The following is a 48,672-nucleotide window of genomic DNA, read 5'->3' on the forward strand; positions in this document are numbered from 1 at the left end:
GGGGGCTTATTGTAAAAAACGTATTTTTCAGGCTCGAAAGACATCCGAAACCGAACAAATGTTAACCCACTTTTCAGCTGTCAAAAAGAGGCTTTTTCCTATGATCCGGCACCTTATCGCTATGAAGAGGGACTTTATCGCTCTGACCCGGAACTTTATTGCCCCGAAGTCAACCTTCATATAGCACGAAGTCAACCTTCAGAGCGACGAAGCGTTACTTCAAGGCGATTTTCTGCGCACCTCACAGCAACAAGCCTCCAAAATTTCCTTGGGATATTTGGAACGCAGCCCATCTTCATCCGCAAATATTCGATTCTCCGGGAGTTAAGGTTTATCACTTTGTCGGTGTTTCCATCTTTCGACAATCAAATTGCACACTTTTCGAAATGGGCTGCGCACCTCATTTCATCTGTTGTCATCCGAATCGGTTAAAACCGTGAAAAGAGTCAATTCAAAATCGATCAAGATTTCGGACGAAATAGAAAAACAGTCGAAACAGGGGGTTATTGTATATTCGCTTCCATGCCCATGGAAATCAAATTGCATGGGCATGGAAGGCAGAATGGATGGGCATGGAAATATATTTTGTAAATTTATTGTTTTATCACAAATAAGTATTTACATTTGAAACATTGTTAGCTTTAGAACATTTGCTCTGTTCCCAACAAATACAGAGAGTGAGATGGTAATGTTGTTGTATTTGTATTCTGGCAGCTTGCTTTTGACAAGAGAAGTGTGTTGAATAATTTTAACCGATTAATTTAAGAATGATGGTAAATAGAAGTTTTAAGTTTATAAAAAGAGTCTGTATGTTCCTATGTTTAGCTGTATGTTTTGGTTGCGACAGCAATTCTGATAGCGAAGAACAAATAGAGCAAACAGAACAAAGGCCCAACCAGCCGACAGAAGCAATTGAAGCAAATCTCAATTGGAAATTGGCTAAACTTGTAGAAGCTGGGGACGAAATAAAAATACCGGAAGAACTGCTAAAGTCTGAGATAGCATGTGTTATCCAATTTAAGGAGGATGGTACTTTTGATGGACGCATGACTGCAAACGAGATAAACGGTTCGTATGCTTTTAATAAGGAGACAGGAAAAATCGAACTTAAACTTGAAATGCTAACTCAGGTCTTAGATATCCTCTATGGCGATTTTGAAGAGATGTATCTTGATTATCTATTTAAGAAGGTATATTCCTATTCCCAATCTGATGACGGTTTATATCTGTATTTTGGTAAAGATAGTTATTTAAAGTATCAAGCTAAATAAAAAACATGGAAACTTTCCATAACAAAGAAGTTGCTCCGCATCACCCGGCTTTATAACCGGGCTGCGAGCAACCTCGTATTACCTGGGGACAACTTGTCCCTACATCAAAAACTTATTTTATCTATTCGAATCCTGCGTGCTCCCCCTTGATGGAGAAAGAGTCGGCTTCACGTTTCTTCTCTCCAGTGTATATCCATTCGATAGAATCTTCATAGGGTTTGCCATCTTTATTAACGACTGTCTTCACAATGTTCTTTCCATCTGCCAGCGTAACATTATCTATTATATAATGTACGTCCGTATAGCCCTTATGGATGCCGGACAGTTCTTTACCGTTCAGGAAGACTTTCGGTTCACCGATATTGGAATAGACGGTGATGGAAGTCACTTTTTTCTCGCGGTCCACATTGCGGCGTTGCGTCAGATAAAGGACAGGGGCTTCGCTCCAGTTTGCCTTATACCAGAAATAAGAATCTTTCTTTGTCTTGCGGTCGAACGTCACCAGACCTTTCATATTGCGCGCCGGAAGGTCGCCGCGGTTTGCCAGGGGTGTCGCGAAATCGAACGTATTCCACAGGTAAGAGGCAACGATATACGGATGCTTGGCAATCACGCTCCATTGGTATTCGTGCGTCTTCGTCTGGAATGTTTCCGGATAGAACGGTTTTGTCCAGTTAAGCGAATTGTCGAGGTATTCCGTCTGATGAGCTAAGTTGGCGTCCGCTCCATATTCCGTCAGCATCAGTTTCTGATCCGGATACTCTTTTTCCAGGCCTTCCACCCAAGGCTCGATGTCCTGCAATTTCTTTTCGTACCAGCCGAAATAGCGGTTCATTCCCTGAATATCGGCATTCAGGTTGACCGGATGTTCCATGTGTCCGTAGCCATTCACCGAAACCGTGTAGCGGTCCGGGTCTTCCGTCTTCGCCAGGTCGTGCAGCGACTTGGTCAGTTCTTTCGTGTATTCATGTGGGTGATAGACTTCGTTATGCAATCCCCAGACATAGATCGAAGGGTGGTTGAAACTCTGGCGGATCAGTTCGCGAAGCTGGTTGCGGGCATTCTCGGCCTCCTGTCCCGTCACACGGTTGACAAAAGGAATCTCCGCCCAAATGATCAGTCCCAGGCTGTCGCAACGGGAATACAGGTAGTCCGATTGCTGGTAATGGGCAAAACGGACGGTTGTCGCTCCGATATCCATAATGGTAGCCAGGTCGAAGTCGTGGTTTTCATTCTTCAAGGCACTGCCTAATCCCCACCAGTCCTGATGGCGGGTGACGCCATACATCGGATATTTCTCACCGTTCAGGTAGAAACCTTTACCGGCCACGATCTCATACTTACGCAAACCCAATGGCTGGACAACTTCGTCGATCACTTTCCCGTCCTGAACGAGGCGGCTTACGACTTTATACAGGTAAGGATTCTTGCGTCCCTGCCACAGCGTCGGATTCTTGATCTTGAAATCAGCCTCGAATGTCTGGACGCCCTGTGCGGTCAGGTCGAACGACCGGCTATCTGAGGCAACCTGTTTGCCCTCACGGTCATAAACCGTATTCTGCAACGTGAGCGGAGCAGGCTGCAAAGTCCCGTTATCCAGCTTCACTTTAACCTTTACATCGGCTTGTTTCCGGGATACATTCTTCTGGGTAATATAAACACCTGAAGAGGCGCAATCGGTGACGCATATATTATAAGGTTCGGTCACGATCAGCCACACCGGACGATACATGCCGCCATACACGCCGAAGAGCACATGGTTGACCGGAATCACATCCGGACGCGACGCATTGTCGGCCTTCACGATAATCTCATTACTCTCCCCCGCTTTCAGCAGCGTCCCGATCTCACAGGAAAAAGCCGAGTAAGCTCCCTTATGCGTGGCGGCAAGTGAACCGTTCACATACACTTTAGCCGTAGCTCCCACACCTTCGAAACGGAGGAACACGCGTTTCCCTTTCATTTCAGCCGGAAAGAAATATTGTTTTTTGTAATAGGCAGCTCCTTCGTAGAAATTATTGAACTGCATCTGCATGTCTTTCGCATTCCAGGTATGAGGAATCTCCACTTCCGTCCATCCACTCTCCCATTTCGGCGCATTCACCGCTAACTCTTTACCCGCCGGCGCTTTCTTAAATACCCAGCCGGAATTAAACGATTCCACAATCCGGCCTTCAGCCTGCAAGGCAAAACATACGCAGGCCAGCAATAAGGTTAAACTCAATACTCGTTTATTCATGATGTTTTAATTGATTGAAGTGCAAAAATAAGATTATAACCCTTTCAAACCGTGTAAAATCATCTCAATCCTGTTAAAAATCGTCTCCAAATCGTTATCTTTGCAGAATAGAGACGTACGGCCGTGCGTCTCTACTTTTACCAGGTCTAACTTAATTGAAAACTACAAATGATAAACAGACTCTATATTCTCTATATAATACTGGCGATGCTATATGCAAACCCGGCATATAGCATCGATTTTTTCTTCTCCCACCTGGGAGTAGAAAACGGCCTGTCGCAAGTTTCAGTTCTGGATATTTTTCAAGACTCGGACGGATATATCTGGTTCGGAACACGCAATGGAGCCAACCGCTATGACGGCTACGAATTCATTATCTACCAGAACGAAGTAAACAACACCGCGACATTAAGCGACAACTATATCCGGGGATTTGCCGAAGACAGCCGGAAAAACATCTGGATAGGGACCTCGAACGGCGTCAACTGTATCGATTATAAAACAAAGAATATAACCCGTTTCTATCCCCGTAGCATTAATAAGGATTGTACTTCCAATGTCATCAACAAGTTACTGAGACACTCGGACGGGAATGTCTATGCTTTTTGCAGCCGCTATATATTTAAATGTAAAACAGATCAGACAGTCGAGGCTATATCTGCAGACGAGGCAATCGCATCGCCGGTTTACTCCGTTGCCCAGGATAGCCGGGGAGATATCTATGTCGGGACCGAAAACACAGGATTATATATTTATTCCGCCGACTGGAAATTAAAACATCACGTTCTCTCCGGTAATAATGAGGAAAACAACAAACTGCCTGCCGGCACGATCATGGCCATATTGCCGGATAAGGACGGGAATATATGGATCGGCCTGGATGAAAACGGGATCTGCCTTTTCAATACCCGAACACAAACCCTGACCCACCTGCATAAAGATAATTCAGGCCTGAACAACAACAGCATACGCACGCTTGTCTTTTATAACAATGATTCCATTTTAGCCGGTACCTTCGGAGGGCTAAGTATCCTGAATAAAAAGAATCTGACCGTAACGCCAGCCGGCATCGATATATCCGGCAAAGGCGGACTCAGCCACTATTCGATCCACAGCATGCTGATCGACAGGGATCAAACACTCTGGATCGGGACCTATTCCGCCGGGATCAATTACCATAGCCCTTTTTACCGGCCGGTTTCTTATATCACGACAAACGAATATGCCGGGATTATCGGCAAAGGACAAGAAGACAAATACGGAAACATGTGGTTCGCAACGGAAGGAGCCGGATTATTCTGTTACAACCCGCAGAACGGAAAGAAACAGCTCTATCCGATCAAACCGATTCAGGAAGGAAATTATGAAACCAATATAATTAAATCGATTCTGATACAGGGTGATTCAATCTTGTGTTCTACCCACTTCGGTTCGGTCTACCTGTTCTCTATCCGGGACAAACAATACAAAATGTTGTATAACTTCCGGCATAATGACATCTATTCCTTATATATAGACAGCAACAAGCGACTCTGGATTCCGACTAATAGCGACGAGGATCTCGTCATGATAGACAAAGGCAAGCAAATCAATTCGTTTACGGCAAACGGGACGATCCGTTCCTTTAAGCGGATAACGATGATCAACGAAGTCCAGCCTGATCTTTTCCTGTTCGGATCACTCTCCGACAGCCTCTATCTGTATGATATGAAAAGAGAAACTGTCCGTAACCTTACTCCCGAACTACAATCCGACCCTCAACTGGAGAGATTGGGGAATATTACGGCCATCCTGCAAGATCCCAATGGTTATATCTGGATTTCCACTGGTAAGAACGGCTTATACCGTCTGGATACTAATCTGAAACTCCTCAAACATTATCAGAAGGAGGACGGCCTGTCCGTTAGCCAGATCAGTTCGTTGACTATAGATAAGAATCAGAATCTATGGATCGCAACCGGAAGATCATTATATAAACTAAACCGCGAGACAGATACTTTCAGTGAATTGCAAATTGCAGATATACCGCCCCAGGAGTTTACTCTATTCTCGGGCAACAGTGTCTCTTCCGACGGTAACATCTATTTTCCCGGAGATAAAGGAATCCTGTTTTTCGATCCGGACAAAATAATGTTCAACCCCAATATCCCGGAAGTCCATCTTACTTCAATGATCTTAAACAACAAGGAAGAGGTTATCGGTAAGACCGGGAATCAGTCGATCACGCTCGGGGCCAACCAGAATAATATCACATTCAAATACACCGCTTTGAATTTCATTCATTCCGAAAGGAATCAATATGCCTATAAACTGGAGGGAGCCGACCCAACCTGGCACACGGTCGGCAATCGCCGGGAAGCTTACTACAGCAACCTGGCACCCGGAACTTACACTTTCCGGGTTAAGGCATCCAACAACGATGCTGTATGGAATCCGGAAGAAGCCATACTGCACATCACCATAAACCCGCCGTTCTATAAGACATGGTGGGCTTATCTACTGTACATCAGCCTTATCTCTTTCATCATCATCCGTGTTATCCGTTACCAGCACAACAAACATGAACGGGAGCGGGAAATGCATTATAAACAAATGGAACAGGATAAGGTCAACGAATTGCACAAAGAGCGAATGCGTATGTTCACCAATTTCTCGCATGAGTTACGCACGCCTTTAACGCTTATTATCAATCCATTGAACGACCTGATGCAACATGCTTCCTTCTCCCCGGAAGTCAAAAAGGCCCTGCAACTGATTAAAAAGAATACCGGCCGCATGTTACTTCTGGTCAACAACTTAATGGACATTCAGAAATACGAAGCCGGTAAAACGGTCTTGCAAAAAACATGTTTCAACTTCTCTGCTTTCATACAAGAGATGTATCATTCATTCGAAAGCGTCGCCAACAACCGGGAGATTACTTTCACTTTGGAAAATGAATTGCCGGATTCTTACCGGGTATGCTTCGACGAAGCCGAAATCGAAAAGATATTCTTCAACTTGCTTTCCAATGCATTCAAATTTACACCTTCGGAGGGACATATCACCCTTCGCGTCAGCACTGTCTCGCAGGCTGAATGCGAACTGCTCCCGAATTTCCCTTCCCAATACAATTCGATTTTGGTAGAAGGTAAATATCTGTTTATCGAGGTTATCGATACTGGAAAAGGTATCAGCGATCAGGAAGCGGAAAAAATATTCGAGCCTTTCTATCGTTCGCAGGAAGATATACACCGGCAGATATCCGGTACCGGTATAGGTTTAAGCCTGACCCGTTCCATTATCCTGCAACACAACGGCTGTATCTGGACAGTCAGTTCGGAAGAGAAAGGGACACATTTCATGTTTATCCTTCCCGATACAGAGGAACAGGAAGTCACGATATCAGAGGAACCTGTCCTGTCGAAGTCCGCAGAAATCAGCAAGAAATTCAATCTGCTGGTCGAAGAGACAGAAAACAAGAACAAGCAAACAATTCTGCTGGTGGACGACAACCAGGAAGTGCTCCAATACCTGGAGCAACAACTCAACCTCGATTACATCATACTGAAAGCATTCAACGGGAAAGAGGCATTAACTGTAATCGAAGAATCATTCCCGCATATCGTAGTCAGTGATGTCATGATGCCTGAAATGAACGGGCTGGAACTGTGTAAGCGTATCAAAGAAAACCAGAATTACTGCCATATCCCGGTTATACTGCTTACCGCCAAGTCTATGGTATCCCAGATCGAAGAAGGGTTGGAAGCCGGTGCCGACGATTATATCGTAAAACCGTTCCAGGTATCCCTGTTGAAAGCGCGTATCCGGAACATACTTTCCCTGCGCGAGAAGATGAAAACGATCTACGGGGAATCGCTCTCGCTCAAACAACTCGGAGTGGAAGAGCCGAAGGAAAACAATGATTTTCTCAAACAGTACATCGATATTGTAAAGGCCAACATTTCCAATCCGGAACTCGATGTATCCGTCATCTATGAAGCATTAAACATGAGCCGGACTAATTTCTACAGAAAAGTAAAAGCCGTAACCGGTTTATCTCCTATCGAACTGATAAAGAATATTCGTCTTGAGGCAGGGGCTAAACTATTAAAAGAGTCGGACATGAATATTTCCGAGATCGCGCAACATGTCGGTTTCAGTAGCCGTTCCTATTTTGCCCGCAGTTTTAAGGCCGTCTACGGAATGTCGCCGACAGAATATCAGGAAACAGAGTCTCAAAATTCATCAAAATAAATGTTTTTTAGCACGTTGGTATATTTTTATCCCCTTTTGGAATGAAATTACTCGTTCTTGCCTTGCATCTTTCATTCTTTTGACACAAAAAACAAATAGGACCGACAGGTTAAGTATTAATTGTTTAATGTGCTAATAAATTATGAAAGGCATGAACAGACAACTACGAGGGAATTTGCCTCCCAATGAAAAGGCTAACGGAAAGAACAGGTTTCTTTCTTTGCTACTAATCTTTATGGCGTTTATATCCGTACAGGTATATGCGCAAGAAGTAAAAATCACCGGTACGGTAATTGCCGAAGCCGACAAGTTTCCGATTATCGGAGCCAACATTCTGGTAAAAGGTTCGACTATCGGTACTGTTACCGATGCAGACGGAAACTTCTCCCTTGACGTGCCCCAAAACTCCACAATCGTTGTTTCATACATCGGATGTGAATCGCAGGAAATCAAAATCACAGGAGCCAAAACGCTGAACATTGTTTTAAAAGACAATGCCATCGGCTTGGATGACGTAGTGGTAATCGGTTACGGTTCTCAGCGTAAATCAGACTTGACAGGCGGCATCGTGGCTGTGGGCGAAGACAAGCTGAAAATGGTTTCAACAAACAACCTGATGGACAAGCTGGCCGGCCAGATTCCGGGTATGAACGTAACAACCGGCAATGCAAAGCCGGGTGAAGACCAGTCTCTGCGTGTACGTGGTGAAAACTCACTGAGTGCAGACAACTCTCCGCTGATCGTTATGGACGGTATTCCTTACAGCGGTTCTTTGGGAGATATCGATCCGGATATCATCGAGAACATGTCCGTATTAAAAGATGCATCTTCTGCTGCCATCTACGGTTCACGTGGTGCCAACGGTGTAATCCTGATCCAGACAAAGAAAGGTAAAAAAGGCGCACCGACCGTAACATACAAAGGACAAGTCGGTATGCAACAGGCACAGCGCCGCATCGACATGATGAAAGGCGATGAATATGTAAAATATACGCAGGACTACAACCGCATGAAATACGGTTATTCCGGAGATCAGCTTGACCCGCTGACGCTGCTCAACCCGAGCGAACGTACTAACTACCAGAACGGGTCTGAACTGGACTGGCAGGACATCATGTTCCGCAATGCGCTGACAACCAGCCACCAGATTAGTATTTCCGGTGGTACGGATGCAACAACTTACATGGCATCGATCTCTCACCTGAGAGAAGACGGTGTAATGGAGAACACCGGATTAAAACGTACCAACATCGCATTGAACATCACACAGGTATTAAACAAGTGGTTAACCGTCGGAATGGGAACACAAGCCATTCAAAAAGAATTCGGCGGAGAACAGCCTTACTTGGAAGCCGGACTGAAAATGAGTCCTTACGGTATTTACAAAGATGAAAACGACCGTTACGTCGACTATCCGATGGACCAGACTTTGTTCTACAATCCAATGGCAAACATCGACGCAACAAGCGACAAAACAAACCGTAACGTCTTTATTTCCACTTTCGCAGAAATCCAGTTCCCTATCGACGGCTTGTCATTCCGTACAAATTTCGGTTACAACTACCGTAATAACTTTGTCGGATCCTACTACGGAAGAAATACGCTTTCCGGTAAAAAGGTGAATGGGTCTGCCTCTATCGAGAACATCCATTATTATGATTATACATGGGAAAACCTCCTGAAATATAACAAGACATTCGGCTTGCATAAAATCGATGCAACAGCCCTGTTCAGTATGCAGGAAACAACTAAGAAGGAAGCTAAAGAATCGGGCGAGAGCTTTGTAAACGATGATTCCGAATACCACAATATGGCCGGTGCCGAAAAGAATAAGGAAATCACATCCAAACTGACGGAAACAGCCATGTTATCTTATATGTTACGTTTGAACTATTCGTATGCCAACAAGTATTTACTGACGTTGACAGGCCGTTCGGACGGTTACTCTGCATTCGGTGCGAATAACAAATATGCATTCTTCCCCTCTGTGGCTGCAGCATGGAACATTTCTTCCGAAGATTTCATGGAAAGCCAGTCAAACTATATGGATATGTTGAAAGTCCGTTTATCATGGGGTTCCAACGGTAACCAGGCTATCAATGCTTATCAGACACTCGACCGCCTGACACTGACCAACTACATCTGGGGTGACAACGGAACAGTCGTAAACGGTGCTTTCCTGCCTACGAACGGTGTCGGTAACCCGAACCTGAAATGGGAAACTTCACGTACAATCAATGCCGGTATCGACTTCAGTTTCTTCAACGGCCGCCTTTCCGGTAATATCGATATGTATGTGGTAAATACGAAAGATTTGTTGATGAGCCGTACCGTACCTTATATGAACGGTTACAAATCAATCATGGACAACGTCGGTAAAACCCGTAACAAGGGTGTTGAAATCGCTTTAAATTCGATCAATATCCAAAATCAGGAATTCAGCTGGAGCACAAACGTGAACTTCTCCCTGAACCGCGACAAGATTATCGAACTGCGTGGCGACGGAAAAGATGATATCACGAACAAATGGTTTATCGGAGAACCTTTACGCGTGTTCTATGACTACGACGTTATCGGTACATGGCAGGAAAATGAAACTTATGTTGAAAACGGACATACAATCAAATGGGATGCTACAAGCGGAAAATATCTGAATGAAGAAGGTAAAGAATATCAGAAGGGCGCTGTTCCGGGTTCTGCCAAACTGGAAGATAAAGACGGAAACGGTTCAATCACTGCCGACGACAAGAAAATTATCGGTTCCAAACTGCCGAGCTTCCTGTTGTCAATGGGTAACCGTTTCGATTACAAGAATATCTATTTCTCATTCCTCCTGAACGGTGTATTCGGACAAACAAAAGAGTTGCACGACTACAACTTCGACCGTTGGATGCCGACATTCAACTATATCAGTGGAATGGATTACTGGACACCGGAAAACCCGACTAATAAAATGACATCGCCGTCATATGTTCCTTATGACAAACATTCATTCTATAAAAAGGCAAATTATGTAAATGTCAAGAATATCACATTAGGCTATACCTTCCCGAAAACAACTTTAAATGCGATCGGAATCAGTGCCTTGTCTGTTAATGTCAGTGTCAATAACCTCTATACATTCAGTAATATCGACAATTTCCTGAATCTGGATGATAACGATGTTAACAGGAATATCCTTGTAACCTATCCTACTGCCCGTTCTTATATGTTCGGATTAAATCTTACATTCTAAACTTATTAAAGAGAAATAAATTATGAAAAATATATTAGCGGCAGCTGCTGCAACATTTTTATTAGTAACATCCACCGGCTGCTCCGGCTTCCTGGATGAAGATCTGAAAAGTTCACTGGCTCCGGACAATACTTATACAAGCAGCTATGGCTTTGAAGTCGGTGTAACCGGCCTATACGGTTGGGCACGCTCCGAGTTTAACACTTGGGGAGGCGGTACTACAGGAAGTGGTACAACAAGCCAAGGACAGGCTTGTCCGTACGAATCATTCCAGGTTGGAACAGATATCGTCTATGCCGGTCATGGCGACGGTTCGTTGGTACCTTTTGAAAACTTATCCTACACACCGTCCACTACGTTCGTTACGTCTTACTGGAACTGGGGATATGGCTTGATCGCTTCCTCAAATGAAATCCTTGAATATTCGGAAGGAGATGTAAGCTGGGATAAACCGACAGACAAAGCCTACTACCAGGCTGTCGCCCGTTTCTTCCGCGCTTATGCATACCGGTATCTGGTATATCTGTACGGAGATGTTCCTTATGTAGACAAAATCGAGAAAAACTTCCGCATAGACTTCACCCGTACTCCTAAAACTGAAGTATTAGGTAAGATGATCGAAGACTTGCAATTTGCAATCGCAAATCTTCCGGAAGATCCGGACAAAGTGGAAGTCGGCCAGCTGACAAAATGGGCCGCTCAACACATGCTGTCGGAAGTTTATCTTATGGCAGGTAAATATGCTGAAGCAGAAGCGGCAGCCAAAGCAGTTATCGACTGTGGCTACTTCAATCTGATGACTTCACGCTTCGGTGCCGATAAAGATCAGCAGGGAGATCCGTTCTCCGATATGTTCAAAGAGTATAACCAGAACCGTACTTCCGGAAACAAGGAAAGTATCTGGGTTATGCAGCTTGAATATAATACAACCGGTGGTGGTGGAGAATATGAAGACTGGACAAAACGCGCCTGGGTTCCCAAATACTACAATGAAGACGGTTTCGTATTGGCTGATACTTTAGGAGGTCGTGGCCTGGCACAGATCGTTCCGTTTAAATGGTGGATCGAAAGCAGTGATTTCTTTGCTGCAACCGATATCCGTAACTCTGAATATAACATCAAGAGAAACTGGTATTACAACGATGTCACCTCTGATAAATATGGAAAGAAGGCTGATTTTACAGATGATACCTGGTCGAAACTTACCTTATTCCCGGCTGTAACCAAGTTCTTCTACGGAAAAGCAGATAACCTGAGCTACGGTGGTAACAACAAAGACCGTATGAAATTCCGTTTAGCTGAAACATACCTGCTGTTAGCAGAAGCTCGTTTGATGCAAAACAATGCACAAGGTGCTGCAGAAGCAATCAACGTGATCCGCAAACGTGCAAATGCCCCTGAGATTACAGCAAACCAAGCAACAATCGACTTCCTACTGGATGAACGTATCCGTGAGCTGGTCGGAGAAGAACTGCGTCGCTTCACTTTAGTCCGCACAGGCAAGCTCGTTGAACGCGTAAAGAAATACAATCCGTATAGCAGCACGATGGATGAGCACAACACTTTGTGGCCGATCCCGCAGACAATCATCGACTCTAACACAGGCGCTGAATTCCCGCAGAACCCTGGGTATTAATTTAGGATTCCAATACCTACACACTTATATTGAAAGGAGCTATGCCGCAGGGTATAGCTCCCTTTCTTTTTATAGGCGGAAGGGGTTTGGTACGTTTTTGAATCATTTTGAGATGATATTATTATACCAGGAGCCTTATCTTTCTTATTTTTGATGCAGAATTAAAATGATTAACACCAAGATTACAGTATCATGAAAACAATCAAGTATCTATCGGCAGGCTTATCTATTTGTGCCTGCACCTGTTTAGTAAATAATATGCCAACGAAAGCAGAGACCTCCAGCCCTGCCGTTACTGTCACTACCGGCAACTGGAACCGGCAAAGCGTAATGGACGTTGCCCGCAAGGTTGCCGACTGGCAGATCAAAGATTATCCCGATAATCAATACGCCAAGAGCGAACCGCGCGGTTGGGTGCCCGGCGCACTCTACATGGGAATGTACGACTGGGCGGAGCTCAGCAACGACAATACCTATTACGACTGGCTGCGGAAAATATTCAACCGCCAGAGCTGGCAGGTCGCCAACCGGATGTACCATGCCGACGATGTCTGTATCGCACAAACCTATATCGATTTCTATAACAAGGAAAAGAATGAGAACATGCTGAAGCCGACCATTGCCCGTGCGGACTGGGTCGTAAACAACCCCTCTAACGGAAGCATGGACCTGGACTATAGCAAGGGCAGCACGATCGAACGCTGGACCTGGTGCGACGCGCTCTTCATGGCACCGGGCGTCTATACACGCCTCTACACGCTGACCGGCAACCGTAAATATATGCACTTCGCAGACAGCGAGTTCCGCGCAACTTATAATTACCTGTACGACAAAGATGAACATCTGTTCTACCGCGACAGCCGCTATTTCGACCAGCGGGAAGCCAATGGTAAAAAAGTATTCTGGGGACGCGGTAACGGTTGGGTGATCGGCGGTCTGGCCGAGATATTGAAAACACTTCCGGCCAACGATACCGAATATCGCCCCTTCTACCTCAGCCTCTTCAAGGAAATGAGCGAACGCCTCGCCGGATTGCAGGGTAAGGACGGTTACTGGCATGCCAGTCTGCTGGACCCGGACAGCTATCCTTCACCCGAAACAAGTGCGACAGGATTTGTCGTTTACGGACTGGCCTACGGAATCAACCAGGGCTATCTGCCGGCAGACCAATATCTGCCTATCGTCAAAAAAGGTTGGGAAGCATTGGTGGCCGCTGTCGAAGCAGACGGCAAGTTAGGTTGGGTACAACCTGTAGGAGCCGATCCGAAGAAGGTGACGCGCGAGATGACGGAATTGTATGGCCCGGGCGCATTCCTGATGGCCGCATGTGAAATTTACAAATTAGCAGACAAATAATGCTCCGGTACAAAGTATATTTACTCTTGGTGCTCCTCTCCTGTTCCCTGCCTGCATTCTCCACTGCGGACGGAGTGGATTCGTTACGCCAGATACAGATCAACGACCTGAAGACACAGATCGGGTGGGTAAACCCGTCTGCCATGCGAGCCTATCTGGACGATACGAAACAGTCCTTAGGTGATAAATCCACCACGCTTTACCAGAAACTTTCCGAGCTGGAAGCACTCCTGCCGGAAGTACGGCAAGCGCTTTCCGCCACAGCCTCCGACGAGGCGATCGGCAATGCCCGGAAGCTGCTGGCGCTGAAACGGGAGATCATGCTTACCAACCCGTTGTTGGACGTAGATCGTATAGTAGCCGCCCGCTACCGCCTGGGCAATAAAGCCCGCAAGGCTATGGGGCCCTCGATGGGAACTTCGACGGCAAACTACAACTCGCTTTTTTCCAATTCACGCAAAGGATATGATGCCGAGATTGACATCCTGTCCGACCTGCGGGGCGAGGTCAAGAGCGAACGCATCTACAAGCCGGAAGCCGACGTGCCCGTCTCCGACATACAACTGCACTGGGACGCCGACCGCCTGCTGTTCTCCTCCCTCGATGCGAACCGGAAATGGCAGATATACGAAATAAAGACCGACGGGACGGGCCTTCACCAAAAGATTACAGTCGATGAGCCGGATCTGGAATTTTGCGATGCAAACTACCTGCCGGACGGAAAGGTGGTTGCCACGACCAATATAGGCTATAACGGCGTGCCCTGCGTACATGGCGACGATGTGGTTGCCAACCTGGTCTCTTACGATCCCGAGACACGCAACTTGCGCCGCCTGACATTCGACCAGGATGGCAACTGGTCACCAATCGTGATCCCGAACGGCCGCATCATGTACACCCGTTGGGAATACACCGACCTGACACACTATTTCTCCCGTATCGTGATGCACATGAATCCTGACGGAACGGAGAACAAAGCGCTTTACGGCAGCGGTTCCTACTTTCCGAACAGCACGTTCGACATGAAACCGCTCTCCAAGCACAGCAGCCGCTTCGTCGGCATCATCTCCGGACATCACGGCACGGCGCGTTCGGGGCGGCTCGTCATCTTCGACCCTGCCAAAAGCCGTAAAGAGGAAAAAGGGATGATACAGGAACTCCCGTTCAAAGACCGTCCGATCGTCCCGCTTATCAAAGACGAACTGGTCAAAGGAGTCTGGCCGCAGTTTATGAAACCGTTCCCGCTGAACGAGAAATATTTCCTGGTTGCCTGTAAGCCGGCGGAAGATGCGCTATGGGGAATCTATCTGGTCGATGTGTTCGACAACCTGACCTTGATAGCCGAACAGGAAGGCGAAGGGCTGACCGCTCCTATCCCATTGGCTAAACGCGAAACGCCTCCCGTCATCCCGTCGAAGATCAAGCCGGGCAATAAGGAAGCGACCGTTTTCATACAGGACATCTATGAAGGGGAAGGCACACAGGGCATCCCGCGCGGGACAATCAAATCGCTCCGCATCTTCGCTTACGAATACGCCTATATCCTGGCTCCGTCCGATCACGACGCACAGGGCATACAAAGCGGATGGGACATCAAGCGTGTGTTAGGCACAGTTCCGGTAGAGGAAGACGGTTCAGCGCTTTTCACCATCCCTGCCAATACTCCTGTCTCCATCCAGCCGTTGGACAAAGACGGGGCGGCCGTGCAATGGATGCGCAGTTGGTTGACGGGTATGCCGGGCGAGATCGTTTCCTGCATCGGTTGCCATGAGGACCAGAACACCATGCCTATTCCCAAGCGTACAATTGCTTCGGCCAAACAGGCGCGCCGGCTGGAAACACCGGAAGGCGGCGTCCGTCCTTTCACGTTCCGTCTCGAAGTACAACCGGTACTGGACCGAAACTGTGTCTCCTGCCACGATGGGACAACCGCCGAACCCGATTTCCGTAAAGACCGGATGGTCACCTACAAACGGGGAATACTGACGAAGATCAACAAGCAGTTCGACCAGAGCTATCTGAACCTGCATCCATACGTTTACCGGCAGGGGCCGGAGTCGGACATCTACGTCCTGAAACCGGCGGAGTTCCACGTCAGCAACAGCGAACTGATCCGTATCCTCCAAGCCGGACATCACGGCGTGCAGGTCCCGGACGAAGATATGCGCACGCTCTACACCTGGATCGACCTGAACGCCCCCTACTCCGGAGCGTTCACACAGATCGACCTGAAACCGGAGTCGCCCAAGAACCAGGTAGAACGCCGGATGGAACTGGCGGAGAAATACAGCGGCGTACGGGTAGACTGGCAAAAAGAGATTGCCGACTATGCCGATTGGCTGAAAGAAAACAAGACAGCCCAGTTCCCGCGCTCGACGCGGGATCGCAAAAGCACCGCATCTTCTTCCAAGCTCGCATCCATGCAACCCCGCGTCAAGCGCGGGGAGAAGACCAGTGCGACCCGCCGTCTGACCATCGCCCCCGACGTACACATCGACCTGGTTTGGATTCCGGCCGGCAGCTTCGTGATGGGCAACAACCGGACGCCGGCAGCTTCCCCCGCTTTCAAAGCAGATGTGAAGAAAGGCTTTTGGATGAGTACGACCGAGATTACGAATAAGCAGTTCTGCACGCTCTTTCCGGAACACGACAGCCGCTACATCGGACAGACCTGGAAGGATCATACAACACCCGGCTATCCGGCCAACCGACCGGATCAGCCCGTCGTACGTGTCAGCTGGGAAGAAGCCAACGCATTCTGCCGCAAGATCAGCGAGAATTTGAGCTGTAAGGCTTCGCTCCCGACAGAGACACAGTGGGAATGGGCGGCACGGGCCGGAAGTGCGGATGATTTCTGGTTCGGCTCTATCAACAGCGATTTCGGCAGCTACGAAAACCTGGCGGACAGTACAACCGTAGACCTCGCCGTAACAGGCGTAGACCCCAAACCGATGCGCCCGACCGATCCGATGCGCCGGTTCTGGGACTTCCTGCCGAAGGTGTTGAACGTGAACGACCATCAACTGATCAGCTGCCCGGTTGCCTCTTACCATCCCAATCCCTGGGGATTATATGATATGAACGGAAATGTGGCGGAATGGACGGCATCCGGCTACGTCCCTTATCCCTTGAAGGAAAAGGGGAACTACCCGGAAGCAGAAAAGCGGGTTGTGCGCGGCGGTTCCTGGCGCGAACGTCCCCAATACTCCACTTCGGCTGTCCGCAAGGCGTATCTGCCCTGGCAACGGCCGATGAATGTCGGGTTCAGGATTATTGTAGAGGATGCGGACTTGTAATTATGGATAGTGATTCATTTTAATTACATTTGTCTCATCATTATAACAATTGAAATATGAAGATTATCACATACAACGTAAACGGACTGCGTGCCGCCGTCGGAAAAGGACTTCCCGAATGGCTCGCCCGGGAACTTCCCGATGTGCTTTGCCTGCAGGAAACCAAGTTGCAACCGGATCAATTCCCTGCCGAACCGTTCGAGGCGCTTGGTTATAAGGCATGGCTCTATAGTGCACAGAAAAAAGGATACAGCGGTGTCGCAATCCTGAGCCGCCGGGAGCCGGACCATGTGGAGTACGGAATGGGAATCGAGAAGTACGACAATGAAGGGCGTTTTATCCGGGCGGACTTCGGAGAGCTGTCGGTTGTCAGCGTCTACCATCCTTCGGGAACGAGCGGCGACGAGCGGCAGAGCTTCAAGATGGAGTGGCTGGAAGATTTCCAAAGCTATGTGGTGGAACTGCAAAAATCACGCCCGAAGCTGATTCTCTGCGGCGACTACAATATCTGCCACGAAGCGATCGACATCCACGATCCGGTGCGCAATGCCACGAACAGCGGTTTCCTTCCGGAAGAGCGCGAATGGATGACCCGTTTCCTGAATGCCGGCTACGTCGATACGTTCCGCCTGCTCCATCCGGACAAACAAGAATATACATGGTGGAGCTACCGGTTCGGCGCCCGCGCTAAAAACAAAGGATGGCGTATCGATTATTGCATGGTCAGCGAACCGCTGAAACCACAGGTTGATGCCGCCTATATCCTGAACGAGGCGGTCCATTCGGATCATTGCCCGGCAGTGATAGAAGTTAAGGATTGAACTAATCAGGCGTATTGGTTCTAAGCAATAGGGTACCTGTGGTTCTAACCAATCAACCGTATTGGTTCTAAGCAATAGGGTGCCTGTGGTGGTAAGCAATAAGGCACCTGTGCTTTTCAACCTTCTATCATCGCCTTTACGGCCTCCATGTATGCGGCCAGACGGGTACTTTTGAGGACTTTCTTTCTTAATTTCTTTTCGGCATCAGGTAGTAGATAATCCCAAACGGTTTTGATTTTATCCAGTACCTGATGCTCTCCACCTTCCAGACGGGAACTGTAGCTTTCCAGCAACAACGCATGAAAAGCATGCAGTTTATCCTTCTTTTCCTGCACGGATAGAGAAACACCGGACGAATACTCGGCTGCCAACCAGGGAAAAGCGAGCAAGCCGCGTCCTAACATCACGCCTTTCAGACGGGGGAAGCGGGCGGTTATCGAATGAATATCCGCAAGTGTATGGATATCTCCGTTATAAAACAACGGATGGATGCATAGGTTGTAGAAGCGGGAGAAAGCATCTTCGTCCGTAGCGCCTTTATACTGCTGCGTGCCAATCCTCGGATGGAGCGTCAGGTGCGTGAGCGGCAATTCGTTCAGGAAAGGTAAAAGAGCCTGCGCCTCATCTACCGAATCCCACCCTAAGCGCAGCTTGACGGAAAACCGGATATCCGGAAATTCACAGATTGTTTCCAGCATCTTCTTCGCCTCATCAGGATAAGGCAATATCCCGGCTCCCCGGTGCAGCCGCGCCTGCATGGGGAAAGGACACCCCATGTTTATATCGGCACGCCGGTAGCCGCGCTCCCTAAACAAGGTGGCAATCCGACGAAACTCTTCGGGTGAAGAGGCTATCAACTGAGGGACGACCGGAGCCGACAGATTCCCTTCGGGGGCGATATCGCGAAGCTCCTTATTCCGGAAACCCTCCCTTTCCAGACGGACAAAAGGGGTATAATAGGCTTCGACTCCACCGAAGACTTGCGCATGAGCTTCTCTATACACCGAATCGGTATATCCCTGCAAGGGGGCAAAATGGATTGTATAAGGCATCAGGGAAACATTTCTAAGAAGAGTGAATGAAGACGGGCTTTCGCCAACTCGAAATCCTGCGCTGCGCCCAACTCCTTTTCCAGGGAGGTGACACCTTTGTCTTTAAAGCCGCAGGGGTTGATCAAGGAGAAATAGCTCAGATCGGTATTGATGTTCAATGCAAAGCCGTGCATCGTCACGAAGCGGCTGCTTTTCACGCCGATCGCACATATCTTACGCGCTTTCCCCGGCACATCGGGATCGATCCAGACGCCTGTCGCACCCGGCAACCGTTCGCCTTTGATGCCGTAAAGAGCGAGGAAACGGATAATCGTCTCTTCCAATATGTCGATATATTGCTTCAATCCCAACTTCCAGCAATCGAGGTCGAAGACCGGATAGCCGGTGATCTGTCCGGGGCCGTGATAAGTGATATCTCCTCCGCGGTTGATATGATAGAAAGAGATGCCACGGTCGGCAAGCAGCTCTTCCGGGATCAGCAGATTGGCATCTTTCCCGCTTTTGCCGATTGTCAACACCGGCAGGTGTTCACAAAAGAACAGATGGTTTTCGGCGGAACTGTTTTGTGCCTTCGCTTCCAGCAAAGCATTAAAAGCGGCCGTCTGGCGTTCCAGCGCATTCTCATACTCGATGCGTCCGAGGTCGTGATATACAAAGTGATTCATATGATTACCATTCTTGTGTAAATACATTTGCATCTGCCCGCAGCTTCTTCCGTTTGCGCACTTTCTTACTACCGGATTCGGGATCGGGATCACCACTGTCGTGCCCCATTTCGATCTTGAGCAACTTGCCCATGAGCGACATGATCTTCGCCTGCCGCTTCAGCATATAGGGAGATGGTTTTGCCGAATTGAACCGGCGGGGATTGGGCAGTGTGGCGGCAATCAGAGCCGCTTCCGCTTTCGTCAGTTTATAGGCTGGCTTCTTGAAATGCGCCTGTGCGACTGTTTCGGCGCCATAAATACCGTCGCCCATTTCGATCGAGTTCAGATAGACTTCCATGATGCGTTCCTTTCCCCATATCCATTCGATCAGGACGGTGAAGTAGGCTTCTATCCCCTTGCGCAGATAGGTCTTTCCGGGCCAGAGGAATACATTCTTGGCTGTCTGCTGCGAGATTGTGCTGGCGCCGCGTACACGTTTGCCTTTCTCGGCATCGGCACGGGCTTTCTGGATTTGTGTCATATCGAACCCGTGATGATCGAGAAAGAGGTTGTCTTCCGAAGCGACAACTGCCTGCGCCAAAGGCTGGGCGATCTTTTTCATCGGAACCCACTTATGCTCCAGCTTAAAGGGCTTACCGTCCTGAAACTGCTCATACATCCGGATAAACATCAGCGGAGTATAATAGACAGGAACAAACTTATAAGCCACGACAGCCAGCAAACTGGATATAAACAGGAACAACAGCAGGTTCCGGCTCCATATTAATATTTTCTTCAGTATGTGCATTTATATTTATCCGATCTATTCTGCCGGCAAACTTACTGAATTATTTCCAATACTGTTCCATCTGTTCCAATGTCTTTCCTTTCGTTTCGGGCACAAACTTCCAGATAAACAAGGCGGCCAGGATTCCCATGATACCGTAAATCCAGTAGGCCATGCCATGATTGAACGTTTCCGTCAGATACTGGTTCTTATCCAACATCGGGAAGGTCCAGGAAACAAGGAAATTGGCGATCCATTGCCCGGCAACGGCAATGCTCATCACCGTCGAACGGATCGTATTCGGGAAAATCTCTGCCAGCAACACCCAGCAGACTGGTCCCCACGACATGGCAAAACCAGCCGTATAGACCAACATACAAACCAGCGAACCGACACCGACGGAATGCGTATAGAACGTCGTCCCCAGAACCATCATCGAGACAGCCATAATCAAAGCCCCGATAATCATCAGCGGGCGGCGTCCGAACTTATCAACCGTAAAGATAGCCAACACGGTAAAGGACAGGTTCACAGCTCCCACCACGATCTGCTGCAACAAAGCGGCATCGGTAGCGGCTCCCATCGTCTTAAATATCTCCGGCGCATAATAGAGCACGACATTGATCCCGACAAACTGCTGGAAACCGGACAACAACACGCCGACAAGAATAATCAGCATCCCGAAAGAACGGATCGGGAACACTAACGACACGAAGAAACTGCCGATCAGGGCAATCTCCAGCGCACTTGTATTACCGGCCAGTTCCAATGCCCCGTATGAAAGCAGGAACAACACCAGCCACATCCCCATAAACAGGAAATAAGGACGCATGGAAGGTTCCTGTCTCTTGAAACTTTCCTTGATCTCTTCCAGTTCGGGGCCAGCACTCTCCTTCCCCATCAAACGGTTCAGGACAGACAAGGCCTTCTCCGTCTTCCCGCGCATCACCAGATAGCGGGGAGTCTCCGGCACAAACATCAGCAGGACAAAGAAAAGCAAGGCCGGGATAATCTCGGACGCAAACATCCAGCGCCAGCCTATCGAATTGAGCCACGCAGCATCTCCCTGCAAGGCAATACTGTAGTTCACAAAGTAGACAACAAGCATACCGAAGATAATGGCAAACTGGTTCCACGACACCAAGTTTCCCCGCCTGTCGGCAGGCGCCATCTCGGCGATATACATCGGAGAGACCATGGATGCCAGGCCGACACCAATGCCCCCGAGAATACGATAACACACAAAAAGATACATAAAAGTATGATCTCCGCTCCCCGGCATCCCGACGAAGAGTTCCGGCCATGCCGAACCGACAGCCGATAACAGGAACAGCACGGCAGCCAGAATAAGTGTCGGCCTCCGTCCATAGCGCTGACTGATCCAGCCGGCAAAAGATGCGCCCAGGATGCAACCGATCAGGGCACTGCTCACAACAAAACCTTCCAACGCATTTGCCTGGTCTAAAGGTAATCCGAAAGGTTCAATAAAGAATTTACGCAGCGATTCGACCGTCCCGGATATCACTGCCGTATCATATCCGAATAGTAATCCACCCAGTGTGGCTACCAGGGTGATACCAAAGATGTAGTTGTTATTTTTCACGATATAGATTCTAATTATCGGCGTGTTGTAGAGATGCACGGCCGTGCATCTCTACGCACCGACAAATTATAATTTATTAAATATACTGATTGATAATCATCTCATACAACTCCTGCTTGCCGCTGATCTGCTTCGGTTCGTCGCCGGCAAGGGCAATTGTGCGCAGGTCTTCGAGAAGGAGTTTGCCGTCTTCGAACTTCTTGCCGTCGCCCTGGTCGAAGCTGGCGTAACGTTCGGCACGCATCTTCTTGTAATCAGAATGTTCCAGGATATCGGCAGCTGCCATCAAGGCACGTGCAAACGAATCCATACCGCCGATATGGGCCAGGAAGATATCGTCGAGGTCAGTCGAGTTACGACGGGTCTTCGCATCGAAGTTCGTACCTCCGGTTGTCAGTCCGCCCGCTTCCAGGATAACCAGCCAGGCCTGTGTCAGTTCGTAAATGTCTACGGGGAACTGATCCGTATCCCAACCATTCTGATAGTCGCCTCTATTTGCATCGATGCTGCACAGCATACCGGCATCGGCAGCAGCCTGAAGTTCGTGTTCGAATGTATGGCCGGCCAATGTAGCATGGTTCACTTCAATGTTGATAGCGAAATCCTTGTCGAGGCCATAGTGGCGCAGGAAGCCGATCACGGTTTCCGTATCTGCGTCATACTGATGTTTGGTCGGTTCCATCGGCTTAGGTTCCACCAGGAAAGTACCCTTGAAACCATTCTTGCGGGCATAATCGCGTGCCATTGTCAGCATCATGGCCAAATGATCCTTTTCACGTTTCATATTGGTGTTCAGCAGGCTCATGTAGCCTTCGCGTCCGCCCCAGAATACATAGTTCTCTCCACCCAGCTCGATACAGGCGTCGATTGCATTCTTGATCTGCGTACCGGCACAAGCGACAGCCGGGAAATAAGGATTGGTAGCCGCTCCGTTCATATAACGTTTATGCCCGAATACATTGGCTGTAGACCACAACAGTTTCTTTCCGGTTGCTTCCTGGTGTTGTTTGGCGAATCCCACCATCGTATGCAGGTCCTTTTCAAATTCGGCCAGTGTCGGAGCTTCGTCCACCACGTCCACATCATGGAAACAATAGTACGGGATACTGCACTTGGTCATAAACTCGAAAGCAGCATCCATTTTATATTTAGCGCGGGAAATACGATCCGCTGCGGTATTCCAGGGGAATGATTTTGTGCCACCGCCAAACTGGTCTGCGCCTTCCGCGCACAACGTATGCCAGTAAGCCATTGCAAAGCGGAGGTGATCTTTCAAGGTCTTGCCCATTACGACCTTGTTTTCATCATAATAATGAAAAGCCATCGGATTCTTCGACTCACGTCCTTCAAACTCTATTTTCCCGATTCCAGGGAAAAACTCTTTTTCACCTTTAAAATAATTCATGATACTCGTTATATTTAATCAATTAAACAATTCTACATTTACAAATATGGAGCTACTCCAACGCTTTCTCCAGCCTTTCCTTCCATATCTCAAAAGCACCGCAATATTTATCCGCTTTCAGACCGTCGGGTTCTATCACACTGATCTTTTTCAGGGAAGCGAACGCTTCTTCCGCCGAAGTGTAGACACCCGCACCGATACCGGCTCCTTTAGCTGCCCCGGCAGCTCCGTTCGTGTCATAAAGTTCGATCACCGTTCCGGTCACACCGGCCAGCGCATCCCGGAAGATCGGACTCAGGAAGAGATTCGCATTTCCGGCACGGATTACTTCGATATCGATTCCCATTTCATTCATGATATCCATACCGTATTTGAAGGAGAAGACGATGCCTTCCTGGGCGGCACGAGCGATATGGGCTTTGTTATGAATATTGAAATTCAGCCCATACATAGAGCAATCCACCGGCTTGTTCTGTAACATACGTTCCACACCGTTCCCGAAAGGCAGGATCGACAGGCCTTCCGAACCGATCGGCACGGTTGCCGCCAATTCATTCAGTTCCGGATAGCTGATCCCTTCGGGAGCCACATTACGCTTGATCCATGAGTTCAGGATGCCCGTTCCGTTAATGCATAACAGCACGCCCAGGCGGGTCTGTTCATCCGAATGGTTGACATGCGCAAATGTATTCACACGTGACAAAGTATCATAATTCACCTTGCCGTTCACACCATATACGACGCCCGACGTTCCGCCTGTAGCTGCGATCTCACCCGGATTCAGCACATTCAATGATAAAGCATTATTCGGCTGGTCGCCTGCACGATAGGTAACAGGCGTCCCTTTCTTCAACCCCAGTTCCGAAGCGACGGAGCCGAGCAATTCGCCCTGCAGGCCGAAAGTCGGACGGATATCCGGTATCAGGTCTTTACTGAAGCCGAAATAACGCATCAACTCTTCCGACACCCTGTTATTCCGGAAATCCCAGAAGATACCTTCCGACAGGCCGGAAACAGTCGTCACGATATCGCCCGTCATACGCATGGCAATAAAGTCGCCGGGCAACATGAATTTATACACCTGTTCAAATATGTGCGGCTCAAGCTCCTTGACCCATGCCAATTTGGAGGCGGTGAAGTTTCCGGGGGAATTCAGCAGGTGCGTCAAACACTGTTTCTCGCCAATCGACTTGAAAGCACGCTCGCCGTAAGACACGGCCCGGCTGTCACACCAGATAATAGACGGACGCAAAACCTGCATCTTCTTATCCACCAACACAAGCCCGTGCATCTGGTAAGAGATACCGATCGCCTCGATCTCAGTTCCTTTGATCCCGGCTTTCGAGATCGCCCCTTTTATGGCTTCTTTCAGAAATATCCACCAATCATCCGGATTCTGCTCTGCCCATCCGGGACGTACGGCATTGATCACCGCCTCTTCTTTCGGATAAAAATCGGAAGCAATCGTCAGTCCCGTATCCTTATCGACAATTGAAGCCTTCACCGAAGAGCTTCCGATATCACAACCTAATAAACACATATTATTATTTTATATCTTGTTAAAATTCGAATGTAACTTATTATACTTTATCCTGTCGAACCGGAAATAGCGAGCTGCCCGGTGGTTTACACCTGTTTCCGTTTCATCTGTCTGCACGATATACTCCATCGTAGACATTTTCTTACGGAAATTACGGACATCGACCTCCTTATCGTAAACGATTTCAAAAATACGCCGCAACTGATAAGCGGTAAACTTCGGAGGAAGGTAGTCGAAGACAATGCCCGGCTCGCGATCCACCCAATCCCGTATCTCTTGCCTGGCAGCTTCTATGATTTCTTTATGGTCGAAGGGCAAATGAGGCAGTTCGTTAACCGGAGCCCAGATCAGGGTATCGGACTTCTCATCCATCGTCGTCTTTTTCCCGATCTTGCACAACGCCAGGTAAGCAACCGTCACGATCCTTGAAATCTTCATTTTGGAAGCATTTTCCAACCATTGTACGTCTTCTTTATTTTTTGTCCGGGCGGGAGAGCCGAAACTCCGGAACTGTTTCAGGGCAACGCGCTTCAAACCGGTCGCTTCGTTCAGCACACGATAGGCAGCCGTGTCCAAGTCTTCACTTTCGTAAATCAAGCTCCCCGGCAGTTTATAATGTTTTTCATCACTGCCGGCCACCTGCCTTTCGACAAGCAACACACACAATTTATCTTCGTTTGTCCCTAATAATACGCAATCTACCGAAACATGCGGGTAAAACATTTCTTTCTTATTTTTCTGTGTTTCCATAATATCGTAATAAAGATTTATCGCAAATATAAACTTTAAAACAATATCAGACATAATGTATTTATAACAATATGTATCAAGGATGATTTAAACCCGGATATTTAACATACATTACCACGCGCGAAAAAAAAGGGCTCATGCTTCTAACATTTATTTAATACATTTGTTCTTTTAAAAAGACAAGACATGGATTTCAAGCATCTACAATTCTCTCTCCGTATGTATTGGGCGAACATGAAAGGTTTGCTGAATATGATTGCAGAAGGGATTATACTTATCGCCTCGATCGCCACCCTCTTTACGCTGGTCTACCAGTTCGGATTCAAATATTCAGTTCACGTCACCCATATGCTGGAAACAAGCCGGATTTATCTGTTGCTGGCATTTTTCACAGGGATTTCGCTCCGGTACATTTTGAAGTTCAAAGAGATCATACAGGAGAAATTGCTCTATCTGGATATAGGAATCTATTTTTTCCTGTTCGCCGTTCTGTCGGGGAAGGTGTTTTTCAAGGAGGCGATCCATCAATCGCTGCCCTACCTGAGCTTTCTGACAGAACCGCTGTTTATTTATTTCCTGCTGTTGCTGTTGAGCGTCATCCACCTGTCGCGGCAGACTTTCACCTTGCTGCAAAGCCATATAAAGCCGTCTTTCCTGTTCCTGCTAAGTTTCGTATTTGTCATTCTGGTCGGTTCGGGACTGCTGATGCTGCCTAACGCCACGGTTCACGGCATCCACTTCATCGACGCCTTGTTTATATCAACGACTTCCGTTTGCGTCACCGGACTGACAACGGTTGATGTGGCCACGACTTTTACCCAGACAGGGCATATCATCATCATGTTCCTGATTCAGATAGGCGGGATCGGAGTCATGACCTTTACCAGCTTTTTTGCTTTGTCTTTTATGGGACATTCTTCTTTCAGCAGCAAGCTCGTCCTGAAAGATATGCTCAACGAAGACCGGATAAACGGGCTTTTCCGGGTAATCCTCAACATCCTGTTCGTGACCCTTTTCATCGAAGGAGTCGGCGCGTACCTGATCTATATGGATGTGAAAGGTTCTCTGCCGGGAGGGATGCAGGAAGAGGTATTCTATGCCGTGTTCCATGCAGTCTCGGCATTCTGTAATGCGGGAATATCGACCCTGAGCGGAAATATGTACGACCCGCTGGTGATTCACAAATACAATCTGCATGTCTGGATCTCCCTGCTGATCATATTCGGAGGCTTGGGATTCCCGATCGTTTTCAACTATCTGAAACTATTGCGGCATTTACTTGTCAACAGCTTCAAAATCCTTATCGGACAGCAGAAACATTACATTCATACACCGCGTATTATCAATATCAACACGTATATCGTAGTAATCAGCACACTGGTATTGCTGGCCGGCGGAACAGTTTTCTATTACCTGCTTGAAATGAATAACACACTGGCCGGATTGCCGTTCAGAGGACAGCTTGCCAATGCGTTCCTGGGAGCCACGACGCCCCGTACGGCAGGTTTTTGTGTAGCGGACATGAGTTCGCTGACCTCCGGCACACTGATGTTGACGTTGATCCTGATGATCATAGGAGCAGCTCCCATGTCGACCGGCGGAGGCCTGAAAGTGACAACCGTATGTGTCGCCTTACTGACAGCCCGCAATGCCGCCCGGGGAAAAGAGAATGTGGAAATCCGTAAACGTGAAATCTCCCGGGATACCATACGCAGGGCTTTCGCGACGATTGTTTTCTATTTCTGCTGGTTGGGCCTGGCAGTATGGCTCTTGTCCGTCACGGAAAAAGGCGCATCGGTATTTACACTGACATTCGAAACGGTGTCTGCACTCAGTACAGTCGGGCTAAGCCTGAATTTCAGCCCGATGCTAAGCCTGCCGGGAAAGCTGATCATCATCTTTACCATGCTGGTCGGCCGTATCGGCATACTGACCTTCTTCATCAGTTTCAGCAAAGAATATAAAAAGAAGAACTACACATATCCACAAGAGAATATATTAATGTAACATAAGCTATACAGTATGAAATATTTAGTAATCGGATTAGGAAACCTGGGACGTGCCATCGCTGAAAGCCTGACACGCATCGGTAATGAAGTGATCGGCGTCGACGTCGACCAGCATAAGATCGAAGCCGTAAAGCATACGATCTCGGGAGCGATCAGTCTCGACACGACAGACAAGGACGCACTGAATACCTTGCCGCTAAACGAAATGGATGCGATCTTCGTCACCTTCGGCAAAGATTTCGGAACCTCCATCCAAACGGTTGCGATGCTTAAAAATCTGGATGCAAACAAGCTGGTCGTACGGGGAATCTCTCCTATCCATGAAGCGGTAATCCGCTCGATCGGTGTGACCGAGATTATTACGCCGGAAGATGATTTTGCAGGCATGTACGCCTCCCAATCTTTATTTGGGAAACGGTTCAAACAATGGTACAGAGTGACAGACACCCATCACCTGTATAAAATAAAAGCGCCCGCCACCTTCGTCGGGCAGACTTTACAGACGATAGACCTGGAAGAAAATTTCGGCGTGCGCCTTGTCGGCATCGAACGCCCCAAAGAAGAACGCAACCTGATCGGACTGAAACAAATCCAATTTTCCGTGATCAGCAAAATCACCGGCGACCTGACAATAGAAGAAGACGACTTGCTGATCCTGTTCGGCAAGATGGAGGTCCTGCATAAACTGGCCGAAATATAATTCCATGCCCATGCAATCCGTTTTCCATGGGCATGGAATTTCGGACGGATGGGCATGGAATAATTTTACGATACCTCGTCTTCCGGTAATTTCTTCACCAAAACCTTATCGATGCGGGCGCCGTCCATATCGACTATCTCGAACTCGAAATTCAACCATGTCAACCTTTCGCCTGTCTTCGGAACCCGTTCCAGGATTTCAAGGATCAGACCGCTTAACGTGTTATAGTCATGTTCGGCATACAGGTCTTCCAAGTCGAAATATTCGAGGAAGTCATAGAAACTATACTGCCCGTCCACCAACCAGGAGCCGTCGGCACGTTGGACGATCTCGGCTTCTTCTCCGACTTCCGGCACCTGTCCGATCAATCCTTCCATGATATCTTTCAGGGTAACAATACCTTGTATGCCACCGAACTCATCCGTTACGATACCATATTTCGCACGCGCCTGTTTAAACTGTTCCAAAGCATTATACACGCTCTGGTTCTCCGGCATAAATTCGGCAGGACGGATCACCTGCTCCAAAGAAAAACCGGGTTCGTCGATGCGGCCAAAAAGGTCTTTCAGGTAGACAACCCCCTTGATCTCGTCAAACTTTCCGGAAGCGACAGGATAGATATTGAAAAGATTTTCCTGCACCTTTTCGCGTATCTGCTCGATACTGTCTGTCAAGTCCAACCATACAAGCTCGCTGCGGTGCGTCATGATAGAACCGACTTTACGGTCTCCCAGATTAAAGACACGTTCCACGATATCCTGTTCCACTTCCTGCACTTCTCCCCCGTCAAAGCCTTCTTTTACGATCGCCTTGATTTCTTCTTCCGTCACTTTATTCTCTTCTGCGCTATCCGTCCCGATCAGTTTTACGGTCAACGCCGTGCTCTTGGACAGTAACCATACGAAAGGCGAAGCAACCATCGACAGCAGGTTCATCGGTTTGGCAACCAACATCGAAACCTTTTCCGCATAACCCATACCGATACGCTTAGGCACCAATTCGCCGACGATCAGCGTCAGATAAGTAACGACAACGACAATTGTAGTTTTAGAAATTCCCAATGCATAAGGTTCCAGGAAAGGAACATGGCGCACATGCTCCGCCAAGTCGTAAGCGAAAGCCTCACCAGAATATAAACCTGTTAAAATACCGATCAACGTAATTCCGATTTGGATAGTAGAAAGAAATCTGTCCGGTTCGTTTGCTAATTTTAAAGCTGTTTGAGCAGATTTGTTACCTCGTTTTGCTTCCAGTTCGAGACGCGCCTTACGCGCCGACACCAAAGCAATTTCCGACATGGAGAGAAGTCCGTTCAATAAGATAAGACCAATAATAATGACAATTTCCATTTGTTATGTACACAGCGATTGATTATGGAGGCGAAGATATGAATTATTCGAACCACAATGTCTAACAAGATGAAAATATTTCCAATTAATATATAAAAAAAGCCATCCTATCTTCTCAGACAGGACGGCCTTGTATATTAATAGATAGATACGTACTATTCAACTACTTCACCTTTTTCATTCAGAACAACCGTTTGTTCCTTCTGATCTTTGTCTACAAGTACGACTTTATACTTCTTGGCACCATCGGCACCTGCGACGTATGCTTCTTTCACTGTACTTCCTTCATAAGACTTGGCAATTGCATCCTGTACAGCCTGGGGAAGATCTTTCACTTCGATCTTCACGAAATCATCCTGCATAACGTTTTCAACTGATGCCTGTACCGTTACTGCTTGTGCACTTTGTGATGCAAATGCAACACATGCTACTACTGCTACCATTAAAACAATCTTTTTCATGACTTTACTAATTTAATAAGTTTATACCCAATAATTAAAACCTAAACTTTAAATACAATCTGAAAAGATTAGTACAAGGATTATACCATAAACGATGCCAGCCGGGCACACAAAGCACACAACAATTGAAAGACAAAGCATAAAGCAGCAATTCCATATCCGGATGCCAGACAAAATCTGTAGAACAAGATGTAGAACGCGAGTATTTTTTCTACAATAAACACCCCAATCTCCCGCCAATCTCCATTTTAATTGTTAATTTAGCCACATCATTAATGAAATCTAATAAAATATGAATTTAAGTGATCCCAAAGATTGTCTGTATTGCCAGAACAATCAGACTTTACACGATCTGATGATCGAAATTGCCCCCTTGTCCGTATCCCGGTTGTTCCTGTTTAAGGAACAGACCTATCGAGGCCGCTGCCTGGTAACCTACAAAGACCATGTACACGATTTGAATATGCTCAGTGACGAAGAGCGGAATGCATTTATGGCAGATGTCGTACGGGTAACCCGCGCGATGCAGAAAGTATTCAATCCGCAAAAGATAAATTACGGTGCTTATTCCGATAAACTGTCACATCTTCATTTCCACCTGGCTCCCAAATATGAAGGCGGACCGGATTTCGGCGGAACATTCACCATGAACCCGCAGAAGGTTTATTTATCGGATGCGGAATATCAGGAAATGATTGAAAAGATAAAAGAGGTGTTGTAATAAAAAAAGGGCAGGTTTGGAACCTGCCCCTACGATGCAACCATTATATTATAATGTATTTACTTCACAAATGATGCTTTCTTCAGATAATTGGCGCAACCTTTCACTCCGTCAAATTGCTTGCCTTCGCCAATACCTTCCAGCTCAACGAAATAATCTTTATAGCCATTTGCATAGAATTGTTTGAAGATCGATTCGAAATTCATCATTCCGGATTCTCCTAAAACAGCACGATCCTTAATATGCAATACTTTGATACGATCCGCATATTTCTTCATATATTCGACAGGATCCTGCTGGCCCATAACAGCCCAGTAAACATCCATTTCAAAGAATACGAGGGAAGGATCTGTGTTTGCCAGGAAAATGTCGTAAACCTTTTCGCCCTTATTGTGACGCCCGAACTTCAATTCCTTACCGCCGGGAACTACTTTTGCAAACTCCATATCATGATTATGATAGCCGAACGGGATACCGGCAGCTTTTACGATCTTTCCGGCTTCGTTGAAGACTTCGCATACATATTTTGTTTCTTCCACACTACGGGTGCTGGGCTGGCCGGGCTGAACCAAATATTTCACACCAATCTTGGCATGGTCGTCAGCCGTCTTTTTCCAGTATTCCTTAATTTGGGGCAAGTTGTCTTTCGTGTACTCGCGAACAGGAGGATTCACGTGCGAACTGATGATCTTAAGACCGGCATCATCCGCCATCTTCTTAAATTCCATCATGTCGACACCATTGATCTTGCCGTTACCATAACCGGCCAGCTCCAATGTCTGGTATCCCATCCCTTTCAGTTTCTTCATTCCACCCGGAACATCCGTGTATAACTCCTTGCCTAAAGAATAGATTTGTAAACCGATATTCTTAGCTGCCATCGCCTCGGATACAGCAGGTGTTGCAGGCTGGGCTGCAACGGCATTCCCTACTTTACCGGCCATCAAGCCACCTAACGTAAACAGGGACGCATTTTTCAAAAAATTTCTTCTATTGATCATGGTCTATTAAATTTAGATTCTCCAAAGATATACTTTTATTCTGAAACTTTTCAGATATTTACCGGAAAAGGTTATTATCATTCATTTTTAATGCTTTCCACCGGATTTGCCGTAGCCGCCTTCCAGCTTTGGAAAACAACCGTAGCCAGCGTTATAAGCATTACCACGACCAAAGCTGCGGCAAACACCCACACATGAATAGGGGTTTTGTATGTGAAGTTCTCCAGCCATTTCGTTACGCCGTAATACGCAAGCGGAGTTGCCAGGACAAAGCATATCAGCACGATTGCGACATACCGCTTACTCAACATCCCCAAAATACCTCCGACTGTCGAACCGTGCACCTTGCGGATACCGATCTCTTTCTTCCGGTACTGCGACTCGAACACGACCAGACCGAACACACCTACCAGGGAAATAATAATCGCCAACAGACTGAACAGGAACACCATCATACTCAAGTTCTCTTCCTGGCGGTACAGACTGTCGAATATCGTATCGTAAAACAGCACATCCACCGGATAGGCCGGATCGATATCGGCCACGACTTTCCGGATATGATCTACTGCTTCGGGCAGGTTAGTACCCGCCTTGATCCGGATATAAGACACCGGTAACTGTCCCCAATAGTAATTTATAATCAAGGCGGTATTCTCCATCTTGCCACGCAAGGATGTAAAATGGACATCTTTTACGAAGCCCGCTATTTCGATCGGCTCATCCACTCCCATCCAGGGAATATTAAAAGAATCGCCATCTTTTATGTCATATTGATTACGCATGGCATCAAAAAGGATAAAAGTTAGTTTTTTACCCTTTTCATCCGCCTCGGTCAACTGGCGTCCGCCAGTCCGCTGAATCCCCATCACGTCGATAAAATTCCAGGAAACAGGCAGAGCATTGATACCCACATTCTGTTCCTTATACACTCCGCTCCAAGTCATATAGCTGTCCTGCGCTCCCAACTTTTCCTGTGCAAAGGCAACGTCTTCTATCCCCGGATATTCTTTCAGCTTATTGACATACGCATCCTTATTTTTAGCCGCCATCCTGCCGTTCAGTTCCACTACCGCGATGCGGTCTTTATCGAATCCGAGCGGAAAATGTTGCATATAACGGTTCTGCAGGTAAATGAAGAGTGCCCCGATAATCAAGACAAGCGACACCACAAACTGGAATCCCATCAGGCAAGTGCGCAGCTTGCGGCCGGCAGGCGAAAGCCCGAACGAACCTTTCAGCACCAGCGCCGGCGGAAACGAGGTGATATACCAGGCCGGATACAAGCCCGCCGCCAATCCGACCAACAATGATAAGCCACCGACCGCAACCAACAAGCCGATGTTGTGAGTCAATGCCAAATCTGCCTTTACAAAAGACAGTATCTCCGGACGGTTCAACACATAAATCAAGAACAAAGAAATCAAGAACGAAAGAAAAGCAATTCCCATCGCTTCCACCAAAAGAGACAAACGTAAAACAGACTCCGAACTTCCCAATACTTTCTGCGTATTAATGCTCTTGATGCGCAAAGGCGTCAATGCCGTACTGAAGTTGGTAAAGTTGATAGCCGCCACAATAATAATCAGGAAAGCAATCATCAGCAACAACTTTGTCGTCTCCGGATTACCGCTCTTGACCAGGCGGCCATCCTGCGATTCGTTCAGATAATAAATTTCACTGAAAGGACGAAGCCTGATATGTACATCCTCTTCTCCTTTATAGCATTTACTGAAATCGAACGTACGGTTAAAATTGTCGGCTACGGTTTCCGGTGATGCATCGGGAGTCAGCATGAGATAGCAGAAATAGTTATTACTGACCCAAGCGTCCTTCGTACGATCGTCATAGATAGCCGTATAAATCACATTGTTCAACTGCGTATTGCCAGGGAAATCTTTATACACCCCTCCTACAACCAGAAAGCCATCCGTATTCTTGCTCCAGATACTTTCTTCCATATTCAGGCGCTGGCCGACAGCCGAACCTTCGCCAAAAAACTTGCGCGCCATGCTTTCCGGTATCAACGCCTTCTCCACATCATTCAAGCAATCGGCATTGCCCTCCACCATATCGAAATGGTACATCTTCGTTATCTCCGGATAACAAGTGATAAACGGTTCTTTAAAGCCCACTTTATCCTGTCCCTGCAAAACCGTAAAATAGTATTCGCCGGTAAACGGATTGAACAAAGTCCCGGCGTCGATCAAAGGCGACGACTGGATAACTGCATCCACAAACGGGCGGGCCAGAATAGTCGAACCCTTATATTCTTTCATGTCCACTTCCACCCGGTAGATACGCGAAACGTTCGGATGACAACTGTCGAACGTCCGTTCATAGCGGACCTGCATCATAATAATGATAAAAGCGGCAAAGGACACCGACAAGCCCACCACGTTTAACGCAGTGGCCAGCCGGAACCTTCTCAACACACTTAGAAAATTTCTTAGAATCGTTTTCATATCAGATTGTCATTATTTTTATTCTTTCTGTCATAGCCGTGACTTGGTCTACAAGGACTACTGATATATTCTATCCAAATAGTGTGCCAAAACCCATATATTATTAACTATCAACAATATACTCAACCAGTATCTTTATCATAGTGTCAAATTATTTGACACACCTGTCCATTTTCTTTACAATTACAATCTTATATAAATTCGTTTACCGACGAAACAATGCTACCGTCGAACAGATTAATGATACGGTGAGCGAAACTTGCGTCGTGTTTGGAGTGGGTTACCATCACGATCGTCGTTCCCTCCCGGTTCAGTTCGGTAAGGAGTTGCATCACTTCCGCACCATTCTTGGAATCCAGGTTACCGGTCGGCTCATCGGCGAGGATAATCTTCGGATTCGAAACGACGGCACGGGCAATGGCCACACGCTGCTGCTGACCTCCGGAGAGCTGCTGCGGGAAGTGGTTGGCACGATGGCTGATATTCATCCGTTTCAGAATGTCGTTCACCATCTGCTTACGCTCGGCAGCTTTCACCTTCAGGTAGGTAAGCGGCAGTTCCACATTTTCGAACACATTCAGTTCGTCGATCAAGTTAAAGCTCTGGAACACGAAACCGATATTTCCTTTACGAACCTGCGTACGTTCTTTCTCTTTGAGATGTCCGACCTCTTTGTCCGCCAGATAATAGTCGCCCGATGTCGGGTTATCCAGCAAACCCAGGATATTCAGCAAGGTAGACTTGCCACAACCGGAAGGGCCCATGACAGCCACAAACTCGCCGTCTTTCACTTCCAGGGAGACATTGTTCAACGCGATCGTCTCCACTTCTTCCGTACGGAAAAACTTACTCAAACCTTCGATCTTAATCATAACCGTTCTTTTATCTATGATTTGTAATTTGTTATTCTGATTTTATATTATTTACCGGATTCTCATTTGCCACATGCCAATTCTGGAATGTCACCGTTACCACCGTAATCACACCCACAACCAGGAATGCAAACGGTAATACCCACCAATACATCGGCGTACGGTAAGCAAAGTTTTCCAACCACCGGTAAACACCATACCAGGCAACCGGAGCACCCAGGATAAAACAGATCAACAGAATCCAGAAATAGTTCACATTGAACATATACAAGATCTGGCCTGTCGTAGATCCCAGCACTTTGCGTACGGCAATTTCTTTCCGCCTGTATTCGCTCTCGAACACAACCAGTCCGAACACGCCCACAATCGAGATAAAGATAGCGATAAGACTGAACAATGTTATCAGCGAACCGATCTTCAATTCTTTTTCATACGTCCGTTGCATCACCTCATCATAGAAACGAACCACAAAAGGATACTCCGAATCAAACTTAGACAGCGACTCGCGCACATGTTTCATCCCGGCGCGAAGATCGCTTCCGGCTTTAAACTTCACATAGCCTGTATTATAATAATTGCCTTCCTGCCCCCATTGATATTTTCCCCATAAATAAAAGGCCATCGGGGAAACTTCCTGGCGGAAAGAAGCGAACTTGATGTTCGGGATGAAACCGATAATTTCGTCACCATCTATCTTTTCATTCAACTTCAAGTCGTATAACGCTTTTGCTTTTTCATTAAAAATGTAACAGCCATCCTCTTTCAGGTCATCTTCCGACCGGAAATCACGTCCTTCCTTCACTTCGATTCCCATCACTTTCAGGAAAGAAGAAGAGACAGGAAGACACTGGAAACTAATCTGTTCTCCATTATAATCACGCCCCCAACCCATATACTGATCTTGGCTGGCCAACAGGAACTGGGAATAAGTCACGTCTTCAACTCCGGCAAATGTCTTCAACTGGTTCGTGAAAGCATCCCGATTCTGATTGATCTTATTATTCAATTGAATCGTAATCATTTCCTCCTTATCATATCCCAGCGGCGCATTCTGCATATAATGATTCTGTAAATACATAAATAAGGAGCCGATAATCAGGATAAAGGAAGCCACAAACTGAATACTCACCAAGAAGCTCCTCATCCGGCGTCCGGCAAGCGAAAGCCCAAAACTTCCTTTCAACACCAATGCCGGCGGGAAAGAAGTGATGTAATAGGAAGGATAAAGGCCGGCCAACATTCCGACAATCACAGCAATCAAGGCCGTACCACCGATAATCCCCGGCTGTGCGCCGAACGACATATCAGCATCCACCAGAGAAGCAATCGGCGTTTTCTGTGCGAGATATAAAAACAGAAGCGAAAGCAGATAAGCAAAAATACTGACACAAACCGATTCCATCAACAGACAGCCCCGCAACATACGGTCGGAGCTCCCCAACACCTTCTGTGTATTGATACTCTTAATACGCATCGGGGTCAGTGCCGTACTGAAATTCGTAAAGTTAATGCCGGCAATAATAAGGATAACAAAAGCGATGGAGAAAAGCACAAGTATCGTCTGCCGGCTTGCCTTCGGCATCGAGTCGAAATCGACGTTATTCAAGAAATGGACATCGGGAAGGGAAGTCAAACGGAAATCGATACCATCTTCCCCACTTCCCCACGCAAACTTATCCCCTAAAGCCTCTTGCACATTAAAGTTACTCCTGAAATTATCCAGAACATTATCTTTATTGGCGAGATCATCCAGACGGACAAAGAAAAGATAATTCCAGTTTCCCCAATTATCATAATTTTCTTTCTCATACATAGCCGTGTACATCACGTTCTGCAAGGACGAATTAAGGGGGAAGTCCTTATAAACACCTTTTACAATTTTCGCATCTTCCTTAGGATTGGAAGAGATCAACCGTTTGTCCATGGCCGACTCATTCCCGAAAATCTTCTTTGCCATGCTCTCCGGAAGAATGACACTGTTCGGTTCGTCCAATGCATGTTCAGACCCTTCAAGCATATCGAAAGGGAACACTTTCAAAATTTCGGGAGTCACATTCCATGAGTTTTCCTTATAACTTGTCCGCTGCCCATTCTGATCGACATAGAAAAAACGGTTATCAATCCAGGCACTCAAAAGGCACCCCCCTTCTATATGAGGCGATGATTCGGTAAATGCCCGTGCAAACGGGCGGTTGATAATGGCCTGTGAACCCTGTCCGCCCCAAACAACATCCACACGGAATATAGACTGCGCATTCCGGTGGTTGCAGTCGAAGGTGTAATCATAATTCACCTGCATCATAATCAGCATAAAGGCTACAAAGGCTATGCTCAACCCCAACACATTGAGAAGTGTCGCCGCTTTAAAACGACGAAGTACGCTAAAGAAGTTTCGTAAGATCGTTTTCATACTCGATTTGTTATTTATTCACTTTTAAGACTGTCAACCGGGTTCGCATTTGCCACGCGCCAGTTCTGGATAGAGACAGTTAATAAAGTAATGGTCGTCACCGACAAGAAAGCCAGTACGAAAATCCACCATGAAAGACTTACTTTATAAATAAAACTTTCCTGCCAACGGATGATCGCATAATAGGCGACCGGAACGGCAACCACAAAACAGGCTGTCGCGATTTGCAAATACGTCTTATTAAAGAGACGTAACAGTTCGCCAATCGTTGCACCAAAAACCTTCCGAATGCCAACTTCTTTCCGTTTATATTCACTTTCAAGCATTACAACCCCGAAAACTCCGATCAGCGAGATCAACACCGTCACCAAGCTGAAGAAGGTGATCTGGCGTCCTACCCGCAGTTCTTTTTCATAGAGATAGTCCTGAACTTCATCGAACAGACTGATTTCCGGCAGGTAATTCGGGTCTATATCATGTAAAACACCCGTAAGAGCCGTCTTCAAATCGGTATAATCGACACCGGTGTGAGTACGGATCATCACCTTGGACAGATAAGTATTCTTTCCGACAAAAAAGCCAAAAGGTTCCGTTATGCTTTTGAAAGAATTATATTTCAGGTCCGGCATAAATCCGGCAATCTGTTCCCGTGCATGAAAATCGCCCCAATCCAGAGACAGGATATCCCCCGGTTCGAGTTCAAATTGCTTGCGTGCCATCTCATTAAAGATATACGTGCCGTCACCCGACGCATCCTCTGCCTGGAAATTCCTTCCGGCAACCGGCTTGATTCCCAAAACATCCAGGATCGAGGGATCTGCCTGAACCAACAAAAACTGTATCTCTTCGCCGTTGCGAGTGCGTCCCATGCGCGTATAGTTATCCGTTGCGCCAATCAGGTGCGAGACCATAGAGACAGACTCGACATCCGGCATTCCTCCTAATTTTTGCTTGATCAGCTCCGGCTGCTTCTTCAATTCGTTCGTCAAATTTCCGACGACAACCACCTGCTCCTTGTCAAATCCGAGCGGCAGATGGAGCATATACCGGTTTTGCAGGTTCACAAACAAAGCTCCGATGATCAGGACAAAAGAAACGATATACTGCAAACAGACCAGACAGTTCCTCAACTTCTTTCCCTTCGGAGACAGGCCGTAATTACCTTTCAACACCAATGCCGGCGGAAAAGAGGTGATGTACCGGGCAGGCCAGTAACTGGCCAACACCCCGATCACAACGACAAATCCTCCCGTACAGAGGATCAAAGGCAACCTACCCTCCAACGAAAGCCCGCCGACCACAATATCGGCAAACGAACTTCGCGACAGGCCATAGATATAAAACAAAGACAACAGGTATGCAACCAGGCAAATCCCTACCGCCTCCAAGACCAAAGAAAGGCGGATGATTCCGACACCCCCGCCCAATACCTTTTGCGTATTAATGCTTCTCACCCGCATCGGGACCTGTGCATTGCTGAAGTTGGTAAAATTGATCGCAGCAATCATGACGATCAGGAAAGCGATCCCCAACAGCAAGCGCAACAAGGTATAGCTGCCTTTCTGTTTTTGTGTATCGAAATGGCTGTCTGTCTGAAAATAAACCTCATGCAGGGAGACAAGGCGCAAGTCCATTTCTTCCCAGTTCAACTGGTCATGCCGGAAATATCGTTTGAAATTGCTAACCAATCCGGCAGCGGAAGCCGGATCATCCAGACGGAGGTAACACTCGTAATTATTCATTCCCCATTGTCCTGCCCCTTCCTGATCGGATATTTTCCTGTAAATAGCATTCCGCACAATGGAATTTTCCGGAAGATCCTTATAGACGCCGCCAACGACAACCGTCCAGCCCTCTCCCTCCAATTGTTGTCCCAATGCGGAAGATGAGCCGAAAAACTTCTGGGCCATCCCCTGCGATATCAGCGCCTGGCCGGGAACGGACAGAGCCGACCGGTCTCCTTCGACCATTGTAAGCTCGAACACATCGGCATAGTCTGCAGAGACAGGATATAAGGTCTCGAGGAAAGACTCCCGGTTTCCGTCATGCTCAACCATCACATACTGTTTATCGACAAAGCCATTCAAAAGCGCCCCCTTCACTATATGCGGGGAAGAAGCCACGAAAGCATCTATCAACGGACGGTTCAGGCAAGCCTGCCCTCCATAATCCTCATGCGTAATTTCAAGTCTGTAAAGGCAATCGGCATGTTTATGAAAACGGTCGAACCCCCACTCATACGTCATCTGCATCATCAGAATCAAAAACACAGCAAAGGCTACGGACATACCTATCAAGTTCAAGGCTGTCGGTAACCTAAACCGACGGAATACGCCGGAAAAGTTATATAACAAAGTCTTCATATCTTCATATGATTGGTTATTTTATGAAAAGCAGCAAATAATATGCCAAACAACATAACAATCAAATAATCAATCAGATAAATAAAAAGAAAATAGACAGCAGTGTCTAATTATTTGACACTGCTGTCTATTTTCTTGACACTTTATGCAAAGCTGGTTATCCCACCATATCCCTCATGGTCAGGTACTCATGCTAAACGCGTGCCATTGTTACTATTCCTTATATTCCGCAACCTGGAAGTAACACCTATCCGGATGCAGATATGGAAAACCACTGTTTACAGAGGCATCATCCAAGCTCCACACCGGCTTATAGTCCGGACCGTTTATTCCTTTAAAATCAAATCCCGAATATAGATCTTGCTTACCTTTGTCGGCATCGCTGACAATCGAAGACTCCCAATTTTTTCCACTTCCGTTGCGAATATAAAGGTGTGTCAGATCCCTTGTTACGAGATCGGTTGTCCCGACAGCTCCGTTTCCTTTCTCGACATTACCCGTATTGACAGCCCGGTAGCAACGACTGTTTGAACCCAGGGAGCCGGCAATGCCGCCTCGATGATCGCCACTCGTCGTAGATGCCCCTCCTTGCTGGCCCTTAATTTCGCCGGCATTATAGCAATCCAGGATATGATTGTCGTCGTCTTTTTTAGCACCTTCCACTTTGCCTAAAATACCACCCACGCAACCGTAATCTTCCTTCGACTTCGGAAAATCGACTGTCCCCCTGTTACAGCAATACCGGATATGCATCCCGTTTCCACCACTAAAATAGCCGACCAAGCCGCCTACGCCCATGTATCCGGCGTCGCTTCCGGTCATAACGGTCCCATGATTCACCGAGTTATAGACTGTTGTACGATAGGCGCACGTACCGGCAATACCGCCCAATCCGGAAGATTTATCCCCGAGTATTCCCTTAATGGTCCCATAGTTGGCAGCATTATAAATTTCAAACGAACCGTTCCCTGAACACCATCCGACAATACCGCCGCCCGTCATGTTCACCGACACATCTCCAAGATTCACAGCATTCGTCAACTTTATCACGACACCGGTACCCTTACTTTCCACATGGCCGATTATCCCGCCGACATTCGTTCCGCCGCTTATCACAGCTGAAGAGTAGTTGATCAGATTCTCGTAGCCACATTCTGCCCAATCGCTGCACAAATACCCGATGAGTCCTCCCAAGGCCTCGGAACCTGAACCTGTGCCATTGAACACCCCGCATTTACTTGCACAATCCCCGACAGGCGTATCAACGATATATCCGGCAATTCCTCCCACATAGTTCACACCGATGACAGTAGGGGTGACATAGATGCCGTTGATTCTGGATTTTTCAGCCCATCCGACCAGGCCTCCGACATATTTAGCTCCCGAATACAGGGCTCCGCTATTCACTTTCCCTGAAAAGAATGCCTTGTCGGAGTTATTGACAACCACATCGGTCCGGCTGAACACCGGCTTGTACGTTCCCTGGAGAGTTGTAGTCAGAAGGGATCCGGCGAAACCACCGGCGTATTCCAAAGCATTAACTTCCGTGTAGCCGCTCATTCGGACATTACCGAGATTGACCGTCCCGCAAGATTCCATATAACCTGCAAAACCGCCTCCCCGAGACGTCGCATTTATATGCCCTATGTCTATTGTCAGGGTAGATGAAGTTTGAAACTCTATATTCGTATTATAGACACGCCCTAAAACGCCTCCGCCATAATCACCTGCCACCTCTATATTAGATGTTAATAATGAGTTCCCGGCAAATTGCAAGGTGATGCCTCCGCCATCGGGAGGATTCAAAGACCCGATTAGCCCGCCAACGTAACCATTTCCTTTGACCATAAGACTCCCTAAAGGCAACTGATACGAGTCTATCGCCAACGTATAGGGGGCTGCACCATCAGAGACAACCTTCCCGGCCAGGCCACCCACTTCGGAAGTTCCGCTGATCGGATAATTAATCGTTACATTTTTTAAAGAGCATGAGCCAGTCATAAAAAGTTCCCCGATCAGGCCGCCCGTAAAGCTTTTTCCGGAGACAATCACCATATCCCTATCATCTGTGGAATGCGCAAACCGAATACTATCCGCGTCTATTCTACCATATAATTTACCGATTAAACCACCCGAATGCTCTCCACCTTCAAGGGAACCGAACGGATAATTAGATCCAATGTTTTTTACGTTCATGTGGACATTTTCCGCCCAGCCGATCAGGCCTCCCGTATAAGGACCGCATCCTACAAAGCCGACATCAACCTTAACGTCTTGAATCGTAAGATTACCCGGTGTATTCCCAGTTCCTTCGGCATAGCCGATCAGACCTCCGATCATTTCTCCCCCTGTAGTTATTTCCCCGCTCACTGTTACATTTTCAATGCGGACATTTCCTTGTGCTGCTCCTGCCAGCAAACCGCATTTGGAGGCAGGCTTCTGTATATGCGCGTCCCCAATACTCAGGTTTCGTATGACTGCACCGTCATAAAGAGCAGAAAAGAGACCGACATAAGAATCTTTCTCACTATTATTTGTCCCGGTGTACCGCAGGGGGCTTATCTTATTTTCGCCACCATCGTATATCCCGGCAAACGGTGCGCTTTTATAACCGTTTCCCTGGTAAAGGCATTCGGTAACAGGCGCATCGATATTACATATCTGTTTAAAATATTGTCCTTTACCGTAGTCACTGTCATACATGAGAAGCTGTCGCATCAAATAGGCGAAATCTTCGGTAGAGGAAATCAAGTATGGATTCGTATCGGTACCCTCTCCTACCAATTGGTCGTATTGATGCAGGGAGCTTTGTACGCCGCAGACCATGTGGTCTTGAAATGTCAGGCGATAACATTGCGGATAGATGTCTCCATCGGCCTCTTTCCGTATCCAGACGACATAGTCTCCATCGACAATAGCCTGGCCATGAGGGATAAAAAGGTCGCACGAAAGGAGACCGGAGGTACGCTTCAACCGCCCTTCAAAATCAAGCTGACTATTGTCGCTCAAAGACCGGAGTTGGAAATAGATGATTCCGTCGTCATCAACAAACTCCGTCTTACCTTCGGGCAAAGTAAAGGAACTAATCAGATGATCGCCTGATTCCGTCAGTGTAGACCCGAAACTGTTACGCTGGATATCATCATCGGAACAACCTCCGGCAACCAACAGGATTATCAAATATAAATAGAAATGCCATACAGGCTTATTTGTCGTTCTCATATACGATTGTTTTTATTGTTTAGGTTTCTCATATTGCATCTCAGACTGGTAGGGAACAGGGAAACTGCCGATGTTTGTATCAGGTAACGACCAACGTACGCTGAAATCCCAACCGCTATAACTTTTTTTATTATTCAACTGATCCAATTTCAATCCATAAAATATAGTCTCGTCATAATAATTAGAGGATGAGCCATTCCAATAATAAAGATTTTCATATCGGCTACCCAAAGCGTCTGTATAAGCCATATTGGGCCAACCGTAACCGACATTCAAGCAGTTCTTCAGCTTGGCGACTCTCTCCGGATGTCCGACAAGCGCCCCGCCCACATGGCCGTCACTGCCATTCAGACAATCCGAGACAAGGCAGTTTTGCGCCAGTTCTCCGACAAGGCCGCCGTTATACTTTTCTGAACTGGTAACGTTCATGTTTCCGAAGCTGACACATTGGGTGACCACCACTGCATTCTCGGCAAAATCATCTGCCAGGGCGATCATCGAATTGGCATACCCGACTCCGCTAATAACAACTCCCGCCGCCGAGAGCACCAGGCTGAGCCCACCGGTTGCAGGCGTGGCAACCATCCCCACCACCATTGCAACTGTTCCGGCATAGAAACATACGCCATCCACCAGGGAATGGGCAATCGATTCGACCTGTTTCCGCTTCAAGAGATGTTCGTAGCGCTCATCTCTTTTGTAATTCATGGCATCACGGTAGATCTCGTGGTTGGAACCTGTTTCATACCATTTTACAACATCGGCCCTGTTTTTCATAAATGCGTTGATCATCTCATCTCTCCGCAGATCTTTATCCTTAAAAGAAACCGAGAGTCTACTGACCAGCAATTGGTCCATATCCGACTCCAGCGTCTCCATTCCCATAGCCATTAACCCGCTTAGCGTGTTTGAAAAGACTTTCCGTTCTATGGGGTCGAGCAGATGCTTAAATTCGTGCTCCAGGGTAAAATAATTGACGGCTGTCATCACAATATCGTGTGTGGTGAATACTGCCTCGATAATAGCCTTTCCGCTTTTCCCGACAAAACCGGGAATAGGTATAATACCTGCGACCGAGACTAAAAACTCAGCAGATGCAAATATGGCAGAAATTTTATCCCTCGTAGTCCACACCCTTTTATCTCCGACTTCTCCGATGATGCCGCCGAGACGCGTATTTCCGGAGAGATTGGCAAAGTTGGCACAATAGTTCACAGCCAGACAACTTCCACCGATACCGATCATACCTCCGACATGGCTCCCCTTGACAGACACCGGTCCCATGTTTACATCCAAAGCCAGGGAACCAGTCATCATCGTGCCGCTCATTCCACCGGCATAGCCGGATGCAGATACAGGCGCAAAGTTGACCGAGTTGGAAATCGTAGACAACGGGGTCATCCCTATTACACCTCCGGCATATTCATTCGCAGCCTCGACAGCTCCATCATTATACGATTTATACACAGCTAATTGTGCCTCGCCACACAGACCTCCGACATAGCTATCACCTTTGACTGTTCCCTTGTTAGAGCAATATCCGATGAACGTATTGTTATAGCTGGCCTCCGGATTGACTGACACTAATGTGCTGCCCAGGATTCCTCCGACCCCTCTATAACCAGACACCTTTCCTTCGTTGCTGCAGGTAATAATCGTACTGATCCCGCTTCCGCCCACAATACCTCCTGTACCGAGGTTAAGAAGAGAGGTAGAAGGAACACCAGCCGGTTTACCATTTTCTACCTTATAACCTGTAACACTCGAACTGTTAGTACAAAGATAGACATACAAAGAGTCTGCATAACCGACTATTCCACCGGCATTTGTATATAAAGCATCAACAGTGCCATTCGAGTTGTGCGAGTTTGTAATTTGCGTGGCCGATCTCAGGTTGGCGCCTCCCAGGATACCGCCTACAGCGATAGCGCCGGACAAGTAGGTCGTTTCTACACTACAGGAATCTATCCACAGCTTCACATCAGGATCTACACAACCGACAATTCCACCAACGGCCAGACCATCTTTCTGGCGGCCTGCTATCACTGACGTAGTCACCTTACATCCTTTTATAAAGGAGGCATCGCGTCCACTTCCCGATGTAACGACCGCGCCGGCTATGGCCGACACGGCGCTAAGACCGGTGATATTGGCGTGATATATCTCCAGGTCCATGATAGCTGCCTTGTCTATGTATCCGAACAAGCTGGCACCGACTTTATTCTGGTCAGACATGGTTAGATTCAGGATTTTATATCCATTTCCGAAATAATAGCCGGTAAACGGATGAGTACTGCTCTGTCCTATCTGGTACCAATTGCCTTCCCAACCACACTGATTGTTATAGTCATCCATATTAATATCGTGCACCTGAGAGAAGCAGGAAGACGAAGTAATCACGCCATTCTGGATAGCATATCTGATTTTAGTCAGATCCTCAGAGCTGCTGATCAGATACGGATCGTCCTGGGTTCCACTGCCGAATAGTTTAGCATTGCCGGCGTATGTGCTTTCCAACTGGATACCTTCTTTCGTCACATTCAATTTACAACATAAGCCAAATTTCCGTTTTAACCCGTTAATATCCGGGCATTCCGATTTTACTGTATATTCGAGATACAGCAGTAGATATTTACCCTCTTTCAAACCTCTTTCCATTGAAAAATGAGAGACACCGGAAAACCGCTGGTGCTTGGCATTCCTATGGATGATGCTACCGTCGGGTGTCTTGAAATAAAAAGTGAGTTCGCCGTACGAGAAATCCTCCGTCTCATTCGAGAAAGTGACCTGGTCTTGCGGACCCTCATAAACGTCCCCGGAAGTCGGAGGTGTTTCGGGTGTTATAACATCACGATCCGAGCAACCGGACAGGACAAAAAGAAAGAGTAACAGATAAAAGCAGTTTGTCTTCATACACATACAAATATTAGGATTTACTAAGTTTGTCCTAAATGTGTAAATATTTACCTTAACAGGTGTCCGTGTGGCGCAAAACTTTTGTCCGTATAAAGCAAAAGACTGATGTTTAAATATTTAACCTTCCTTATTTTCTTCCGAAAGTTTTCTGTATTCGGTAGGCGACATGCCATAGCTTTGCCTGAAAAGACGATAAAAAACCGAACGGGAGGCAAATCCCGAATCATAACAGATCCGGTCGATTGAAAGGCCGGAGGGTTGGGTAAGTAAGCCGGCGGCATGTTTCAAGCGGAAATCATTGAGAAACTCCCCGACCGTCATGTTGCCGCCATAAGCACGTACGGCCTCCATCAAATAGGTACGGTTGGTTCCCAAGCGTTTCGCCAGTTCATCCCTATTGAGGGACGGAGAGGTAAAAAGTTTTTCATTTTCCAGCAATTCGTTCAGGCTTATGAATAAGCGTAATTCCCGGGAAAGATCACCCTCCGGAATCTGCCGGATCGTTTCGGCCGCTTTGTTTTCCCGTTGAAGCTTTTCCTGGATACGACGGTAAAGTATCCGGTTTTTCGCTTTCAATCGCCGGGAATAGACGATATAGCCGGATAGCAGTAAAACCAGTAATAAACAACCGGTAAAGGCGCAAATCATCCAGATCCGGGCATTTCGCTTCTCCCTGTTCAGCCGGTCTACCTCGAAAAGCGTATGTAGTTGATCTATCCTTGCGTTGATATTCAAACTGTTTACCGAGTCTTTCATCTGTATATAGGTTTGGTAGAACGGTGCACAAGACTGGGGTTCGTCGGAATAGGCCAACAGTTCAGCTTTCCTCAACAGGTCGTCCATATAAAAAGAAAGGTCGCCTTTATGTGCCGCCAACAAAATATCCATATCCTCAATCGCCCCCCGATAATCTCCTTCCGCTTGCCGCAAGGCACAACGGGCTTCGTAAAAATGCTCATAAGCGTTTGCCGGAATCTGGGGATAGATAAAAGAAGCAGCCTCATCCAACAGACGTTTTGCCTCTTGCACCTGTCCGTCCTTCAAAAGAGACAAAGCCAAAAAGGCGCGGGCCGTAACGGGATAATGGCCGGTAGGATCCGGTTTCTCATGTTCTTCCCTCCACTTCACAAGGGTGGCATAATCTCCGGCATAGCGGATTATCCCCTCCACATCATCCATTTTCAAAACCGTCATAAATAACCATTCATATAGCACAGCCGATACATAGAGGACTTGGTTCTTGCCGTTCTCGTAAGAAGGACATATCGCAAGTCCCTTTTCAAGGACCATGAGCGCCTGTCCGTATAGACCTAATTTATAATACATGCTTCCCTGCACCTGCAAAGCCATAACCATACCTACCGGCTGATTGATCCGTTGAGCCGTCTCGTACATAACGACAGCCTCTTCTTTGGCTTCGTCAAACCGTCTTAGCTTAAACAGTCCGGATATATAAGTACTGTAAGCGGAAAAATAAAAACTGTATTGCTTTGCCTCCAATATAAAAGGAAGGCACTCCCGAGCCTCGGCAATCGCCGAATCAGCGGAATAGAAGTTGAAAAGACACTGCATCCGGTTTAACCGCGATTGGCAAATTGCCGGGGTATCACACCGTAGGACCGCATCATCAACTGTCGCATTCCAATCGGCTATATCATTGCTTGACATGGCGGTACGCATCAAAAAAATATATTTATTCCTTCCGGTGGCAGTATCAGCCCGGCACAGACATACACAAAGCAAGAAAACAAACAGGAAAAGTTTTTTTCTCATCACATCTTTGTTTAAAATCATTCAAACAAATATACGCATTTTACGAAATACCAAGGCATATATAACAAGAAAACATAAAGAGTACGAAAAAACACATCAGTTTCATGCGACCTCTGGGTTGAAAAAAAAGGAACAGGCAAGAACTTCTATTATAGAGAGAGTTTTTAGGGTTATACCCCTAAAAACTCTCAGAAAAAGTACTATCTTTATAGGGGATAATACAATAACCCCCTTCTCAGGCTATTTTTCTATTTCGTCTGAAATTTCGATCGATTTTGGATTGACTCTTTTCACGGTTTTAACCATTCCGGCTGACACCGGACGGAATGAGGTGCTGAGGTTATCCCAAAAAGCGTACAATTTGATTACCGAAAGACGGAAACGCCGGCAAAGTGATAAACCTTAACTCCCGGAGAATCGATTATTTGAAAACAAAACGGACGACGTTCCAAATATCTCAAGGAAATTCAGGTGCTTTTTTGCCATGAAAACGGTCCTCTTTCCCATTACGACCGTCCTAATCGCCATTACGACCGTCC

Annotated in this window: 28 protein-coding genes; 10 read left to right on the top strand and 18 right to left on the bottom strand. The window is 47.1% G+C overall.

Annotation, left to right across the window (positions count from 1 at the left end; genetic code table 11):
- Window positions 1-809: 809 nt before the first annotated feature.
- Entirely contained in the window at window positions 810-1,271 is a 462-nt protein-coding gene (locus tag DWW90_RS01040) for a DUF4923 family protein (RefSeq protein ID WP_122343661.1), read from the top strand.
- A 121-nt stretch (window positions 1,272-1,392) separates the two neighbouring features.
- Here the strand turns inward: DWW90_RS01040 and DWW90_RS01045 are convergent, their stop codons facing one another.
- A complete protein-coding gene (locus tag DWW90_RS01045) occupies window positions 1,393-3,510 on the bottom strand; it encodes a glycoside hydrolase family 2 protein (RefSeq protein ID WP_122343662.1) in 2,118 nt (705 codons plus the stop codon).
- Window positions 3,511-3,678: 168 nt separating this feature from the next.
- Here DWW90_RS01045 and DWW90_RS01050 point away from each other — a divergent pair, with 168 nt between their 5' ends.
- The 6 genes from DWW90_RS01050 (at window position 3,679) to DWW90_RS01075 (ending at window position 18,090) form a co-directional block, all read left to right on the top strand.
- A complete protein-coding gene (locus DWW90_RS01050) occupies window positions 3,679-7,746 on the top strand; it encodes a two-component regulator propeller domain-containing protein (RefSeq protein ID WP_122343663.1) in 4,068 nt (1,355 codons plus the stop codon).
- Window positions 7,747-7,897: 151 nt separating this feature from the next.
- Complete coding sequence (locus tag DWW90_RS01055) at window positions 7,898-10,981, top strand: TonB-dependent receptor (protein ID WP_122343732.1); 3,084 nt, start codon at window positions 7,898-7,900, stop codon at window positions 10,979-10,981.
- Between the two features lie 22 nt (window positions 10,982-11,003).
- The gene (locus tag DWW90_RS01060) at window positions 11,004-12,617 is read left to right on the top strand and encodes a RagB/SusD family nutrient uptake outer membrane protein (RefSeq protein ID WP_122343664.1); all 1,614 of its coding nucleotides are present in this window, start codon (window positions 11,004-11,006) and stop codon (window positions 12,615-12,617) included.
- Between the two features lie 258 nt (window positions 12,618-12,875).
- Window positions 12,876-13,973, top strand: a complete 1,098-nt coding sequence (locus tag DWW90_RS01065) for a glycoside hydrolase family 105 protein (protein WP_233547619.1) — start codon at window positions 12,876-12,878, stop codon at window positions 13,971-13,973.
- The gene (locus DWW90_RS01070) at window positions 13,973-17,269 is read left to right on the top strand and encodes an SUMF1/EgtB/PvdO family nonheme iron enzyme (RefSeq protein WP_122343666.1); all 3,297 of its coding nucleotides are present in this window, start codon (window positions 13,973-13,975) and stop codon (window positions 17,267-17,269) included. Before DWW90_RS01065 ends, DWW90_RS01070 begins: the two co-directional genes overlap by 1 nt.
- Window positions 17,270-17,325: 56 nt before the next feature.
- Window positions 17,326-18,090 (top strand): exodeoxyribonuclease III, encoded by a 765-nt coding sequence (locus DWW90_RS01075; RefSeq protein WP_122343667.1) that lies wholly within the window; start codon window positions 17,326-17,328, stop codon window positions 18,088-18,090.
- A gap of 116 nt (window positions 18,091-18,206) precedes the next feature.
- Here DWW90_RS01075 and DWW90_RS01080 read toward each other — a convergent pair whose 3' ends face one another.
- The 7 genes from DWW90_RS01080 to DWW90_RS01110 all read right to left on the bottom strand — a co-directional run bounded on the left by DWW90_RS01080 (window position 18,207) and on the right by DWW90_RS01110 (window position 25,874).
- Entirely contained in the window at window positions 18,207-19,142 is a 936-nt protein-coding gene (locus DWW90_RS01080; RefSeq protein ID WP_122343668.1) for a tRNA-dihydrouridine synthase family protein, read from the bottom strand.
- Window positions 19,142-19,807, bottom strand: coding sequence for a lipoyl(octanoyl) transferase LipB (gene lipB / locus DWW90_RS01085; RefSeq protein ID WP_122331939.1), 666 nt, complete (start codon window positions 19,805-19,807; stop codon window positions 19,142-19,144). Before lipB ends, DWW90_RS01080 begins: the two co-directional genes overlap by 1 nt.
- A gap of 4 nt (window positions 19,808-19,811) precedes the next feature.
- Window positions 19,812-20,597, bottom strand: a complete 786-nt coding sequence (gene mtgA / locus DWW90_RS01090; protein ID WP_122343669.1) for a monofunctional biosynthetic peptidoglycan transglycosylase — start codon at window positions 20,595-20,597, stop codon at window positions 19,812-19,814.
- Window positions 20,598-20,637: 40 nt separating this feature from the next.
- Window positions 20,638-22,179, bottom strand: a complete 1,542-nt coding sequence (xylE, locus tag DWW90_RS01095) for a D-xylose transporter XylE (RefSeq protein ID WP_122343733.1) — start codon at window positions 22,177-22,179, stop codon at window positions 20,638-20,640.
- A 76-nt stretch (window positions 22,180-22,255) separates the two neighbouring features.
- Window positions 22,256-23,584 carry a xylose isomerase gene (gene xylA / locus DWW90_RS01100; protein ID WP_115500259.1) on the bottom strand — a complete coding sequence of 443 codons (1,329 nt, stop codon included), beginning with the start codon at window positions 23,582-23,584 and terminating at the stop codon, window positions 22,256-22,258.
- A gap of 52 nt (window positions 23,585-23,636) precedes the next feature.
- Window positions 23,637-25,124 (bottom strand): xylulokinase, encoded by a 1,488-nt coding sequence (locus DWW90_RS01105; RefSeq protein ID WP_122343670.1) that lies wholly within the window; start codon window positions 25,122-25,124, stop codon window positions 23,637-23,639.
- A gap of 9 nt (window positions 25,125-25,133) precedes the next feature.
- Window positions 25,134-25,874, bottom strand: a complete 741-nt coding sequence (locus DWW90_RS01110; RefSeq protein WP_187574939.1) for an NUDIX domain-containing protein — start codon at window positions 25,872-25,874, stop codon at window positions 25,134-25,136.
- Window positions 25,875-26,060: 186 nt separating this feature from the next.
- On the opposite strand from DWW90_RS01110, the gene DWW90_RS01115 reads away from it, so the two are divergent.
- Window positions 26,061-27,881, top strand: a complete 1,821-nt coding sequence (locus DWW90_RS01115) for a TrkH family potassium uptake protein (protein ID WP_122343671.1) — start codon at window positions 26,061-26,063, stop codon at window positions 27,879-27,881.
- A 15-nt stretch (window positions 27,882-27,896) separates the two neighbouring features.
- On the top strand, window positions 27,897-28,583 hold the full coding sequence (locus tag DWW90_RS01120) for a TrkA family potassium uptake protein (RefSeq protein ID WP_122343672.1): 687 nt from the start codon (window positions 27,897-27,899) through the stop codon (window positions 28,581-28,583).
- A gap of 65 nt (window positions 28,584-28,648) precedes the next feature.
- Here the strand turns inward: DWW90_RS01120 and DWW90_RS01125 are convergent, their stop codons facing one another.
- Together DWW90_RS01125 and DWW90_RS01130 are read right to left on the bottom strand one after the other, a co-directional pair.
- The gene (locus DWW90_RS01125; RefSeq protein WP_115500255.1) at window positions 28,649-29,932 is read right to left on the bottom strand and encodes a hemolysin family protein; all 1,284 of its coding nucleotides are present in this window, start codon (window positions 29,930-29,932) and stop codon (window positions 28,649-28,651) included.
- A gap of 155 nt (window positions 29,933-30,087) precedes the next feature.
- Window positions 30,088-30,393, bottom strand: coding sequence for a hypothetical protein (locus DWW90_RS01130; protein WP_122343673.1), 306 nt, complete (start codon window positions 30,391-30,393; stop codon window positions 30,088-30,090).
- Window positions 30,394-30,685: 292 nt separating this feature from the next.
- Between DWW90_RS01130 and DWW90_RS01135 the strand changes: the two genes are divergently transcribed.
- Window positions 30,686-31,114: an HIT family protein gene (locus tag DWW90_RS01135; RefSeq protein ID WP_122343674.1), complete on the top strand. Its 429-nt coding sequence runs from the start codon at window positions 30,686-30,688 to the stop codon at window positions 31,112-31,114.
- A gap of 59 nt (window positions 31,115-31,173) precedes the next feature.
- Here the strand turns inward: DWW90_RS01135 and DWW90_RS01140 are convergent, their stop codons facing one another.
- From DWW90_RS01140 to DWW90_RS01175, 8 genes are all read right to left on the bottom strand, one after another.
- Window positions 31,174-32,115 (bottom strand): sugar phosphate isomerase/epimerase, encoded by a 942-nt coding sequence (locus DWW90_RS01140; RefSeq protein WP_122331906.1) that lies wholly within the window; start codon window positions 32,113-32,115, stop codon window positions 31,174-31,176.
- Window positions 32,116-32,192: 77 nt separating this feature from the next.
- Window positions 32,193-34,577, bottom strand: coding sequence for an ABC transporter permease (locus DWW90_RS01145; protein ID WP_122343675.1), 2,385 nt, complete (start codon window positions 34,575-34,577; stop codon window positions 32,193-32,195).
- 191 nt (window positions 34,578-34,768) lie between these two features.
- Entirely contained in the window at window positions 34,769-35,449 is a 681-nt protein-coding gene (locus DWW90_RS01150; protein ID WP_115500250.1) for an ABC transporter ATP-binding protein, read from the bottom strand.
- A gap of 31 nt (window positions 35,450-35,480) precedes the next feature.
- Window positions 35,481-37,859, bottom strand: coding sequence for an ABC transporter permease (locus DWW90_RS01155; RefSeq protein ID WP_122343676.1), 2,379 nt, complete (start codon window positions 37,857-37,859; stop codon window positions 35,481-35,483).
- A gap of 14 nt (window positions 37,860-37,873) precedes the next feature.
- Window positions 37,874-40,222 carry an ABC transporter permease gene (locus tag DWW90_RS01160; protein WP_122343677.1) on the bottom strand — a complete coding sequence of 783 codons (2,349 nt, stop codon included), beginning with the start codon at window positions 40,220-40,222 and terminating at the stop codon, window positions 37,874-37,876.
- 213 nt (window positions 40,223-40,435) lie between these two features.
- The gene (locus DWW90_RS01165; protein WP_147382387.1) at window positions 40,436-43,444 is read right to left on the bottom strand and encodes a hypothetical protein; all 3,009 of its coding nucleotides are present in this window, start codon (window positions 43,442-43,444) and stop codon (window positions 40,436-40,438) included.
- A 12-nt stretch (window positions 43,445-43,456) separates the two neighbouring features.
- Window positions 43,457-46,357, bottom strand: a complete 2,901-nt coding sequence (locus tag DWW90_RS01170; RefSeq protein WP_122343679.1) for a peptidase M26 — start codon at window positions 46,355-46,357, stop codon at window positions 43,457-43,459.
- Window positions 46,358-46,477: 120 nt separating this feature from the next.
- A complete protein-coding gene (locus DWW90_RS01175) occupies window positions 46,478-48,133 on the bottom strand; it encodes a helix-turn-helix domain-containing protein (RefSeq protein WP_122343734.1) in 1,656 nt (551 codons plus the stop codon).
- Window positions 48,134-48,672 lie beyond the last annotated feature (539 nt).

This window comes from Parabacteroides sp. AF17-28 (genome assembly GCF_003479205.1).
GTDB classification, from domain to species: Bacteria; Bacteroidota; Bacteroidia; order Bacteroidales; family Tannerellaceae; genus Parabacteroides; species Parabacteroides acidifaciens.

Coding starts and splice junctions, on each gene's coding strand:
- DWW90_RS01040 (WP_122343661.1), top strand. CDS start 810: ATGTTCCTATGTTTAGCTGTATGTTTTGGTTGCGACAGCAATTCTGAT.
- DWW90_RS01045 (WP_122343662.1), bottom strand. CDS start 3,510: ATGAATAAACGAGTATTGAGTTTAACCTTATTGCTGGCCTGCGTATGT.
- DWW90_RS01050 (WP_122343663.1), top strand. CDS start 3,679: ATGATAAACAGACTCTATATTCTCTATATAATACTGGCGATGCTATAT.
- DWW90_RS01055 (WP_122343732.1), top strand. CDS start 7,898: ATGAACAGACAACTACGAGGGAATTTGCCTCCCAATGAAAAGGCTAAC.
- DWW90_RS01060 (WP_122343664.1), top strand. CDS start 11,004: ATGAAAAATATATTAGCGGCAGCTGCTGCAACATTTTTATTAGTAACA.
- DWW90_RS01065 (WP_233547619.1), top strand. CDS start 12,876: ATGCCAACGAAAGCAGAGACCTCCAGCCCTGCCGTTACTGTCACTACC.
- DWW90_RS01070 (WP_122343666.1), top strand. CDS start 13,973: ATGCTCCGGTACAAAGTATATTTACTCTTGGTGCTCCTCTCCTGTTCC.
- DWW90_RS01075 (WP_122343667.1), top strand. CDS start 17,326: ATGAAGATTATCACATACAACGTAAACGGACTGCGTGCCGCCGTCGGA.
- DWW90_RS01080 (WP_122343668.1), bottom strand. CDS start 19,142: ATGCCTTATACAATCCATTTTGCCCCCTTGCAGGGATATACCGATTCG.
- lipB (WP_122331939.1), bottom strand. CDS start 19,807: ATGAATCACTTTGTATATCACGACCTCGGACGCATCGAGTATGAGAAT.
- mtgA (WP_122343669.1), bottom strand. CDS start 20,597: ATGCACATACTGAAGAAAATATTAATATGGAGCCGGAACCTGCTGTTG.
- xylA (WP_115500259.1), bottom strand. CDS start 23,584: ATGAATTATTTTAAAGGTGAAAAAGAGTTTTTCCCTGGAATCGGGAAA.
- DWW90_RS01105 (WP_122343670.1), bottom strand. CDS start 25,124: ATGTGTTTATTAGGTTGTGATATCGGAAGCTCTTCGGTGAAGGCTTCA.
- DWW90_RS01110 (WP_187574939.1), bottom strand. CDS start 25,874: ATGGAAACACAGAAAAATAAGAAAGAAATGTTTTACCCGCATGTTTCG.
- DWW90_RS01115 (WP_122343671.1), top strand. CDS start 26,061: ATGGATTTCAAGCATCTACAATTCTCTCTCCGTATGTATTGGGCGAAC.
- DWW90_RS01120 (WP_122343672.1), top strand. CDS start 27,897: ATGAAATATTTAGTAATCGGATTAGGAAACCTGGGACGTGCCATCGCT.
- DWW90_RS01125 (WP_115500255.1), bottom strand. CDS start 29,932: ATGGAAATTGTCATTATTATTGGTCTTATCTTATTGAACGGACTTCTC.
- DWW90_RS01130 (WP_122343673.1), bottom strand. CDS start 30,393: ATGAAAAAGATTGTTTTAATGGTAGCAGTAGTAGCATGTGTTGCATTT.
- DWW90_RS01135 (WP_122343674.1), top strand. CDS start 30,686: ATGAATTTAAGTGATCCCAAAGATTGTCTGTATTGCCAGAACAATCAG.
- DWW90_RS01140 (WP_122331906.1), bottom strand. CDS start 32,115: ATGATCAATAGAAGAAATTTTTTGAAAAATGCGTCCCTGTTTACGTTA.
- DWW90_RS01145 (WP_122343675.1), bottom strand. CDS start 34,577: ATGAAAACGATTCTAAGAAATTTTCTAAGTGTGTTGAGAAGGTTCCGG.
- DWW90_RS01150 (WP_115500250.1), bottom strand. CDS start 35,449: ATGATTAAGATCGAAGGTTTGAGTAAGTTTTTCCGTACGGAAGAAGTG.
- DWW90_RS01155 (WP_122343676.1), bottom strand. CDS start 37,859: ATGAAAACGATCTTACGAAACTTCTTTAGCGTACTTCGTCGTTTTAAA.
- DWW90_RS01160 (WP_122343677.1), bottom strand. CDS start 40,222: ATGAAGACTTTGTTATATAACTTTTCCGGCGTATTCCGTCGGTTTAGG.
- DWW90_RS01165 (WP_147382387.1), bottom strand. CDS start 43,444: ATGAGAACGACAAATAAGCCTGTATGGCATTTCTATTTATATTTGATA.
- DWW90_RS01170 (WP_122343679.1), bottom strand. CDS start 46,357: ATGAAGACAAACTGCTTTTATCTGTTACTCTTTCTTTTTGTCCTGTCC.
- DWW90_RS01175 (WP_122343734.1), bottom strand. CDS start 48,133: ATGAGAAAAAAACTTTTCCTGTTTGTTTTCTTGCTTTGTGTATGTCTG.